At 38.2% G+C, this 44,176-nt stretch carries 36 protein-coding genes and 5 tRNA genes; 8 read left to right on the top strand and 33 right to left on the bottom strand.

The window, feature by feature from the left end; genetic code table 11:
• Window positions 1-75: 75 nt before the first annotated feature.
• The 24 genes from PLH43_RS03475 to ugpC form a co-directional block, all read right to left on the bottom strand.
• Window positions 76-1,467 carry an ATP-binding protein gene (locus PLH43_RS03475; RefSeq protein ID WP_324360120.1) on the bottom strand — a complete coding sequence of 464 codons (1,392 nt, stop codon included), beginning with the start codon at window positions 1,465-1,467 and terminating at the stop codon, window positions 76-78.
• A gap of 25 nt (window positions 1,468-1,492) precedes the next feature.
• Window positions 1,493-2,197, bottom strand: a complete 705-nt coding sequence (locus PLH43_RS03470; RefSeq protein WP_324360126.1) for a response regulator transcription factor — start codon at window positions 2,195-2,197, stop codon at window positions 1,493-1,495.
• A 130-nt stretch (window positions 2,198-2,327) separates the two neighbouring features.
• On the bottom strand, window positions 2,328-4,559 hold the full coding sequence (locus tag PLH43_RS03465; protein WP_324360118.1) for a heavy metal translocating P-type ATPase: 2,232 nt from the start codon (window positions 4,557-4,559) through the stop codon (window positions 2,328-2,330).
• Window positions 4,560-4,624: 65 nt separating this feature from the next.
• Complete coding sequence (locus PLH43_RS03460) at window positions 4,625-6,112, bottom strand: sulfite exporter TauE/SafE family protein (RefSeq protein ID WP_324360116.1); 1,488 nt, start codon at window positions 6,110-6,112, stop codon at window positions 4,625-4,627.
• 53 nt (window positions 6,113-6,165) lie between these two features.
• Entirely contained in the window at window positions 6,166-6,654 is a 489-nt protein-coding gene (locus tag PLH43_RS03455) for a DUF2318 domain-containing protein (RefSeq protein ID WP_324360115.1), read from the bottom strand.
• A 211-nt stretch (window positions 6,655-6,865) separates the two neighbouring features.
• Window positions 6,866-7,402 carry a putative ABC transporter permease gene (locus PLH43_RS03450; RefSeq protein WP_324360113.1) on the bottom strand — a complete coding sequence of 179 codons (537 nt, stop codon included), beginning with the start codon at window positions 7,400-7,402 and terminating at the stop codon, window positions 6,866-6,868.
• Window positions 7,403-8,029: 627 nt separating this feature from the next.
• The gene (locus PLH43_RS03445) at window positions 8,030-8,347 is read right to left on the bottom strand and encodes a hypothetical protein (RefSeq protein WP_324360111.1); all 318 of its coding nucleotides are present in this window, start codon (window positions 8,345-8,347) and stop codon (window positions 8,030-8,032) included.
• 1 nt (window position 8,348) lies between these two features.
• Window positions 8,349-9,065: a hypothetical protein gene (locus PLH43_RS03440; protein WP_324360109.1), complete on the bottom strand. Its 717-nt coding sequence runs from the start codon at window positions 9,063-9,065 to the stop codon at window positions 8,349-8,351.
• A gap of 245 nt (window positions 9,066-9,310) precedes the next feature.
• Window positions 9,311-9,385: transfer RNA gene (locus PLH43_RS03435), tRNA-Cys, on the bottom strand.
• 52 nt (window positions 9,386-9,437) lie between these two features.
• Window positions 9,438-9,512, bottom strand: a tRNA-Gly gene (locus PLH43_RS03430).
• A 3-nt stretch (window positions 9,513-9,515) separates the two neighbouring features.
• Window positions 9,516-9,591: transfer RNA gene (locus PLH43_RS03425), tRNA-Phe, on the bottom strand.
• A gap of 4 nt (window positions 9,592-9,595) precedes the next feature.
• Window positions 9,596-9,672 (bottom strand) — tRNA-Asp (locus PLH43_RS03420).
• A 3-nt stretch (window positions 9,673-9,675) separates the two neighbouring features.
• A tRNA-Val gene (locus PLH43_RS03415) sits at window positions 9,676-9,751 on the bottom strand.
• A gap of 164 nt (window positions 9,752-9,915) precedes the next feature.
• The gene (gene hslO, locus PLH43_RS03410; protein ID WP_324360107.1) at window positions 9,916-10,788 is read right to left on the bottom strand and encodes an Hsp33 family molecular chaperone HslO; all 873 of its coding nucleotides are present in this window, start codon (window positions 10,786-10,788) and stop codon (window positions 9,916-9,918) included.
• Window positions 10,789-10,921: 133 nt separating this feature from the next.
• A complete protein-coding gene (locus PLH43_RS03405) occupies window positions 10,922-11,122 on the bottom strand; it encodes a cold-shock protein (protein WP_038288789.1) in 201 nt (66 codons plus the stop codon).
• Window positions 11,123-11,267: 145 nt separating this feature from the next.
• Window positions 11,268-11,588 (bottom strand): MGMT family protein, encoded by a 321-nt coding sequence (locus PLH43_RS03400; protein WP_324360103.1) that lies wholly within the window; start codon window positions 11,586-11,588, stop codon window positions 11,268-11,270.
• Window positions 11,589-11,591: 3 nt separating this feature from the next.
• Entirely contained in the window at window positions 11,592-12,326 is a 735-nt protein-coding gene (locus PLH43_RS03395) for a class I SAM-dependent methyltransferase (protein ID WP_324360124.1), read from the bottom strand.
• Window positions 12,327-12,501: 175 nt separating this feature from the next.
• A complete protein-coding gene (locus PLH43_RS03390; RefSeq protein ID WP_324360122.1) occupies window positions 12,502-12,675 on the bottom strand; it encodes a small, acid-soluble spore protein, alpha/beta type in 174 nt (57 codons plus the stop codon).
• Between the two features lie 117 nt (window positions 12,676-12,792).
• The gene (locus PLH43_RS03385) at window positions 12,793-14,085 is read right to left on the bottom strand and encodes a S41 family peptidase (protein WP_324360100.1); all 1,293 of its coding nucleotides are present in this window, start codon (window positions 14,083-14,085) and stop codon (window positions 12,793-12,795) included.
• A 198-nt stretch (window positions 14,086-14,283) separates the two neighbouring features.
• Window positions 14,284-15,411, bottom strand: coding sequence for a peptidoglycan DD-metalloendopeptidase family protein (locus tag PLH43_RS03380; RefSeq protein ID WP_324360098.1), 1,128 nt, complete (start codon window positions 15,409-15,411; stop codon window positions 14,284-14,286).
• A 60-nt stretch (window positions 15,412-15,471) separates the two neighbouring features.
• The gene (gene ftsX / locus PLH43_RS03375; protein ID WP_324360096.1) at window positions 15,472-16,356 is read right to left on the bottom strand and encodes a permease-like cell division protein FtsX; all 885 of its coding nucleotides are present in this window, start codon (window positions 16,354-16,356) and stop codon (window positions 15,472-15,474) included.
• On the bottom strand, window positions 16,325-17,032 hold the full coding sequence (gene ftsE / locus PLH43_RS03370) for a cell division ATP-binding protein FtsE (RefSeq protein WP_324360094.1): 708 nt from the start codon (window positions 17,030-17,032) through the stop codon (window positions 16,325-16,327). The genes ftsX and ftsE overlap by 32 nt, the downstream gene beginning before the upstream one ends.
• Before the next feature lie 156 nt (window positions 17,033-17,188).
• Window positions 17,189-18,277 carry a helix-turn-helix domain-containing protein gene (locus tag PLH43_RS03365; protein WP_324360092.1) on the bottom strand — a complete coding sequence of 363 codons (1,089 nt, stop codon included), beginning with the start codon at window positions 18,275-18,277 and terminating at the stop codon, window positions 17,189-17,191.
• Between the two features lie 134 nt (window positions 18,278-18,411).
• Window positions 18,412-19,524: a sn-glycerol-3-phosphate ABC transporter ATP-binding protein UgpC gene (ugpC, locus tag PLH43_RS03360; protein ID WP_324360091.1), complete on the bottom strand. Its 1,113-nt coding sequence runs from the start codon at window positions 19,522-19,524 to the stop codon at window positions 18,412-18,414.
• Between the two features lie 364 nt (window positions 19,525-19,888).
• On the opposite strand from ugpC, the gene argC reads away from it, so the two are divergent.
• The 8 genes from argC (at window position 19,889) to PLH43_RS03320 (ending at window position 30,078) form a co-directional block, all read left to right on the top strand.
• Window positions 19,889-20,929: an N-acetyl-gamma-glutamyl-phosphate reductase gene (argC, locus tag PLH43_RS03355; protein ID WP_324360089.1), complete on the top strand. Its 1,041-nt coding sequence runs from the start codon at window positions 19,889-19,891 to the stop codon at window positions 20,927-20,929.
• Window positions 20,930-20,975: 46 nt separating this feature from the next.
• Window positions 20,976-21,890 carry an acetylglutamate kinase gene (gene argB, locus PLH43_RS03350; RefSeq protein WP_324360087.1) on the top strand — a complete coding sequence of 305 codons (915 nt, stop codon included), beginning with the start codon at window positions 20,976-20,978 and terminating at the stop codon, window positions 21,888-21,890.
• 153 nt (window positions 21,891-22,043) lie between these two features.
• Window positions 22,044-22,706 (top strand): PilZ domain-containing protein, encoded by a 663-nt coding sequence (locus tag PLH43_RS03345; RefSeq protein WP_324360085.1) that lies wholly within the window; start codon window positions 22,044-22,046, stop codon window positions 22,704-22,706.
• Window positions 22,707-23,041: 335 nt separating this feature from the next.
• The gene (locus tag PLH43_RS03340; protein WP_324360083.1) at window positions 23,042-24,238 is read left to right on the top strand and encodes an acetylornithine transaminase; all 1,197 of its coding nucleotides are present in this window, start codon (window positions 23,042-23,044) and stop codon (window positions 24,236-24,238) included.
• Window positions 24,239-24,333: 95 nt separating this feature from the next.
• The gene (gene carA, locus PLH43_RS03335; protein WP_324360081.1) at window positions 24,334-25,398 is read left to right on the top strand and encodes a glutamine-hydrolyzing carbamoyl-phosphate synthase small subunit; all 1,065 of its coding nucleotides are present in this window, start codon (window positions 24,334-24,336) and stop codon (window positions 25,396-25,398) included.
• A 31-nt stretch (window positions 25,399-25,429) separates the two neighbouring features.
• Entirely contained in the window at window positions 25,430-28,633 is a 3,204-nt protein-coding gene (gene carB, locus PLH43_RS03330) for a carbamoyl-phosphate synthase large subunit (RefSeq protein ID WP_324360079.1), read from the top strand.
• 32 nt (window positions 28,634-28,665) lie between these two features.
• The gene (argF, locus tag PLH43_RS03325) at window positions 28,666-29,589 is read left to right on the top strand and encodes an ornithine carbamoyltransferase (RefSeq protein ID WP_324360077.1); all 924 of its coding nucleotides are present in this window, start codon (window positions 28,666-28,668) and stop codon (window positions 29,587-29,589) included.
• Between the two features lie 12 nt (window positions 29,590-29,601).
• Complete coding sequence (locus PLH43_RS03320) at window positions 29,602-30,078, top strand: GNAT family N-acetyltransferase (protein WP_324360075.1); 477 nt, start codon at window positions 29,602-29,604, stop codon at window positions 30,076-30,078.
• 410 nt (window positions 30,079-30,488) lie between these two features.
• On the opposite strand, the gene PLH43_RS03315 is transcribed toward PLH43_RS03320, so the two are convergent.
• The 9 genes from PLH43_RS03315 to PLH43_RS03275 all read right to left on the bottom strand — a co-directional run.
• Window positions 30,489-30,989, bottom strand: a complete 501-nt coding sequence (locus PLH43_RS03315; RefSeq protein WP_324360073.1) for a BspA family leucine-rich repeat surface protein — start codon at window positions 30,987-30,989, stop codon at window positions 30,489-30,491.
• A gap of 357 nt (window positions 30,990-31,346) precedes the next feature.
• Window positions 31,347-32,279 (bottom strand): dockerin type I repeat-containing protein, encoded by a 933-nt coding sequence (locus PLH43_RS03310; protein ID WP_324360071.1) that lies wholly within the window; start codon window positions 32,277-32,279, stop codon window positions 31,347-31,349.
• 494 nt (window positions 32,280-32,773) lie between these two features.
• Complete coding sequence (locus PLH43_RS03305) at window positions 32,774-33,163, bottom strand: hypothetical protein (RefSeq protein ID WP_324360069.1); 390 nt, start codon at window positions 33,161-33,163, stop codon at window positions 32,774-32,776.
• Between the two features lie 214 nt (window positions 33,164-33,377).
• Window positions 33,378-34,244 carry a metallophosphoesterase gene (locus PLH43_RS03300; RefSeq protein WP_324360067.1) on the bottom strand — a complete coding sequence of 289 codons (867 nt, stop codon included), beginning with the start codon at window positions 34,242-34,244 and terminating at the stop codon, window positions 33,378-33,380.
• 150 nt (window positions 34,245-34,394) lie between these two features.
• The gene (locus PLH43_RS03295) at window positions 34,395-35,681 is read right to left on the bottom strand and encodes a hypothetical protein (protein WP_324360065.1); all 1,287 of its coding nucleotides are present in this window, start codon (window positions 35,679-35,681) and stop codon (window positions 34,395-34,397) included.
• A gap of 26 nt (window positions 35,682-35,707) precedes the next feature.
• Window positions 35,708-36,631, bottom strand: coding sequence for a ribbon-helix-helix protein, CopG family (locus tag PLH43_RS03290; protein WP_324360063.1), 924 nt, complete (start codon window positions 36,629-36,631; stop codon window positions 35,708-35,710).
• A gap of 760 nt (window positions 36,632-37,391) precedes the next feature.
• A complete protein-coding gene (locus tag PLH43_RS03285) occupies window positions 37,392-38,258 on the bottom strand; it encodes a M15 family metallopeptidase (protein WP_324360061.1) in 867 nt (288 codons plus the stop codon).
• Between the two features lie 266 nt (window positions 38,259-38,524).
• Complete coding sequence (locus PLH43_RS03280; RefSeq protein ID WP_324360059.1) at window positions 38,525-42,400, bottom strand: carbohydrate-binding protein; 3,876 nt, start codon at window positions 42,398-42,400, stop codon at window positions 38,525-38,527.
• A 346-nt stretch (window positions 42,401-42,746) separates the two neighbouring features.
• The coding region (locus PLH43_RS03275; RefSeq protein WP_324360057.1) for a copper amine oxidase N-terminal domain-containing protein at window positions 42,747-44,176 on the bottom strand (1,430 nt) is incomplete at its 5' end.

Here is a 44,176-nt window from a genome sequence, read left to right as displayed (position 1 = left end):
TATTTCAAGGGTTATCGCCTCTATTTTATTTATCAACTGTCAAACTCGAGATTATTAATAGCAATTATAGCACGATTAAATACCTTTTGGCAATGTTATAAGAAATTCCGTTCCCTCATTTATTTTACTGTAAACCTCTATATGCCCATTATGGGCTTCGACAATGGTTTTTGCAATAGTAAGTCCTATTCCTGCCCCACCCGTCAACCTGTTTCGGGATTTGTCCGCTCTGTAAAGCCTTTCGAACACAAAGGGCAAATCTTCTTCAGGTATGCCCTGCCCTGTATCCTTCACTCTGATTTCAACTACGCCCTCTTCGCTTTTTGCACTTATTTTAACCATTCCTCCCGCTTGTGTATACTTCAAGGCGTTTGATACAAGATTAATAATTACCTGACTCATTTTATCCCTGTCGGCAAAAATTTCTTCAGCCTTCCCCTCAAAGGCAATTTCAATTCCGCTATTCTTAAATTCAGGCTCAAAATTACATATTATTCTGCGTATCAGCTCCGATATATCAAAGGTGGTTTTATTTAAAACAAGGCTCTCCCCCTCATACTTTGCCAGTTTTTCAAGGTCCCCAACCATCTTGTTTATTCGGATTATTTCTTCATAACAGCTTTTCAGCCTGTCTGCATCAGGTTCCCAAATACCGTCTATCATGGCTTCCATATGGCTTTGCAATGTTGCAAGGGGAGTACGAAGCTCATGGGCCACGTCAGCCCCCATCTTTTTTCGCAAAGCTTCCTGCTTTTCAAGGGTCTGTGCCAAATCATTGATTGTCGATGTCAACTGGCATATTTCTTCTGTTGTAGATTCTTCTGCTATTCTGTCGGAAAAGTATCCCCGGGCAATCGATTGGGCACTGCTAATAACTCTGGCAATAGGCTGGCTCAACCTCCTTGCCATTATGCTCCCCAGCACCAGTGAGAGGATTACCGAAAAAACACCCACCCCAATAAGAATTTTGTTCAAGGTGTTTATAAAAGCAAGGTCATTGTCACTCAAATAATATGGCCCATAGGAGCCAATCTCCACCAGCCCGACTTTTTCCTGATTGTAACTTACCTCATAGGGTATCTCCTTGTAGGAGCCTCCTGCATCGGGATAACGGCTGCTCACGTTTCTTGCCATGTGCTCAATAATCCTTTGGCACATTCCATTGTTATGGGCTGTTGCATCCCAGATTATTGTGCCGCTGTTATCCTTTACCTTTATAATCAAACCGTTTTCAAGGGCACTAATGCCAATAGCTTCAACCATGTCCATATTCCATTTTCCGTCTCCAAGATATTGTTGACTTACCGACGCAACAACTTCACGGTTTCTTTGCTCCTGATTACGGTTGACATATTTTCTAAAGTGGCTGTCAAGAAGCATATTGGTCAACGCCATTACAAGGACAACGCTTATCATGGCAACAAGAAGATAAGAAACGGACAACTTTATCCTTAGACTGAACTTCATCACAAGCCCCCCTCTTCCACTCATATCATTCTGCACCTTGGAATCTATATCCGATTCCATGAACCGTTAAAATATATTTCGGTGCTTTAGAGTCGGTCTCAATTTTTTGTCTCAAATTTTTAATATGAGTGTCCACTGTTCTGTCAAAGCCCTCAAAATCATCGCCCAACGCTATGCTGATAAGCTCCTCCCGGGTAAAAGTCTTCCCGGGATACTTTACCAAAGTCATAAGAATTTTATATTCATTGGGGGTCAAATTTACAATATTATTGCCTTTTCTAACTTCATACTTCAAACTGTCAATGACAAGTTCGCCATTGTTGAAGGAAAAAATATTCGAAAGCGGCACAAGGTCTCCGGCTGTCCTCCTAAGTACCGCTGTAACCCTTGCCACAAGCTGTTTGGGGCTAAAAGGTTTGGTTATGTAATCATCGGCACCGATATTAAGTCCTTTAAGGATATCCTCTTCTTCGGCTTTTGCCGTCAGCATTATAATCGGTATCCTCGATTTCTTTCTGATAATTTTGCAGATTTCCTCACCGCTAAAATCGGGGAGCATCAAATCAAGAACAATAAGAGACAGAGGTACTTTTTCAAACACCTGGAGCGCCTCTTTCCCGGTATAGGCTTCGAACACTTCATATCCACTATGTTCAAGGTAGGATTTTACCACCTCAACAATCTTTTTTTCATCATCCACAACCAGTATTTTTTTTGAATAGTTATGCATATGCATATTACATGCCCTCCTATTTGAACTTCTATCTTTGGGGCTGTTTTGCCTCTTTTGCAGGATAAGAAATCTAAAAAAGCTTATAGGGGGTATAGCACCCCCTATTCAGGCTTGAAACTTGTATAATTTATTTTTCCGGGTCGTATCTTTTAAGACTTAATGAGTTGGTCACCACCGACACAGAGCTAAAGGCCATTGCTCCTCCCGCAATAATCGGACTTAAGAGTCCAAAGGCTGCAAAGGGAATGCCAATTATATTGTATATAAATGCCCAGAAGAGATTCTGTTTGATTTTCCTCATTGTCCTTCTAGAAAGCTTAATAGCAGTGGGTATTGCCCTCAAATCCCCTCTCATAAGGGTAATATCCGCAGCTTCCATGGCAACATCCGTTCCTGTGCCTATGGCCATCCCGATATCTGCTGTCGCAAGAGCCGGAGCGTCATTAATACCGTCTCCCACCATGCCCACAATTTTTCCTTGTTTTTTTAGCTTCTCAACTTCCTCAGCTTTGTTTTCGGGCAGAACTTCAGCCAATACATTGGTTATTCCCACCTGTTTTGCAATTGCTCTTGCCGTCCTCTCATTATCGCCCGTAATCATATACACATAAATTCCCATTTTCATCAGCTGTTCTATTGCTTCCTTGGAATTTTCCTTCACCGTATCCGCAACAGCCAGAATTGCTTCCACACGGTCATCCGCTGCCATAATCATTGCAGTTTTGCCCTCATCTTCAAGCTTTGCAATATCGAATTCTATTTTTGAAATATCAATCCCTTTTTCAGTCATAAGCTTTCTTGTCCCTATATATATGGTCTTATCATCGAATACCGCCGCAACGCCTCTTCCGGGAATAGCTTCAAACTTTGCGGGATCTGGTATTGTACCGAATTCCCTTTTGCCCTTTTCATATATGGCAACTCCCAAAGGATGCTCCGATGCCTTTTCAGCGATTGCGGAAAGCTTCAAAATTTCAGATGCATCCATGTCTCCCACAGGGATAATATCGGTAACCTCAGGCTGTCCCTTTGTTATTGTTCCCGTCTTATCCAATACAATAGAATCGAGTTTGTACGCAGTCTCCAGGTATTCGCCCCCTTTAATCAGTATGCCCTTTTCTGCGCCCTTGCCCGTTCCCACCATGATGGCAGTGGGTGTTGCAAGTCCCAAAGCACAGGGGCAGGCAATAACCAGAACCGATACGGCGCTGACAATGGCCGAATTCATCTCACGGGTTACCAAGTACCATACTGCAAAGGTTACAATTGCTATACCGATGACTGCCGGCACAAAAATACCGGATACCTGGTCGGCAACTTTTTGGATAGGAGCCTTTGAACCCTGGGCATCCTCCACCATTTTGATAATCTGGGAAAGCACCGTATCCTTTCCCACTTTGGTGGCTTCAAACTTAAATGTGCCGAATTTGTTTATAGTTGCACCGGTTACAAAATCTCCCGCCTTCTTTTCCACCGGCAGGCTTTCGCCTGTTAGCATTGATTCGTCGATTGAGGAATCCCCTTCAATTATCCTGCCGTCCACCGGAATTTTCTCACCGGGCCTTACCACAATAATATCTCCCACTTGCACCTCTTCCACCGGAATGTCTTCTTCCACTCCGCTTCTTACAACTCTTGCGGTCTTTGCCTGAAGGCCCATAAGTTTTTTTATAGCTTCCGAGGTTTTTCCTTTGGCAACAGCCTCAAGATACTTTCCGAGAAGAATCAGCGTTATTATAGTGCTGCTGGCTTCAAAATACAGTTCTTTCATCATCCCCATTTCCATCGGATGAGTAAAAAAGGCATTGTATATGCTAAAGAAATAAGCTGCCGATGTTCCCATTGCAATCAGTACATCCATGTTGGCACTTCTTGCCTTTATGGCATGATAAGCATTTCTGTAAAATCGAAATCCTATAATAAATTGTACCGGAGTTGCAATTACAAGCTGAAAATACTCATTATGCAGGAAAGGAACATCAATATTTACAAGCATGAAAACCATTGCCAATATCAAAGGAGAGCTTAAAACTAAAGAAGCGATAAGCTCCATCTTAAGCCTCTTTATTTCCTTCTCCCTTTGTTCTTTCTCCCGGTCCCCAGATATATTTTCAATCCTTTCAGCCTTATAGCCAAGGTCATCTACAATTTCAATCAAATCCGCTGTTTTAACCTTTGCCGCGTCGTATTCGATGTTGGCCTTTTCAGTTGCAAGGTTTACAGATGCTTTAGCTACTCCGTCCACTTTATTTAGCCTTTTTTCAATTCTTGCACTGCACGCGGCACAGGACATTCCCGTTATTTTAAGCTCAATCTTTGATATATTTTCATTTTTTATTAAAAATTCTTTGCCGTTCATTTTCGTCCCACCCTCAAACAATATATTTATCTTTTCTATTATCTACCGTCAAGTCAAATACCTAATCAGCCTTTGCCCAGTATTCCGACCGGATTAAAACTTTCATTTTCTTCGGTAATGTCCTCCTGACTTACCTCATTAATATCATCTACCACTTTTATATACCCATGAATCATCCCCATCCAACAGGAATATACAAATTCTCCTTCTCTATCCGGGGTAAATTCGATTATATTATCTCCAATTTCCAGTTTCTTATTGCTTATTCCAAACTCCCTGGCAACAATTGCGTTATTGCAGCCGTTTAAATCTTCTTTCTTGGCCTTTATTGTCCATTTTACCGGTACACCCTTTTGAACGATTATCGTTGCATATCTTCCCGGCTCCAGTTGTGTTTCAACAATCTGAACATCATCATGAATTTTTGCAATGTTGGCGGATTTTTTGGAATCGGCATAGAAAATGGAAAAACTATATCCCGAAAGACTTAAGCCTCTATTTAACATAGCAATTCCCAAAACCATAACCAAAACCGCGCTTACCTTCATCATTTCACGTGTAAACTTTCCGCTTACTATTGAGCTTATTACTCCAAAACCAAACATAAGGGGAACAGTACCTAGAGAGAACATAAGCATCGATGCCGCACCGGCAACAAAGCTTCCTGTTCCCAAGGCATACAGCTGCATTGCCTGAAGGGGTCCGCACGGCATCAGACCGTTTAAAAGTCCCACGATAAAAGGCCCTTTGTTTTTTAAATTGCTTATCTTTTTGCCGAAAATTTTAGGCATTCTGGGATTAATCTTTCTCAAAGCCGGAAAGATGTTTAGCATATTTAAACCCATAATAATCATAAAAACACCGGATATTATTGCCACCGCACCTTTGGCAGCACCCGAAAAGCTGATTACAGAGCCGAGCGAGCCCACAATTCCTCCAATAACGGTATAGGAAGTGATTCTCCCCAGGTTGTATAAAAAACTTGGCGAAAGATATGCAAATTCAAACGGCTTTCCCTTCTCGCCGTTTGACTCATCCAAAGCCATCGATTTACTATTTGCAACTTTGTACCGCATGCAGACAGACATATTAATTCCACCACACATGGCAACACAGTGAAGGGAGGTTAAAAGTCCCACCACAAAAAGAAATCCGTAACTCATCGACTGCTCAATTTCCGGTATGAAATTAAACACCTGGGCATTTTTTATAATGAGAAAGAAAGCCAGAAAGACGATGATTATGCCCACAAGTTGACCCGTTTCCGTTTTGTTTTCCTGCTTTGGCATGGGACTTATCTTTATGTCATGGCCTGTTTTATTTTCTTCAGCAATACTTTTTACTTTATAATCAAGCTTTTCAATGGCTTTAATTATCTTTTCAGGATTTAGCTTATTTGCATCATAGGCCACATAAACAGTTGAATTGCTGTACGCAGCCTTTACATCGGTTATACCGTCCAGCTTTTTCAATGTATTTTCTATTCTCATCTCACAGCCTGTGCACGTCATTCCCTCTATATACAGTTTGTTTACTGCAAACTTGTTTTCCATACTATCCTCTCCACATTATTCTCCCCGTTCAAATTTTTGAGCAAAAAGCTTCCCTATTTCGATTTCCATGTCTTGGGAAACAAACCTTTGTTCTGTACTAAAAAATCTCTAGAAATAATAATATTTGCTCCGTCATCTGTTTTATCGTCTTTTGTAATCGGTACCGGGTTGCACCCCCCTCTTTCCTGTTCAACCATATCCATTTTAAAACTGTTTTTGCAGTTCTGGCAAACCAAAAGTTCCCCCTGCTGCTTAAAATATGCCCATGGAGAACCGTTGCACACCTGGCAGGTGTTAAAAGCAGTCCTAATTGAACCGTCGCTGGCTCTGACAGCTAAAACTTCCAATTTCGTCCCGTCCGCATTATAGGGATAAAATTTTACTCTTTCCGTAACCTCGCTCTTGGGAATTACCAAGTCTTTGGCAGAAGCGTTTCCGCCGCCCATTATATTTCTTGCAATAAATATTCCCGCAACTATAATTAAAGCACAACCAACAGTGATGATTATGCCTTTTTTTGAGCTTTGCTTCTTTTTGCCCATATTTCTCCCCCGCCTTTAAATATTTTATGGATGAATAAATAATAGCAGGAGTTTATGAAGATTTTATGGAGACAACTATATTTAAAGACTCTTAAAGACAAATTTAAAAGCCTTAATCAACACATCCGAAATGTATGATTAAGGCTCATGTAATATCAACCTGGACTTTTATCAATTTATCCTCATCAAATTGATTATATATATTCATGTCTTAGTTCCTTTTGTTCTTTCTGCTCAAAACAGCACTCAATGTCTTGGCGGTATCGAAAACTACCATTCCAAGCATCAAAACTGCAACAACTTGTTTTGCTGTCTGGTCTAGAGCATTTACATACATTGAGAGCACAGGATGCAAGAACGACAACAACATGTATGCAAATATTCCCCACAACAGTGAAAACTTAAGACAAATTCGTCCATGCAGATTAAATTCTTCATTGCTGTAGTCCCATGCCTTGATATTGAAAAATCTCTCCAATATATATCCTGTTATATACTCAAGAACAGTGGTAATTATAATCGCCAAAGTAATACTCATATATACAGGCATTGTCCTTGGTTTAGTTAACGCATCAATTCCTAAAATGAAAAGAGCTCCAAATCCATAGATGGGACATATCGGCCCTGCAAGTACTCCCCTGTTTACAAAGCGTTTTTCCTTATAAGCGGCATAAGCAACCTCAGAAATCCAACCTATAAATGAGTACAACACAAAGTAAATAACAGCGTCCCAGAAACCTCCCAACACACTTATTCCCCCTTCCGCTTTGTCACGGTAGTTACGGTCATTGGACCTGCAACTCATTTACATTTAAAGTAATAAAAAAGCGAAGATATCGTTAACGTTCAAACGCTGTTAATATATATCACTGTAATTTAAACTCATATTGTAATATCATGTTAGCACTCTAGAATATTGAGTGCTAATTCTAATATTATTTTACAAAGCAGCACTTTTTCTGTCAAGGTAGCTTTTTTAAAGTTTAAATTGAGCCCTTTGCATTCTCCCACATTGTTAAAGATATAACATCAACTTTCACAATTGATTTTTGAAATGCTCCTTTTTTCTCTATTATATAAGTTATTCCGTATTGTATAAGTAATTCCACATATAAGCAATTTCGTAAATCTATTTTTTAAGGTGCACCGGAGAATAGTATTAATATTAGACACTTTCTTAAAAATAATAAAAAGCCCTTTCTTTATGGGCTTTTTATCGTATTAAAATTCTTATTATCATTTTGGAGGCGCCACCCGGATTTGAACCGGGGAATAAAGGTTTTGAAGTTTGCCGCAGAAGTTATAATAGGCTTTTAGCAAAAATCTTCACTCGTTTCAGTTATTCACTATAGTCCTAGCTTTGTATGCTCAGGTTTTAATTGTGCTCTTTGCACTGAATCTGTAGTGATTTTTTATATCTAGTACTAGACAATCCTTCTAATTTCATTCTTTTCAATCTTACAGGCATTTTTTTATTCGACTTTACTAATTCTCGAATAGTACTTACTTTATGGAAAGGTGCATACTCTCCGTACACCTTAATAACAGTATCAAAACTACCTCCAGTCAATATACCAAGCTGATATTCACTGTTCCTATTCTCCCTCATCACTCGAAGTGCTTCTTTCTTATCTATCTCCATAATTTTTGTTGCATTTGCTCCTACTTTTCTTGCAAAAATATAAGTTTTCATGCTACTCACCTTCCTTGTAAACCGATTGAAGCATTGTATATAAATAGTCTTCAAAACTTATGACTTCCTCCGGATTTTTAGGCATTTCTTCAATCCAAATTCTTAATGCCAAAGGGTAATCTATTATACGTTCTTCCTTAAAGTCCTGTTTATATATTACTTCATGTGTATACTTATTTAATAACCAATCTTTGCGAGTCCAAAACTGTATTTCAACAGGATAACACTTAGGGTTGTTCCTAAAATATAAATGAATTCCCCTATACCCGTCATCTTTTGCCTTTGGATTAGAATAAAAGTTAACTACATCGACTTTATACTCATTAACTGTCTTTATTATGTCATCTATTTCAACTTCCAGCTCTCTTTGGGTTAAGCTTGTAATTATTCTTATACCGAGTATATCATTACAAACTTCACGAAGCTGTTTTGCTTTTCCTAAATTTTTATCCCACTTTAATTTCAATGAAGCTTCAGCTTTCAAACGAATAGTAACATCATTATTTTTTGTTATGTTTTTTTCTAAATATTCCTCTAAATCTTCAATAAAGCCTATATTATATTCCATAAATTTTAGAACATCAGTGTAAACATCCACAAAATTAAAATTCCTAATTGTCTTCTTCAGTGATGAAAAGCTACTGTCAACATTATAGCTGTTGATCTTCCATAATATATCCCATAATTTTGCGCCATCATCTGCAAATATATTTCTCATCTCTTACCTCTAAAAATACTATCTGCTCAATATAATTATAACATGAAAAAAATCTTCCATCAATTCAACAGCACAATCAGCAAAAACTTATTTATAAAGCTGCTTTATTTTAGCCACTCTTCATATTTACCTATTTCAAAATTATCTACTTTCGATAAAAATAAATATATATAAACATACAATTAACAAAAAAGCCTAACTGGTAACACTTATAATGAGTTACAGTTAAGCTTCTTTTATCATTTTGGAGGCGCCACCCGGATTTGAACCGGGGAATAAAGGTTTTGCAGACCTCTGCCTTACCGCTTGGCTATGGCGCCGTATTTAGAAGCTAAAGACTGGAAAATATGTTCCAGTCTTTAGTTCTTAGTTTGGAGCGGGTTACGAGATTTGAACTCGCGACTTTCACCTTGGCAAGGTGACACTCTACCGCTGAGTTAAACCCGCATATGGTGCCCAGAGCCGGAATCGAACCAGCGACACGAGGATTTTCAGTCCTCTGCTCTACCAACTGAGCTATCTGGGCTAATTGGCGACCCGGAAGGGGCTCGAACCCTCGACCTCCAGCGTGACAGGCTGGCATTCTAACCAACTGAACTACCGGGCCATGTGGTGGGCACTATAGGGCTCGAACCTATGACCCCCTGCTTGTAAGGCAGATGCTCTCCCAGCTGAGCTAAGCGCCCACACTATCGTGTCGTTTTTGCGACAATTGATAGTATACAAAAATTATTGATTAAAGTCAATACCTAAATTACCGATAATTTAAATTTATTCTTTTATTACTCTTAATATCTCTACAATACTCGCCAATACACTCTATTATTAAATGTTTATCATTTTTATGACTCTACCCATTTATAATCTTTAATAAGTCCTCTTCAGAAAACCAGTATTTCTTGTTGCAGAAATGGCACTGGGCTTCCGCGCCTTGGTTTTCTTTGATCATATCCATTATCTCATCTTTTCCCAAAGTCATTATATTTCTCTCCATTCGCTCCCTTGAACAATTGCAAAAATATCTGCATGGAGATTTGTCAATTATCTTGACATCCTTTTCGCAAAGAAGCATATCAAGAATATCTTCCGGGCTCTTGCCTTGTGCCAAAAGCTCAGAAACCGGCGGTATGGAACTTATCTTGTTCTCAATAAACGAAATTGTCTCTTCATCTGCTCCCGGCATCAACTGCAGAATAAATCCTCCCGCGCTTACAACAATTTCGGTTGCATTGGTCAACACTCCCAAAGCTGTAACCGTAGGAATCTGTTCGGAATACACATAATAGTATGTTATGTCTTCGGCAATCTCGCCGGAAATGAGATCAACATATCCCACATAAGGCTCTTTTAAGCCCAAGTCTTTTATAACATTCAAGTACCCGTTTCCGATAGCACCGGCAACATCATATTTTCCCTGGCTGTTTAAAGGCAAATATACCAACGGGTTGTGAACATATCCCTTTATATTTGCAGACGAATCAACCACCACAACAATTCCGCCTATCGGTCCGTCCCCCTTGATCTGCACCGTTACTGCAGCCTTTTCTTCTTTTAATGTTGTAGACATCATTGCCGCAGCAGTCATTGTCCTTCCTAAGGCGACTGTGGCAAGCGGGGACAATCCGTGCACCTTCTGCGCTTCTTTAACCAAATTTGTTGTGGTTGCCGCAATAGCTCTTATTGTGCCTTCTCCTGCAGTAGCCCTGACGATATAATCTTCCATTTATCAATCCCACCCTTAAAAAGCATAATTTCTTAACATTTATCTATTTTACAGCGTTTTCGGGAAATTGAAAACCCCGGTATTAAAATACCGGGGTGTGTGGCCATTTTATATTAAATGTTTTAAGACTTTATTAGGCCTTTGTCACATTTGAAGCTTGAGGTCCTTTTGCACCTTCAACAACTTCAAACTCGACTTCAGCACCTTCTTCCAATGTCTTATAGCCATCCATGTTTATTGCTGAAAAATGAACGAAAACGTCGTTTCCGCCTTCTCTCTCGATAAAACCAAAACCTTTTTCAGCATTAAACCATTTAACTCTTCCTCTTTCCATCCTGCACTCCTCCTGAACTTGATACTTTAACTTAGTCCGCACATTTACATGCTTTTACTAAATCTATAACAGTTTATCATATTGTGAACTGCTTGTCAATCCGGCAATTTAAATCTAAATTGCATCAAGCTGTGGAAACAGCTTGTCATTGCTGGAACTCGTAGGGATTCCACAAATATTTCTTCAAGTTTATTTTCCCGCTTTCATCAAAAATTATGCCTTCTTGTTCAAGCAATTTTTTCTGCTCAAACGGGCCTCCAAAAGCAAATCCCGAGCTAATTTCACCGTTTCTGTTCACAACCCTGTGACAGGGAACTTCACCATAATATGGATTTTTATGAAGGGCCCAACCTACAATTTTTGCACTCCTTGGTGTCCCCAACATTCTGGCAATCTGGCCGTATGTAGCAACTTTTCCGTAAGGAATCTTCTTTACAATCTCATACACTTTTTCAAAATAGGACATATTTCATCCCCCGTTCTTACAAACAAAAAAAATCCTTTCACTTTTCGGCAATGGTTTATTAAATGTCATGCTATCGTAAAGACTTACAAGAGTCAATCCGCTCCAGTCTATGATTTTTTTCAATTCCTCTATCTCATAGCATCTCTCATAATGAACTTCATCATACTTTTTATAGTGCTGACCTTCCTTGACAAAAAAAGTTATGTCAAATTCACAAATTTTCCTTTTGCCGTCAAAATAGTTCTGCCATACATAGGTAATTTCATCCGAAATATCATAAAACACATTATCCTTGAGTATATTTTTAAATTTGTAAGGCGTATTGATGTCAAATATAAAAAGGCCTCCGGGATTTAAATAGTTTTTTACAAGCTTCATAAACCTTTTTACATCTTTTATATAAGTCAAATAGTTTATACTGTCCATAAGGCACACAATGGCATCCACCGTGCCGTACAACTCAAAATTTGACATATCCTGATTAAGATAAAGTATATTTCTTCCCTCAGACTTCTTTTTGGCACAGTCCAACATATCCGGTGACGAATCTATACCTATCACGTCATAGCCTTTTTTGTCCATCTCAATGCAAAAATTGCCCGTACCGCATCCGAGGTCGGCTATCAAAGAGGGCTTGAGCTCATTTTTTTCAAAAATTTTCTCAATATAGTCCGCCCATTCTTTATAGTCCACATCGTACATTAATCTATCGTATATATAAGCAAAATCCCTGTATATACTCTCCACCCCCTTGGAAATCGGCCGTCGAAATCAAACGTAAAGGCCGGAATAATTATAACACAAACGCCTTAAAAGCGTCAAAGCGGGATGCATTTTATAAAATACATCCCGCCTGAAAAGTCATGGAAGCTCATATCATTATGTATTCTCCAAAGAATTTTGACTTCCGAATTTAAGCTTGCTGACTCTTTTGCATCTGCATCATCTTTTTCCTTTTGGTAATAAGACCGCCAATCCGTCCCGTCTCTTTAGCCGTCAGGCTCTTCCAGCCATTTTTGCTGACTTTGTCAAAAAGGCCCAACTCCGTTATTATTTCATACTTCAATTTTTCATCTATGTTTTCCAACTCCACTACACCTCCTATTGCTCATGCTAAATTGCAACATTTAATCTTAGTATGCGCAAAACATTAAACAATATACATATAAAAGCTCTTTATAAGGAGGTGCTTAAAGCCGGAATATTATCCGATTTGCTCTCTTATTACTTCAAGAGCCTTTTTAAGCTGAGTATCGTCCTCTCTCGGCACCTGCGAAACAGGCATGTTTGAATATTTTTCATCCAGTTCAACCACAATGTCCGGCTCAATTCCTTCTTTGTGTATACATACACCTGAAGGAGTAAAATATCTGGCTATAGTCACTTTAAGGCCCGAGCCGTCCTCAAGCTCCTGAACTGCCTGCACAAGTCCCTTCCCAAAGGTCTTCGTTCCAATCAAAGTACCTTTATTGTGATCCTTTACAGCTCCGGACAAAATTTCCGAAGCACTGGCACTATTGCCGTTAACCAGTATTGCCAAAGGCAAGTCAAATTCCTTCGCATCAGACTTTTTCTCACTTCTGTTGCCAAACTTATCTTCTGTATAAACAATCAAACCTTCCGGAAGCAAACGGTCCGCTATCGCACAAACTTCGTTGTAGTCGCCGCCGGGATTATCCCTTAAATCTATTATCAGTCCTTTTATTTTCTTATCAAGAAGCTTGTTTAGGTGATTTCCGAAATATTTCGCCATTTCACTGTCAAACATGCTCATTTTTATATATCCTATATCCCCGTCAATTACCTCGCTGGTTATGTTCTCAACTTTTATTTTTTCTCTTATTATATCAAAATCCAAATATGTCCCTTCAGAGGGTCTGAAAACCGTAATCTTGACCTTGGTTTTCTCTTCTCCTTTAATCATACTAACGATATAGTCCTGATCGCTTATAGTCGTAACATCTTGGTCATCGACTTTGACTATCTTGTCTCCCGTCATTATTCCCACTTTTTTTGCCGGAGAATCGGGAAACGCTTCTACTACGGTCAATAGTCCGTCTTCACCCATATTTAATGATACTCCTATACCCACATAGCTGCCCGATGTTTTTTCTTCAAAAACTTTCATTTGGTCTTTCGTAAAATATACAGTATAAGGGTCGTTTAACGCATTTACCATTCCTGCAATAGAACCTTCGAGCATGTCATTCTGGTTAATATCCTCATAATAGTATGTACTAAGAAGTCTTTTAACTTCGTTATATTTTTTGATATTCTCAAAATCAACACTGTTTTTGTCAAAGGTTATTGCGTAATCGGCATCAAATTTCTTATTGGTTTTTTGTTCCAAAGCCTTTGCCTCTTCTTCGGACAGTATAATATAATTCGGTTTTTGCAAATGCCACAAAAAATAAGTTCCATATGCGGTCACTGTCGAAGAAATTAGCGCAACCAAAATGAACGGAAAAATCTTTGATGAAAAAATACTTTTATTCAATTTTAAAACACTCCCTTAATTTTTTATAAATTGCAAGCAATATTGTATTTATAATTGCTGTTTGATTTGTCAAACCTGTCTTTATTATATCATATGCCCGATTCATTAATAATATTTTTATTAATAAAATAAAACTCGTACTTAAAAAAGCACGAGCTTCATTTTAAATTATCTTGGATATATCATTGTGACTTTATTTTACGGCTTTACATAGTCTAGAGGGTTTACCGGAGTACCGTTTTTCCTAACCTCAAAGTGCAAGTGAGGCCCTGTCGAAAGTCCGGTGCTCCCTACTTTTGCAATTGTATCCCCGGCATTTACCGAATCGCCCACTTTGACAAGTAATTTGCTGCAATGGGCATACAATGTGGAAATTCCGCCTCCATGGTCAATAACCACCGTATAACCGTAGCCGTTCTGCCATCCCGACATTATTACCGTCCCTTTGTTGGCCGCCACTATCGATGTACCGGAAGCGGCTGAAATATCTATACCTGTATGCATCTTATACACCTTAAGTATCGGATGTAGTCTGTTGCCAAAGTAGGACGAAATGGTTGAGCTGCTGGGCGCAGGCCAACGCATGGTTCCACCGGCATAATTTCCGCTTTGCTGAAGTCTTCTTATCTGACCGGCAAGTTCATTCGACTGTCTTATTAACTCATTTTCCTGCTGTTCAAGTTTTTTCAGTTGCGAGTTTATACTGCTGATTTCACTATCCAGCTTTGATCTTGCAACACTCAATTCATTTAATGCTTTTAACGATTGCTCGGCTTTTTCCTTAACGGTATCCCGCTTTTCAACCGCCAGTTTCTTTTTAAACTCAACATCTTCTTTGGCCTGCTTGATGTCCTCAATTATCTCTTTATCTCTTTTGCTTATAGCAGAAACAAGCTCAAGTTTATTTAAGAAATCAATAAAGTTCTCCGATTCTGCCAGTGTTTGAATATATGTAGAGCCCGAATTCTGATACATTACATTAATTCTGACCTTTAACAGCTCCATCTGTTTATTGTATCGTTCTTCACTTTCCTTTATTGCAGCATCTATTTCTTCTATGTGTTTATTTAGCTCTTCAACCTGTTGATTTAAGGAATTGAATTCCTTAGTCTTCTGCTCTTGCTCGGATTGAATTTTTTTCTTCTCACTCTCTACCGAATTTAGCTTTTCCTTCTCCTGTTTCTTCTGCTTTGTAATACTGTTTAATTGATTGTCAACAGTATTTTTCTCCTTTTGTACATCAGAAATAGTCTTGGCAAATGTGGGTACAAATAATGACGATAAAATTAATGAAAACGTTACAACTGCCAGTACAGTCCTCTTCACTGTTTCAACCCCCTCGATTTACGCCTTGAATTTATCTTTGGTTTCCCATATGCAAGTGTTTTATACTCGTAAGTATTTTTGTATTGATATTACGCTTCCTAAAGCTCCGACAAACGCTCCTATCAAGCAGAAGGTAGAAATAAGCTGAAAACTCATATCTCCCATGCTGACCAGTTCAAGCATTGCCATGTCGTTCACGATGCTTCTTCCTCCCAAAGCGTATACAATATAGATGATTCCAAAGCTTGCAACAGCTCCAACCAGCCCAATTATAATACCTTCAACAATAAAAGGCCATCTGATAAACCAGTCGGTAGCTCCTATGTATTTCATTATATTAATTTCTTTTCTTCTGGCAAACACTGTGAGTTTAATTGTATTGGAAATTATAAACACAGCTATAGCCGACAATATAATTATAAGCGCAGTACTTCCTATTTGCAACATTCTAAGTATTTTGTTCACAAAATCTATAGCCTTTTGCGAATACTGCACATTGTCCACGCCGGGATAATTCTTGTACTCTTCAACAACTTCCTCATAGTCCTTGGAATTTTTCAGCTTAATAATAAATGAAACCGGCATGATACTTTCATCAAGACCCTCGAGGATTTCCTTGTCTTCTCCCAGCATTTCCTTGGCCTTCTCAAAAGCTGCCGCTTTATCAACTACTTCATATGATTCTATTCTATCATCTTTGCTTATAGTCCATTGGACCATACCAACCTGATAATCATCAAGGTTCGGATTGCAAAACACCTGCATTTCCGGCTGCTCTTTCAAAAAACGGGTATTGTGCTCTATATTTGCAGTTATAACCAGAAAAAATCCCAGTATTATGAGAGAAGCAGAAACAACCCCCATTGAAGCAAGGGACATAAGCACATTTCTATATGTATTTACAAAACCTTCTTTAATAATGTATTTGGTGGTTCTTAACTTCATCTTCGTACTGTCCTTTCTCCTGATCTCTTACTATTACTCCTCTGTCAATAGCTATTACACGCTTTTTCATAGCATCCACGATGCTCTTTTCATGAGTGGCGACAATCACTGTAGTCCCCCGGTAATTTACTTCTGCAAGAAGCTTCATTATTTCCCAGGAAGTCTCCGGGTCAAGATTTCCGGTAGGCTCATCGGCAATCAAAAGGGACGGGTTGTTCACCAATGCCCGTGCCAAAGCCACTCTCTGCTGCTCGCCTCCTGACAATTGGCCAGGATAAGCTTTAGCTTTCTTGCTGAGTCCAACCAGCGCAAGAGCCATAGGCACCTGCCTTCTTATCTCTTTCGGAAGTGCCTCGGTAATCTGCATCGCAAACTCCACATTTTCATATACGGTTTTATTGGGAAGAAGCCTAAAATCTTGAAATACGACACCAAGACTCCTTCTTAAAAGGGGTATGTCTTTTCTGGTCATTTTAGAAAGCTCATAACCGTTTACAAAAACTTCCCCTTCCGTAGGGTCCTCTTCTTTTAAGATAAGTTTAAGCAAAGTTGATTTACCGGAACCGCTGGGTCCTACAAAAAACGCAAATTCGCCTTTATTTATCGTAAGGTTAATATCACTTAACGCTAATGTACCGTTTGGATATCTCTTTGAAACTGCTCTATACTCTACCACGTTGACCTCCTTAAGGGCAATCGTCCGGATTTAAATCCGGTGTATTTTATCTTTCGTGCAATATTTTATCTTATTAATTCATTTTTTGCAATTGCGATAACCAATTATAAACATAAGAAAACACACCATACCAGGCGTAAACAATCCTTAAGTCGCCTATATCAATCCCCGATTGCTGTCAAGATATTTTTTCACCAGCATGGCAACCTTGAATATTATTGCATCGTCAAAAAGTCTTAGGTCAAGACCTGTAACTTTTTGAATTTTATCCAATCTATAAACCAAAGTGTTTCTATGGACATAAAGCTGCCTTGATGTCTCACTCACGTTGAGATTGTTCTCAAAAAACTTCGTAATCGTATGCATTGTCTCAGAATCCAAAGCTTCAAAGGAGCCTTCCTTGAATACCTCATTTAAAAACAGGTTGCATAATGTCGGAGGAAGGTTGTATATGAGCCTTCCTATTCCCAACTTGTTATAATCGATAATGCTTTTTTCGTTGTCAAAAATGCCTCCTATTTGCAGCGCCATTTGTGCTTCCTTGAAGGAACGCCCTATATCCTTTATATTGTTAACTACTGTTCCGATTCCAATCCTTGCCTTAACCATTCCCTCCGTGGACAGTGTATCGATTATAGATTTGGAGAGTTTGGTTATTTCCTTGTAGTCATAGTCGGGCTTCAGCTCTTTTACGAGCACTATTGTCTCATCGTCAAGTACTACGACAAAATCCTTGGTTTTTACGGGAAAAAGCCCTTCTACTATCTCATGGGCATAAATATCCTTCGTCTTTTCGGTTTCTATAAGAAAAACCACTCTATTTACATTGCTGCTTTGAAGGTGGAGTTCCTTGGCTCTCAAAGTGATGTCCCCGGGAAGAATGTTGTCCAGTATGATTCCTTTTATAAAACTGATCTTATCATATTTCTCGTCAAAATAGCTCTTCATGTTTACTGCATTAATCGATATCAAAGCTAGAAATTTCTGGCTGTCTGCCGAATCGGAATTAACAAACGTAATAAATTCGAGCTTACTTTTTATGTAAACCTTCTGAAACGTTTGCCCTTCAATTACTACAAACTGGTCCTTTGACCTCATAATCTCAGACACCAAGGGACTACTCTGACCTACTTTTTTCTCATCCGAGCACGCCAAAATAAGACCGGTATCATCCATTATTCCAAACTCGGAATCTATCACGTCTTTTATCTGATTTACGAGATTTTGATATAACTTTACAGACATCTTAATCCTTCCCTTTGCATCAGTCGGTATAAATCAAAGCATATTACTTTTTGTCCTATATCTTTTATTATACACAAAATAAAATAAAAAAGGAAAGATTTAAAAAAATCTTTCCTTTTTTATTTTATTTATTATTAGTTCATTATAGTCCTTTCTGTCTCTTTGTCAAAGAGATGAATCTTGTTGGTATCAAAAGCAACTTTGATTATATCGCCGGGTCTTGCCTTTGTTCTAGGGTTAACTCTTGCAGTAAACTCAACATCATCTATTATCATATAGAGCAATGTTTCCGAACCGAGCATTTCAACAACTTCAACTTTTGCATCCACAGCGCTGTCGGCCATTGACTCAAGATAAATAGCTTCATCATGAACGTTTTCAGGACGTATACCCATTACAACTTCTTTACCTACATATTCACTTCCTTCAAGCTTTTTAGCTTTTCCTTCCGGAAGTTTGATATCTTGTTTACCGAACAAGAGGTGTACTTCGTCTCCGCGCTTTTCAACTCTTGCATTTACAAAGTTCATTTGCGGGCTTCCGATAAATCCTGCAACAAACATATTGCAAGGTCTCTCATAAAGATTTGTCGGAGTATCAACCTGTTGAATATATCCGTCTTTCATAACAACAATTCTTGTACCCATGGTCAAAGCTTCTGTCTGGTCATGAGTAACGTAGATAAATGTTGTCTGAAGTCTCTGGTGCAGCTTGCTGATTTCGGTTCTCATCTGAACCCTCAGCTTTGCGTCAAGGTTTGACAAAGGCTCATCCATCAAGAATACCTTTGGATCACGAACTATAGCACGACCCAACGCAACCCTCTGTCTCTGACCTCCGGACAATGCCTTCGGCTTTCTTTCAAGCAAGTGTTCTATGTCAAGAATCTTTGCAGCCTCTAAAACTCTTCTCTTAATCTCATCCTTTGGTACTTTTCTAAGCTTCAATCCGAATGCCATGTTGTCAAACACTGACATGTGAGGATACAAAGCATAGTTCTGGAAAACCATCGCTATATCCCTATCCTTAGGTGCCACATCGTTAACCAATTTGTCACCTATGTAAAGCTCACCTTCTGAAATTTCTTCCAATCCAGCAACCATTCTCAATGTTGTAGTTTTTCCGCATCCAGACGGTCCTACCAATATAATAAATTCCTTATCTTCAATATCTAAATTAAAGTCATTTACCGCAGTAACCCCACCTGGATACCTTTTGTATATACCTTTTAGTTTAACGCTTGCCATTTCTTTCCCTCCCAATTATTTTACGAGCATTAGTTTCAACGATACTAATATAACATTTAATTCAATCCTTCAACTAGTACATAAATTCACAAAAATTATTTCAGTATTTAGTAACTTTGCATAAAGCAAATAAACATTTTATGTCGTTAATACAGCTGTAGCTTAACCTTTGCGAGTTTATACCGGGATAATATAATTAGTATTTTTAGCCCATGGTAATATCTAACATATAGTCATTATTATCCAATCGAAAATTTAATAAAAATCAATATTGAATTTTTATGCATGAGAATGTATAATTATAAAATCAATTGGTAAAATCAATCAGTTATTATTAAAGTGCTTTTGTTGGGAGGGTATTTAAATGGCGAATGTAGGAATCATAGGAGCTACCGGTTACGTTGGAATAGAAATAGTGCGTCTTCTTCAAAACCATCCGGACATCAAAATTACTTCTGTCGTATCCCACAACTTTGCCGGAGATAAGATATCGGATGTATATCCGAACCTCAGAAATGTTTTCGATATGGAATGCGACGAGCTTGATATAGATAAAATTGCCGACAAAGCTGATGTATTTGTTACCGCACTTCCCCACGGTATATCAAAGGAAGTGATACCCAAGCTTGTTGAAAAGGGTAAAAGAATAGTTGACCACAGCGGTGATTTTCGTTACAAGTCTGTTGAGGTGTATGAAAAATGGTACAACACCACTCACGGAATGCCTCACCTTCTCGAAATCTCGGCATACGGTTTGCCCGAGCTGCATAGAGAAGAAATAAAGAATGCAAAGATAATAGGCAATCCCGGTTGTTATCCCACATGTTCAATATTGGCTCTGGCACCTTTAATTAAAAACGGACTTGTCGACACAAAAAACATTATAATCGATGCCGCTTCAGGGGTTTCGGGAGCCGGAAGAAAAACCGACCTTCCCTACCAGTTCTGTGAGTGTACGGAAAATTTCAAAGCTTACAATGTTTCCACCCACAGGCATACCTCTGAAATTGAGCAGGAGCTCTCACTTTTAGCAAAAGAGGAGTTGACGGTTTCCTTTACTCCCCACCTTGTGCCAATGAAGAGAGGAATGCTTGCCACCATTTATGCAAATTTGAACTGCGAAAAATCAACATCGGAATTAATCGAGCTGTATAAGGAATATTATAAAAATGAATATTTTGTCAGGATACTGGATGAAGGCAAACTTCCGGAAACAAAATTTGTAGTCGGTTCGAACTTTATTGATATAGGTCTTGTTGTTGACAAGCGATTAAACAGGGTTGTTGTTCTCTCTGCCATTGACAATTTGGGTAAAGGCGCTGCAGGTCAGGCCGTCCAGGTTCTGAATATATTGTTTGGGCTACCCGAACACAGAGGGCTTTCAAATCCCGGTATCTACCTGTAATTTATAATCGATAACGAATATACTAAAATGTTTGGAGGGTATTGTTTTGGAAACATCAATGGAAACAGTTATAAAAAAAGCTGAGATACTTATAGAGGCTCTTCCCTATATTCAGAAACTTTACGGCAAAACAGTAGTTATAAAATACGGCGGAAATGCAATGATAAACGAAGAGCTTAAAACCTCTGTAATGGAAGATATAACTCTGCTTAAATATATTGGAATGAATCCGGTAGTTGTTCACGGCGGCGGACCGGATATTAACAAAGCTCTTGACAAATTCAACATCAAAAGCCAGTTTGTCAACGGCCTCAGACTGACAGACAAGGCGACGATGGACATCGCTCAGATGGTTCTTGTGGGAAAAACCAACAAAGAAATTGTTTCTCTACTAAACCAGATGGGCGGAAAGGCTATCGGAGTATGCGGTATTGACGGTAATATCATAGAATGCGAGCAATATAAAACAACGGTCAATGGTCAGGAAACGGACCTTGGATATGTCGGTAAAATAACAAATATCAATTCAAGGCTGATTGAGCTTCTGGCAAAGGATGAATACATACCTGTCATTGCCCCAATAGGAATCGGCAAAGACGGCGAAAGCTACAATATCAACGCCGACACCGTTGCCGGAGAGGTGGCTGCTGCCCTAAAGGCAGAAAAATTAATGTTGCTCACCGATGTTCCGGGTGTCAAGAAAAATAAAGACTCCGATGAAATAGTTCCTGCCCTCACCTCGGCAGAAGCCCTTGACCTCATCGAGAAAAAAATCATTGACGGCGGTATGATTCCAAAAGTCTTAGGATGTATTGACGCTCTCGAAAAGGGAGTCGGAAGAACCCACATCATAGACGGCAGAATACCTCATTGTCTGCTGCTTGAGATATTTACAAATAAGGGAATCGGAACTATGATTATGAAGGAAAAAATCCTTTATCACAACCGAGAAAAATTATAAAATATATATATATGATATAAAATCTATATATTTGAATAAATAATTAATAAATAGTGAGGAATTTTATCAAATTTTGAAGGATTTTAGACTTTTATAAAGAATAATTTAATCAAAACTATTCGATCACAATCGCCACGGGGAGGATTGGTCCTTTTGAAGAAAGACATAGTATCAAAGGTTCTAAAAGAGGGAATGGTTGTAAATACAAAGCTGAAAAACGGCAGCATTTGGATTCAGAATATAGTGTATAGAGTAGAAAAACATATGATATCCATTGCACTGATAAATGAATACCTCGAAAATATCATAATGTTGGGGCAGACCATGACAGTAAAATATTCCAGCGAGCATAGCGAGATTTTGTTTGAAGGCGAAATTGTAAAAATCAGGCCTGAGTACCCCAGTTACATAACTATTGATATAAAAGACGTTAAGGAAATCAAAAACACAAGAGTTTTCCCACGATATGATGTTTATTTGGGTGCAACCGTAAAGTTCCCTGACTCCGCAGAGGAGCGGTTTGTTATAATACACAACATAAGCTTTGTGGGTATGGCCTTTTACTCTAAAGAGCATTTTGAAATTGACTGTGATGAACTTGATTTTTCAATCTTTCTTCCAAACAAAAAATCCATAAATACCCGTGGAAAAATAAATAGAAAATCACCTAAAAGCGACTTTGCCGATTACGGTTTGCAATATACAGCCATGACGGAGGACAGCAACAGTATCCTCTCGGGCTTTTTCAATTCGGTTGAAGACAAAAAGACCAAGCTTAAAGATGATTACATTAAGTGCGTAAGAAAACATCTTTAATATTGCCTATTGCTTGTTTAATAATAATGCAATTATATGCCTTAGACCGTTTTGGTTAATGGGTATATTTTTTTTTGCATATTTCCTTTTTGATTGTTTTTGCCGCTGAATCTTAAATTTTACCTTAAATAAATTCAAGCATCTTCTCTATTTCCTCTCTTCTTTTTTCTAAAAGTCTTTTCGGTTTTAATTTCGAATTTCCGGCATAATATCATCAAAGTCTTGCTCTACGCTTTTATGAATTAATAAGCTATAAGAGTTTAACATTATCTCTTGCATTTTTATACATTTTTATGTATAATTATAAGTATTATTTTCGACGGGGAGGGTTATCTATGAAATTAGGAGAAATTATCGATTTGGACAAAAAATACTTCATGAATACATTCGGAAATAGAACCCCTGTATGTTTTTCCCACGGAAAAGGAATCAACCTCTGGGACATAGACGGAAACAAGTACTATGACTTTCTTGGCGGTATAGCAGTAAGTGCATTGGGACATTCACACCCAAAACTTGTGGATGCCATAAAGCAACAGGCTGAAAAGCTCATACACTGTTCCAATCTCTATTACATAGAGTCCCAGGCAAAGCTTGCAGAAAAACTTGTAAGCATCTCTTGTGCCGACAGGGTATTTTTTGCAAACAGTGGTGCAGAAGCAAACGAAGGGGCAATAAAACTTGCACGCATCTATTTTAAAAAGAAAGGCATGCCGGAAAAATTCGAAATCATAACTTTGGAAAAGTCTTTCCACGGAAGAACCCTTGCCACCATCGCCGCGACAGGCCAGGATAAATACCAAAAACCCTACTCCCCTCTCACTCCAAGCTTTTTGAAAGTGCCAATAAATGATCTTGACGCTCTCGAGAAAGCAATAAACGGTTCAACCTGTGCTGTAATGATTGAGCCTATACAGGGTGAAAGCGGAGTAAATCTTACCTCTCTGGAGTATTTAAAAGGCGTACGCAAGCTTTGTGATGAAAAAGGCATACTCCTTATCTTCGATGAGGTTCAGTGCGGCCTGGGCCGTACCGGAAAGCTCTTTGCATATGAGCATTTTGGTGTGGAGCCTGACATATTCACGCTTGCCAAAGCTTTAGGAGGCGGATTCCCAATAGGTGCGCTCTGTGCCAAGGAGCACGTGGCAAGTGCTTTTGAACCCGGAGACCACGGCTCAACCTTTGGAGGCAATCCTCTCGCATGTACGGCGGCACTGGCGGTTTTAGATGTCCTGATAAACGACGGACTCGTGGAAAACTCGGCAAAAATGGGAGACTACTTTATGAAGAGGCTCTCGGAGCTTGCCAAAAAGTACAGCATTATTCAAGATGTAAGAGGCAAAGGTCTCATGATAGGTATTCAGCTTTCGATAGATGCAGCAGTGGAAATTAAAAACAAATGCTTCGAAAAGGGCTATTTGGTTGGAAGCGTAGGCAAGAATATCATAAGGATGCTGCCTCCACTTATTATTACACAGCAAGATATTGACGGCATGATAGAGACATTGGAGAGTATATTTAAAGAATATTAAATTTAACTAGAAAAAGAAAATTAAAAAGATTATTTAAAAAATAATTAAAAAGAACTTTAATAATATTTAATAATATTAGTTAAGGAGTCTGAGAAATGAAATCAGTTTTAGTTTTGGAAGATGGAACTTATTTTACGGGAGAAGCCTTTGGAAAGGCTGGAGAAGTAGTTGGAGAAATTGTTTTTAACACATGCATGACAGGTTATCAGGAAATATTGACCAACCCGTCTTACAGCGGTCAAATAGTTGCTATGACCTACCCATTGATTGGAAACTACGGTTTCAATCGGTATGACAACGAGTCCGACAGAACTCATGTTCAAGGATTTATTGTTAAAGAGCTTTCTGATACGCCCACCAACTGGCGTTGTGAAATTACTCCCGACGAATATTTCGTTGCCAATGGAATTGTGGGCATTAAAGGCATTGACACAAGAACCCTCACCAAACACATCAGAAGCAAAGGCAGTATGTACGGTATAATTTCCACTGAGTCCGGAAATATAGACTTGCTCCTTGAAAAACTTGCAAAAAAGAAAATGGAGAAAAAGAATGCTGTAATGGAGGTTTCCACAAAGTCCCCCATTCACAAGCCCGGCAGAGGAAAACGTGTGGCGGTAATTGACTTTGGGGTAAAGCAGAGCATTATAAAAGCATTGGAGAAAATGAACTGCGATATATACATTCTTCCCGCTTCATCCCCTGCAAATGAAATTATGAGCTATAATCCCGACGGTATTCTTTTATCCAACGGACCTGGTGACCCCTCCGAGCTTCCGTTTGTCAAGTCTACCGTACAGGAGCTCATAGGTAAAAAACCGATACTCGGAATAGGATTGGGACATCAGCTTTTGGGATTGGCTCTTGGAGGTAAAGTTATAAAGCTCCCATTCGGCCACCATGGAGCAAACCAGCCTGTCAGAGATTTTATCAAAGGAAGATGTTATGTAACTTCTCAATGCCACAATTATGCTCTGGAAAATGACTTTAGCGACGATATACTTGTTACCCATATAAATATTAATGACAATACAGTAGAAGGCTTTAAGCACAAACATTATCCTGTTGTAGGAGTTCAATACCACCCCAAAGCTGTTTTGGGACAGGATGATTCTTCTTACATATTTGACGACTTTATTAAAATGATGGACAACTTATAGTTTATTTGAGTCTTTATGCGTGGAGGTAATTATGCCAAAAATAGATAAAATAAAAAAGGTCCTTGTTATCGGTTCGGGACCTATAGTTATCGGTCAGGCTGCAGAGTTTGACTATTCAGGAACGCAAGCATGTAAAGCTCTAAGAGAAGAAGGCATTGAAGTCGTTCTTGTAAACAGCAACCCTGCGACAATAATGACCGATACACAATCAGCAGACAAAGTATATATAGAACCCATTACCCTCGATTTCGTAAAGAAAATAATCAGAAGAGAAAAGCCTGATGGAATCTTGGCCTCTTTGGGAGGCCAGACAGGCCTTAACATGGCGGTAGAACTAGCGGAAGACGGAATTTTGGAGGAAATGGGAATTGAGCTTCTGGGTACGTCTTTAGAGTCAATTAAAAAGGCCGAAGATAGGGAACTTTTCAAGGAAACCATGCAGGAAATAGGTGAAAAAGTCCCCTTAAGCACAATTGCAACCGATCTTGACAGCGCTATTAAATTTGCCGAAGAAGTAGGCTTTCCTATCATCATTCGCCCTGCTTATACATTGGGTGGCTCTGGCGGCGGTATTGCCAACAATATGGAGGAATTCAAATATATTTGCGGTAAAGGATTGAAGCTTAGCCTCATACATCAGGTTCTTTTGGAGCAAAGTGTTGCAGGCTGGAAGGAAATTGAATATGAGGTTATAAGGGATGGCGCCGACAACAGCATTATCATATGCAATATGGAAAATTTCGACCCTGTAGGGGTTCACACCGGTGACAGCATTGTTGTTGCCCCCTGCCAGACCCTGTCGGATGTTGAAGCTCAGATGCTAAGAGCTGCTTCATTGAAGATTATTCGTGCCCTTAACATAAAAGGCGGCTGCAATATTCAGTATGCTTTAAATCCAAATAGCTTCGAATATGTAGTAATTGAAGTAAACCCAAGGGTAAGCCGTTCCAGCGCCCTTGCATCCAAGGCAACGGGATACCCTATCGCACGTGTTGCAGCCAAAATTGCAATCGGTCTTAACCTTGATGAAATCAAAAACTCCGTTACTCAGAATACTTATGCATGTTTTGAACCTTCAATCGACTATGTGGTTACAAAAGTACCCCGTTGGCCCTTTGACAAATTCTCAAATGCCGACAGGTCATTAGGTACCCAGATGAAGGCAACCGGTGAAGTAATGGCCATAGGCAGGACCTTTGAAGAGTCACTGCTCAAAGCCATAGATTCTCTGGATATTAAAATGAACTATCAGCTTGGTCTCAGTCTTTTTGACAACAAGTCGGTGGAAGAGCTTCTCGACTTTATAAAGACACCAAGTGACGAAAGAATTTTTGCTATCAGCAAGGCACTCCAAAAAGGAGTAACTTCAGAAGAAATCAGTAATATAACAAAAATAGATATATTCTTTGTTAAGAAGCTTGAAAAAATCGTCAAGATGGCAGAAGAAATTAAAAATGCCGGAATTGCATGGCTTGATTACGACCTCTACTCCAGAGCTAAAAAGACCGGTTTTGGGGACTCGTATATCGCAAATCTCATAAATGTGCCTCTTGACACGGTTTTAGAGCTTAGAAACAAATACCCTATTCGCCCCGTATATAAAATTGTTGATACTTGCGCCGGTGAATTTGAAGCTGTAACCCCATACTATTATTCAACTTACGAAGAAACGGACGATGTAATTGTATCCGATAAAAAGAAGGTTATAGTTATAGGTTCGGGACCTATAAGGATAGGCCAAGGTATCGAGTTTGACTACTGCAGTGTGCATTCGGTAAGGACTTTAAAGGAATTGGGAGTCGAGTCAATTATAATAAACAACAACCCGGAAACGGTAAGTACCGATTTTGACACATCGGATAAATTATATTTTGAACCTCTCACAAAGGAATGTGTGCTTGATATAATTGAAAAGGAAAAGCCTCTTGGTGTAATTGTTCAATTTGGAGGCCAGACTTCAATAAATCTTGCGGGAACGCTGGCAAAGGAAGGAATAAATATTCTCGGCACATCGGTTGAAAGCATTGATATTGCCGAAGACAGGGATAGGTTCCTAAATCTCTTGGAGCAACTGGGAATACCGTTACCCGAAGGAGACACAGCCTTCTCCTATGACGAGGCAAAGGCAATAGCTCAAAGAATAGGCTATCCTGTTCTCGTAAGACCTTCGTATGTTCTTGGCGGAAGAGCAATGGAAGTGGTGTATAATGATGAGACCTTGAAAGAATATATGCAGCTTGCCGTCGGGCTCTCAACTAAACACCCTATTCTGATAGACAAATATGTAGAAGGTAAGGAAGTCGAAGTGGATGGTATTTGTGACGGCGAGGATGTTTTGATTCCCGGCATTATGGAACATATTGAAAGAGCCGGTGTTCACTCTGGAGACAGTATTTCAATATATCCTCCCCAGACGCTTGACGAGGAGACAAAGAATACCATTGTAGACTATACCATAAGGCTGGCAAAGGCATTAAAAATTGTAGGTCTGTTTAACATTCAGTTTGTTATAGACCGTAATAATAAAGTATACGTTATCGAGGTTAATCCCCGAGCAAGCCGTACGGTTCCTGTAATGAGCAAGGTAACCGGTATCCCCATGGTTGATGTTGCCACAAAGTTTATCATGGGATATAAAATGAAAGACTTAGGATACACTCCCGGACTTTACAAAGAGTCTGAATTTGTAGCTGTAAAAGCTCCTGTATTCTCTTTTGCAAAACTCACCACTGTAGACACTTTCCTTGGACCGGAAATGAAGTCCACCGGTGAGGTAATGGGAGTTTCAAAGGATTATCATATAGCACTGTACAAAGCACTTGTTGCATCCGGACTTAAAATTCCGTCCGGCGGAAGCGTACTTCTTTCGGTAGCCGACAGAGATAAAACTGAATGCATTGAGATTGCTCAGGCCCTTTCGGACTTAGGCTTTAACCTGGTTGCTTCTGAGGGCACATACACCAATCTCTCTGGTGTCGGCATAGAAGTGGATATGGTATCGGATGATGAAATGATTGAAATGATAAAGAAAGATAAAATATCGCTGGTAATTAATACCCCAACCCGAGGTAAAATACCTGAAAGACTTGGTTTTATACTAAGAAGAACAGCTATTGAGTATAATATTCCATGTATTACTTCTCTGGATACTGCAAAATCAATGATATCAATACTGGAACATATGACATCCGGAGAGGAAACTGAAATATATTCGCTGGATGAATATTCAAATTAAACGCAGTAAAAAAACAAACGGGAGGTGTTTTTATGGAACATTTGATCAGTCTTCACGATTTATCACTTGAGGATTTTGAATCAATTTTCAAACTGGCAGAAAAACTCAAAAGGCAGCAAAAGGAAGGTATACCGCACCACCTGCTCAAAGGCAAAACTCTTGGTATGATTTTTACAAAGTCATCCACAAGGACTCGCGTATCTTTTGAAGTAGGTATGTACCAGCTTGGAGGTTATCCTCTGTTCTTAAGCTCAAATGACATACAGCTAGGACGCGGCGAAACTATTTACGATACTGCACAGGTTCTTTCAAGATATGTAGACGGAATAATGATCCGTACCTTTGCCCACAGTGATGTGGAGGACCTTGCCCGATACGGCAATGTGCCTGTTATAAACGGTCTTACCGACTTAATGCACCCATGCCAGATTCTTGCGGACCTTTTCACTGTTTATGAGCACAAGGGAACTTTAAAAGGACTCAAGCTTGCATATATTGGAGACGGAAACAACATTGCAAACTCACTCCTTCACGGTTGCGCAAAGGTAGGTATGGACATAGCGGTTGCATCACCAAAGGGCTATGAATGTGACAGTCAAATAGTATCGGAAGCTCAGGAAGATGCCAAAGTCTCCGGTTCAAATATTTTATTGACTGAAGACCCGGAAGAGGCAATTAAAGATGCCGATGTTGTTTACACCGATACCTGGGTAAGTATGGGACAGGAAAGTGAAAAGGAAGAAAGAATCAAGATATTTATGCCTTATCAGGTAAACAGCACACTATTCTCAAAAGCTAATGAGGATGCAATATTCCTGCATTGTTTACCTGCCTACAGGGGTTATGAAGTAACCGAGGATGTAATAGACGGGTCCCAATCCGTTATTTTTGACGAGGCTGAAAACAGGCTGCATGTCCAGAAGGCAATAATGGCATTGCTTATGGGGAATAGGTAATCGGTGATTATTATGAATTACTCATTTGTTATCAGGAAAGCCACTCTGGAAGATGCAAAGGCCATCCAAAGCATCACTAAGGAAGCGTTTGAAAAGTATATGCAGGACACAGGGCTTACCGGTACCATGGAAGCCTTAGAAGAGTCATTGGAAGATATAAAAAGGGACATTGAAACTAAAGATGTATTTATCGCAATTATTGATGATATTCCGGTGGGAACAATCAGGGTTCAAATCCTGCCGGATAATACCGCTTACATAAGCAGATTCGGTGTGCGCCTTCAGTATCACAACGTTGGTATCGGCAAGGCCATGATGAATCTCGTTGACAAGCTGCTAATATCAAAGGGCATTAAGAGGGTGAGTCTTCATACTGCATCAAAGTATGCGGAGCTTATGCGGTTTTATTACGGAAGAGGTTTTTATGTAGATTCCACCTCTAATGAAAGGGGCTATATACGAGCCCTGTTGGTTAAAGATTATGAGTAATTTTGTTTTGCGAAGTAGTTATTGAAGACATTGACTAAATCCTTTTTAAATTTTATAAAGTTGTTGCCGCTTAAACAGGTTCAAGAATGAAGGTTTAGGAGGTAAGGATATTTTATTTGATAAATCCTTTGTAATCTACTTATCACGTTGCTTGCAAAGGATTTTTTCTTATCCCTTTTTTTGAAGTATCTTTAAATGATGTATAAATAAACTAAATACAATAAAACGAATTATGTATGGTTGGTGTAACTTCGAAACATTAAGAATCAATATTCTCCGCGTTGAAAATATGTGATTACTCAGCTAACTCTGGAAAGAACCAAAATCGATTGAATACTATCTAGATTAGCATAAAAAAGTATAAACAGCCATAATGCTGCCCATACTTTTTTACCTATTCTCCTTAATTGTTATCTCCAGACGGTTGGAATATCTCTATAGTTTGACAAGTTCACACATTTATAAAAGCATGAGAAGTATTCTATGACATTTGTACGCAGCCACAAAGCAGGTGCCAATCCTGTCAAGTTTTCGCATCGGTAAAAACATCTGGAAAAGTCTGTGACATTAGCATTGCTATCAAACAATCCTTTCGGAATTTCTATTAAGTTCGTACACTCACTAAAGGACTCCTTAAAATTAGTTGCATTAATATTATTGGCAAATAGCTTCACAGGAATCTCTCTTAGGCTGGTACAGCCTGCAAAACAACCGCTAAAGTCAGTTACATCAATATTATTCTCGAATATTCTCTCTGGTATTTTTGTTAAGCTGCTGCAATTTCTAAAACACTGGCTAAAGTTAGTTACATTAATATTATTTGCAAATAGTCCTCCTGGTATTTTGGTTAAGCTGGCACATTTTTCAAAACACCTTTCAAAGCTAGTTACATTAATGTTATTTGCAAACAATCCTTCAGGTATTTCTGTTAAGCTGCTGCATTCACCAAAACAGCCAGAAAAGTTTGTGACATTAATGTTATTTGCAAATAATCCTTCAGGTATTTCTGTTAGGCTGCTACATTCAATAAAACACCCTCCAAAATTAGTTACATTAATATTATTTGCGAACAGTCCTTCAGGTATTTCTTTTAAACTGCTGCATCTAACAAAACACCCTCCAAAGTTTGTTACATTAATATTATTTGCAAACAGTCCTTCAGGTATTTCTGTTAAGTTGCTGCAATCTCTAAAGCAAAGAGCAAAGGATGTTGCATTAATATTATTCGCAAAATAGTCCTTCTGGTATTTCTGTTAAGCTACTACATCCTAGAAAACCCCCCCAAAGTCTGTGGCATTAACATTATTTGCAAACAATCTTTCGGGTATTTTGGTTAAACTCTCGCGCCCATCAAAACAACCAAAAAAGACAGTCGCATTAATATTATCTTTAAACAGTCTTTCCGGTATTTCTTTTAAACTCTTACAATTAAAAAAGCACTGTAGAAACTCTTTTGCCTTAATATTACCTTTAAACAATCCTTCAGGAATTTCTATTAAGTTATAGCACTCACTAAAAGTCCAATAGAAGGTTGTAGCATTAACATTATTTGAAAATAGTCCTTCCGGAACTTTCATCAAGTTATTACAGCCACTGAACCAATTACTAAAGTTTGATACTCCCATGTCCGGGAAAGGTGTAAGAACTTCAATTACATTTTTATCATTACTAAATCGAATGTGGGGCACATAATTAAAAGAAAGCACCTTTATCGTATATATACCTGGATTTTCATACTTATGCTTTCCTGTTGAATAATCCGTTATTTCGCTTATTGTGCCATCGCCCCAGTCAACAAGAACATTGCAATTTGAGTATGAGTAATCAAGTGGAAATTTGTACGTTTCACCATCCGTAAATATTTTAATCCTGAACGCAAATTCTTCTTCATCCGTTTCTGTAGGAGTTGGTGTTACCTCCACTGTTGGAGTCGGCTCTACTGTAGGTTGCATGTCCTCAACTGGAAACTTGATTATTTCATTAAGTAAGTACTTTTTCAACAGCATATAGTCTGTCGAGGTTACTTTACCATCGCCATTCAAATCAACCGCAGTAATATCATCAACATTTCGTTGTTTGAGCAGCACTCTCTTCATTATCGTTAAATCGGTTGAGTTAATTGAACCATCTGCATTTAAGTCACCGTATAATGTTGCTGCATTGGTAGACGTCATGCCAATAAAAAAAGTTGCTGCAATCATTGCAGCAGTAATATTAATCCTCTTTTCCTCATTTGCATTTTCTCCCCTTTCTATTTTACTTTGAGCTTATCACTCAAACTTTGACTAATAATAAGCAAACATCCCAAAGAATCAATCGTATATTATTATAATAAAACTTTTCCTCAAAGTATACAGGCTCTAGTTTTTTGTAAACAAAAATACGACTGTTGCTATTATTTCGTTTTGAAATTAATTAGTCTTGAATGTGTGAATCGATATATCACAAACATTTGCAAATTGAGTTTTTTGGAACAAAGTTGATGTGACTTTATAGGTAAACATAAAAAAGGTATCGACAGAAATAGTCCTGCCCATACCTTCTTAGTTATTATCTTAATTGCTACTTCCAATTATTTGGAATGTCATTATTATTGTAATTCTCTAACGTCATTTCAATAGAGATTAATCTGTTAAGTTTATCACTCAAACCTATTAATTCCTATCGAACTGCCCTCCGGAATATTCCGGATATATCATTTTGCAAATTTGCGATTTTGTAATACCTGTAATATAAGCACGGCAATATGCAAAGCCATTACACAAACACCAATAATGCTCCCGGAGTTAAACAGTAGCCATGATAACAACTGAGATATAATACATATAATCAGAAAAATTTGCACTGCACTTCCCACATTCACTTTCTTCATCCCTGCCAAGAGCAATAAAAGAATAATAATTGAAAAAAATGCAGTAATAATCGGAAACCAATTCCCGTATCCCCATGGCATCATACTAAAATACGAGAAATAACTCGTCACCCGTTCTGTCGGACCGGGTGCAAATGTCATAGAAACTCCAAACGGCAACGCCATTAAAATTATTGTAATGAGCATACAACATACAGATGCAATTTTCTTCATTATTGCCTGTCTCCTTTACCATTCTCAGCGCTTGGCTATCTCCTTCTCCAAACGCAATTTTTCTATCTTTATAGAACAGCTGTTTTCCGAATCATCTTTTGCATGCTTAATTTAGCTTGATGTTTCTACCTCAAGAATCTCTTATAATAATTATATTATATTCCTAAATATTTGCAAGTTACCTTCATTTATATCTTGAGATTACATAATACGACTAATTCGAAAGCGTAATCACCGATATTTCCGGAGGATTGAATACCCTAATCCCAAAATTACCGTTGCCCAATCCTCTGTTTACAATTAATATCTTGCCATTTACTTGGTACTCGCCTGCAACAAATTTTGGGAAAAACTCTCTTTCGGGAGAAAGCAATCCGCCTGCAAAAGGTATCCTTATCATACCCCCATGAATATGCCCGGACAGGGTCAAATCTGCACCCCAATTAGAATAGGTGTCTGCATAGATTGGATTATGAGTCAGTAAAATGTTATATGAACCGGTATCCAAATCACCTAAAATGGTCCGAATTTGCTCTTCGCCAAAAAACACGTCCTTTGCATATTCATTTCTCAAATCTCTATAATATCTAAGATTAAACCATAATCCATATAAATTAATACTTTCAGCGACTCTTGAAATTGCTACTTTTTCATTATCCAGCACCCTAATTCCTATCTCATTAAGCTTATCAATTAATATTGCTTTCTTATGTTCATCTAAATCTTGCTCATGATTGCCAACAATATAATATACATCAAAGCTTCTGCTTATCTGCTCTGCAAAATTAATAAAAACTTCAAAATCGTTATCTTTTGCATTAACCATATCCCCCGTCATAACAATAATATCAGGATTTTCGCTTGTAATTTTCTTTACAAGTCTGTTATTTTTATTTCCGAAGCTCTTACTGTGTAAATCGGATAGTTGCAATATTTTAAATCCTTTAAATGATGGTGGAATTTTATCGGATGTTATTATATATTGAGATACTTCAATAAAGTTATTATCAAAATATATCCTTAGCGCAGCAATTATAACCAGCAAAAACACAACAATTAAAATATTTTTCCTTTTCATCATTTTTTATATCCTCTCAAATGTCTTTCATTTGCTTTATTAAATTTATTATATCAAAGGATCTTGTAATGTTTGTACAAAAAGTCTCCTTCTTGAACATTATTTCTGAATCCTTACCAAGAAGGAGACTTTTTGTCTTTTAAACACAGAACTTTAAACATTCTTTTTTTGCAAATGGTAGTCATAGGTTTCTTTTATTAGCCTCACTGCCTCGTCCACCTGCAAATTATCATCAACAATTATTTCTACCCATTCATCCCCACTATAGTTGTGATTAGGAAGTTCTTTGATTTGAAGAACTGAAGATGACAACCTGAGCCCATCAGTTCTTATATGTATTCTGATTTTCTGCTCTTTTATCAACAAAGTAATTAAACAAAAATTCACTTTATTTTTAAAACGATAATCCGGCGTATTTGTAGCAAAATGCTCCGGGCAAAACTGTCCGCATTTCTTTATAAGCGTAAGTAACAACAGTTTTTTAGCTTCGTTTAGCTGTAAATATTTTGCTTGGAATTTTTCTGCTTCAAAATGTCTTGGATTATTAGCTTGGAATTCATTTGAACTCTCAACAAAAGTGCGTGTATTGTTTGGAGTAATATTAGGTCTGGAACTATTGATATTTATATTATTAACATATTTTGTTTCGGGAGCTTTTCTATAATATCTGCATATAGACTTCAGCTCGCATATATTACATTTAGGATTGTTTTCCGTACAAATACCGTCAACCGTGCCTAATAAATCGGATTGCCCTACTTGTCCATACTTTACGAAAATAATATCAATATACCTGATAGGAATATTTAATTGCTTCGACATTTCTCTGCCAACAGCAATCGATGCATCCAAATCACTTTCATCTTCTATCAAACCAATACGATAAAAAATTCTTCTTATGACCTTGTCCGGTTTTAGCGTAAAGAATCCCAACTCGGTTAAGAAATGCCACCCTGCCGTCTCGCCTATTCCAACAAATTTGCTTTTTATGTCGATATATAATTTTCTTAATTGATCGTTGGAACATAATGTGTCTCTAATATTAAATGCTTCCGCCAAATAGCTGCTAAATGTCCCATACTTCTTTAGCAAAGAGTAAAAGACTTTGCTATTATAAACACACCATCTTATTTGTTTCGGAAATCCCGTACGATAAATAATATCTTCTATTTGCGCAAAATCCAGATGCGACAGTTTCCCCACACCATATAAGTTTTCTTTCAGCAAAGGCAGCTTCTTTTCTATCATGGATGCTTTCTTTCCCATGTTGAAAAACAATACATAAGTAAGCATCCAAAATATTTCATCATCGGACAACTTTTTATAGTCAAAATTTTTAAACCTGTTAAGACGTCGGTAAAACTCTTCTGTTGCGATATCAGGGCTCTTCATTTTTATCAATCCGTCCATTATTCCTTTAACAATTTTATCGTAGCTCATGTTTAACCTCCTTTGGTATCAAGTATTTACAGAAAGTCAAACAAATCCACAGATTGCTTCACAACCAACGGTTTTGCTTTTACAATTTCATCTTTGCAAAGAGTTAACTGGCCTCCTACTATTTTTAAAGCATTTACCGCCAGGAAAAAAGTAGTTGACTCTTCTAGATAACACAATATTTGGGCCAAATCTATGCTACTCTCTTTCCCTTTTAACAAAAACATTCCTAGTCCTAGCACTATTTCTTCAGCAAAGCCAAGTTCCCAATCCTGCATCAAATAAACAGGTCCCTTTAATGCTTTTTCCTTTTCGTCAAACCAAAACTTTTCGCCAAACCTTTCGTAGTACTCGTCCTGAAATGCCGATATCAGGTAAAACAATGCAATAACTTTTCTTTTTTTGTCATCCATCAATGGCGTGCAATCCTTATTTGGCTCATATAAACCTGCACTCTTAATCAGTTTGCCAAACTCCAACTTGTGTTGATCGTTTATAAAAACCTCTCTTGTTTTTTCTTGGATAGCTTCAACAATTATATCGTTCATTTTTTTATTTTCTTCTTTGGCTTTTTCCTCAATCTTCTCTATTAGTTCTTCCTCTAGATATACGGATATTTGTCTTTTGGCTTTACTTAATGACTGATATTTATTCAAAATGTTGATTATTAGTTCATCTGTAACTTCATCTTCTGTATAAATCTTTTTATCATATTGGTTTAAAATTATTATTCTTAAGTGTTTTTCATATATCCATATCGTGGCAATATTCTTCTGACTTTTTTCATGTAATGAGAATGTGATGGATCCATCTTTCCGTGCCTTAACAGCAAATTCTACTTTTGCCTCAATAACCTTTTGAATAATTAATTTCAGCAATTTTCTCACAATTTCAGAATAGCTTTTGTAATATATGCTGTCTAAAAAATCCTGAGGTTTGTAGATGTTATTCAACAAAATCACTCCCCTACGCTTTGCATCGAATTAATTCATTATGCAACTTTATTTTTGCGACTTTTAAAAGTTTGCAAATGCAAATTATCTTTTTCATTTTGTTTGCCGGTTAAATACTCTTTTTCTGTTATTGGTTCAACAAGCTTCACACAACCGGTGTTTTTCTTCGAGCGAGGCATTTGAAATGCCGAGAAGTAACAAGACACAATATCGTAATCTTTAAAATACCTTGTCACTTCTACACTTCTACACTTCTACACTTCTACACTTCTACGACAACCAAGATGACCGCAAACGATGATAACACGATAAAACTTCTCGTTCCTCATAATTATCATTCACCCCTTGGTTTTTATTACACTTTTATTATAGCATATTTTTCTAATAGAAATCAATATTTTAAATTATAAATTTATATTATTTATATTAAATTATTATTTTTAACGTAAAATTCATATTTTAAATTTGCTAGTTGTTCTACAACAAAACAATCTATCTTTCTGTTGAGTCAAATCTATGAAATAAGTATTCATGCCAATAAAATAAAAAAAGCTAAACAGTATGAGAATTAAAATATCGCTCATACCATTCAGCTTGTGATTATTTTTAATTATTATATCCAACTAATTGCAATATCTTAATAGTAGGATAGTTTAGTGCAATTCAGTACAATTGCAAAAGCAATTGTAAGAATTTAACTCTATGCAACACCTAAAGCATTTTTCAAAACCGGTTACATTAATACTATTTACAAAATCTACTATTGACTTTTCAGATACTCAATATACTCTTCCAAACAAAATCCCTTTTCTTTTATAACTTCTGCATGCTCTTTCCCGACGTATCTGAAATGCCAAGGTTCATACATCACCTTTGTTATCAATTGCTTGCCTTCAGGATACCTCAAAATAAACCCGTATTTATAGGCATTTTCCATAAGCCATTTGAAAGCTTTCGTATTCTCAAACTCAAGATTTGCATAATTGAAATCCACAGCCAAACCAATCTCGTGCTCGCTTGTCCTGGGTTTGGAAACGGAAGTAGCAGCCAACTTCTCAGCTTCTTCTCTTGATTTTCCGGAATCCATATACTGCTTGACCTTATCATTATACAATTTTTCCTGGGCACTTCTGTCTCTATATCCAGACTGAACCCATATGACGCCCCCGGTTTCACGCCTGCAATCCTCAATAAGCTTTTTAAGGTCATCTATAGCCCTTGAATCAAAGTTCCGGTACTCGTCCAAGCTTGTGAGTTCAAAGGTATAATCATCGGGTACCGGATTGTCGACATTTACCAAAATTAGCCGCCAGTCATCGATAATTTTTGATTTTTCGTCATCTTTCTCTTCTTGGCTGTTATCCACCGTTTTTTTACCCATGTCGTTGACATTAGCGTTGTCAGCACCCGTATTGCCGGCATCGGCTCTGTCGGTCTCTGCGGCATCAAGTAAATTCACTGCGTCTGCAGCATAAGAATTAACAGGCTTATTATTATCTTTGCTTTTACCCTTGTTATTAAAAAAGGAGACACTGCATGCGACAATTAACACAAGCAAGACCAATGTCCTGATTCGGGCATACATCAACCTTTTCTTTTTTTTTGAAAAAATTTTTCTTTTGTACATTTTTCCCACCCTTAAAACACCTTACGAAAATATATTAAACAATCACACAAACATCTAATGTTCTTATAATATAGAATTCTACCACTTATTTGTCGCTTTGGGAAGAAAAGTTTCACTTATCTTATAAATTTTTTTGCCATAGATAAATCTTTTTCGATTCTTTTTGCAAGCCTTTTAAAAATAATATCACACCATTTAGAAAAGCCCCTGTGCATACCCTTCAAATCAAGTATGCACAAGGGCTTTCAAATATCTTTTACAGCAGTTTATTTAACTTTATAAACCGCCTCATCCGAGAAAGCCAGTCTGTGGCGGGAAATAGGGTCGATAACCTCTATCTTTCCGACGACTTCATAGCTTGCACCGTCAAGGTTCTTTAAGGATATATTCAGCCTTATTTTTTCACTCGGCTTAGTAATTATCGTATCCTCTATAATAACCTTCAGGTACAGAACACCCTTGTTATCTATCAAATACTTGTAATTATAACCTTCCAACGGCGGTGTGTTTCCGTCGGTTAGAAGCTGAATATTGTTTACAACGGTTTCAGGATCTATGAAGCTTCCGTCTTTTTTGATTTTTATGTTAAGCTCATAGTCCTCAGTCCTAAGGTCACTATCCGGTTCTTCCGGTGCATTGATCGTCACATTAAAGGAAGCTTCGCCTCCATTATTCTGGCGTCCCGAGAATACCGGTTTCTCTACCCTTATATTGTTCAGTCTGTATAGTGTTTCTGCCATGTCACGGGTATACTTCACACCCGACTCACTTGCTTTTATTGTAAAGTCATAGCAACGAAGATTCGATTTTTTGATGTTGAATTTGAACGTTACCACTTCCGTCTGATTGGGTTCAAGTTCTATTTTCTTCGGATATCCGTTTTCATCTACAGCCTTAATCCACAAATGAGTCTGTTTGTAATTTTTAAAGTCGCTCGTAGGTACCAGATTCCAAAGTTTTGAATCATATATGTAAGTAACATCATAAACCTGTTTCTTCGCTCCGTTGTTTGTAAATGTAGCTTCTACAGAGAACTCACTGCCTCCATCCCACTGGTTGACAGTTGTCTCATCAAAACTTACATCTATCTTTGACATCCAACCTAAAAGATTGTAGCAGAATTTATAGTCTTCAACGGCTTTTCCGCCGCCACGGTCAACAAACTTTGATATACCACATCCGATATCGTTTGTGCTTATTACGATTCTTCCGTCAGGCGCATCCTCGTTATCTATATTTCTTACCGCCATGTTGGGCAGTATTTCACCGGTATCCGTATTCTCAATATTGAGAATTACAATATCATCGGGCAGCAATTCGTCAAGATACCTGTTGTCATCGTTGAGCCATTCTTCACCGTCGCCCAGCATAGATATTTCGCTGTTTTTATTGTATATGCCCGGTGCAAATACACGGGATGTCTTTTCAGGATTAATTCTATAAATATTGTCAAACAGCGCGTGCATTTTCCCATCTTCGTCCAAAACCGGAATCTGAGGATACTTGCGGTTGTGCCCCGGATGCAGCGATATAAACTTGACTTCTTCCGTAAATCCGTCTCCGGACTCAATTTCAAGTCCTTTACAGTTCTCCCACCACAGTTGGCCCCCTGCTTTCAGGAAAGCCTTAACCTTGTCCTGGACATCCTTTGTATATGTTATTTCACCGTGGGATGTCTGGAAGAGAAGGTCATAGTCTCTTGCAATCATTTCCGGTGTCAGATTCGGATCATCCAAGTCAACCTCCCAATATTTGAAGAACTTAGACTTGTTTATATTTTCGGTATAACCCACTGTACCAAGATAGGTTATATCTGCTTCAAGATCGGTTTGGGCCTGAGCCACGCTCTTTAAGTCCTTGAAATATGCACAGAAATCGCTGTAGCTGCTGTTGTCGATTCCCGGTATCTTGGATGAGTTAAGGTGCATTATATTCTTGTATTCACTCTTGTCAAAGGCAGGCGGATGGGGATTTACCAACTCCCAGTCCATAGGCTTGTTTATGTTCCTGTTCAAAAGTTCCATCAAAGTAAAGTCCGGATTGGAGTCATTTACCGCTATGTTATTTATCGAATCCCATGCCGGTGCCGGCAAAATAAGAATTCCCACATTTATATTTCTCTTTCTGGCTGTTATTCTCGGTACGGACAGTTTTTCTCCTTGTTTTGGCTTTACAAAATTGTTTTCATCAAGATTTAAAGCATTGTATATAAAGGCTGCAGCTTCTCCTCTTGTTACCGGGTTTTTCGGGTTTAGATTTCCAAACTGGTCACCCTTCATTAATCCCTTTTCCAAAGCCAACTCCACAAAATACCTGAAGGAATCGGTAATCTTGTCTGCATCCTTATTCTTATACTTGTTCAGCATTGCTGAAGGCTCAAGATACGGATCTAGTACAAACACCCTGCCGTCTTCATTATAGTCAAGGCGCCTTGCCCCTATAATTGCCATGGCAAATTCCTCACGTCTTACCTTTTTGCTCTCCTCATACTCTTTTGCACTGTAAGGAACACGGGTGTTAACATCATATCTTAGCATTTTTTCTCTAAAGAAATAGTTGTAATAAGCGCTCATATAAGGATAAGCCCAATAATTCGGAGGTACATCCGACAAGTTTCTGTATTTCTCAGGACTAAATTGCTTGTCGTTTTCCGCAATGGACACTTTCATAACATTAAACATTATATATGCCACATGTTCTCCAATTATATGGTCCTGCGGCTTAAACATATCATTTCCTTTACCGAATATAACTCCCTGGCTTGCAAGTTCCATTACAGGGATATAAAACCAATCTTTGATTTTTACATCGGAAAAAGCTTTGGAATATGTTATCTTGTTGATTTCCAAGCCTGCCAACGATACAATGCCCTGTCTGGACTTGCACTCGATGCTAAGCTTTCCGTCATCCAAAACCTTTGTGATGTAGGGTCCTTTTTTCTCCCAATCGAGTCCCGATTCCTCTGTATCAATAGTATCCACCAGAGTACCGTTTATATAAAGGTCGAATATTTGACGATTTTTCTCACGAAACTCTACCGGATGAATATATACTTCGTACACGTTGTTTTTATCAAGAGAAGCCTCAAGGTTTACATTGTATCCGCTTACACTTGTTTTAACAAGATTTTGAAGGTTTCCGTCGGATACTCCTTTAGATTCTGCTATTGGTTCAAATACAAACCAATCAACCTTGGATATTAGAGTGCCGTTTTTATCATCAGTCAAATACAATTCATGAATTCCTTCAACATATTCGACAATACGTCCTTCAACTTCTCCCGAGCCGTTTTTGCCGTCAACTGTTGCTATAACATCTCCTGTAGGGCTGTCAAGCCTTACACTTATTGTTCCGCTCACCCCGCTTGAAAAATGTGCTTTAAACTTCGCAGGAATACTTTCCTCCCCAAAATCAATGAACTTGTATAAATAGGCTCCTTCAGCTGCGCCGTCACGGCTTTTTGTCATTATCGGCTCGTACGGGCTCTTTGTAAACCTGAACCAGTTGACATTAAAAAGGCCGTCCCTTTCACCGGCAAAGCCCATATATAAAGTATGTACACCCTCAATATTTTTATTAAGTTCACAGTATACATCTTCATACTTTTCCCATCCGCCGGTGTTTTCTACAAGGCACCGTCCAACCACTTCTCCCGAGATTGAATCAACCCGAAGCTCAATATATCCTCCTTCGGTGTCACTCGAAACCCTTGCTATAAAACCTTTTGCTCCCTTCGGAAAATAGACATTATAATAAGCTGTATAGTCTCCATTGGCGATATATGCCAGATTCTTTGTGCCCCCCACATCCGGACAGTCTTCAATTTCAAGTCCATGGTTCTCATCGCACTTTTCCGCCTGAATGATTGAAAAGGCATTAACTGTTCCGCTGGGATTTACAGAATCGGAAGGCCCCTTGACATCCACCTTGAGGTTGCCATAGGCCGACTGTTTTTTGAAATTGGTTCCGCCATAGGTGACATCTTCATTTCCTCCAAGATTCACCGCCATAACCGGCGTTGAAGCTCTGGTACAGTATGGTTTCACAGTCTCAGCTGCAAAAGCTGTCACTGCAAAGTTGCTGACGATGAAACCCAAGACCAGCAACAAAGCAATTAATTTTTGCGGTTTTCCCCTTTTCATTTTTTTCTTTCTCCCCCTTTGTAATTGATTTGAAATGGATGATTGTTTAAAAAGCAGCTTCCTTGCAATTAACTAAATTAATCACTGCCTTTAATTTTACCAAACAATCTCAGATTTTTAAAGCTTTATATCTATGCGCACATTGAATTTCCCACTCTTAAAGGCTGAAAGCGTCTTGAGATAGAAGATTGCTGCTTCATCGTAAGATAACTTGTGCAAAAAATTAGTTCGGCGATTTTCTTTATTTTCATGTATTTATGAAAATAAAGAAAGGATAACGCCTTAAAAAACAGTTATCCTTTCTTCTCGTTTCAAAAGCCCATGGGACTTTATTTATTTTACATTATCAATAAAAGATATATACAATCTGGGCGTTTCCGTCCCATTCAACCGTTGCATCCATATTCTCGGACACAAATCTCACCGGAACCATTGTACGCCCTTCAATAACCATTGCAGGTGTATCGAGCATTATCAGCTCACCGTTAACGTAAGCTTCCTGCGAGCCCAGTGTAAGCAGAATTTCAGTATCCCCTTTTACAATGAGAACCTGTTTTGTTTCGGCATCGTAGGATACGTCAGCTCCCCTCTCCTCAGATATGGTTCTTATTGGAACCAGTACCCTTCCATTGATGTTTTGAGGCTCTACATCCGGGAAAGATACCACCCTTCCGTTCATAACCACATTAATTCCGTCCGACAAAACCGGAACTTCATATGACGAATCTTCCTCTTTTCCGATACCCGGAATAAAACCAATACCTGAATACTTTTCCAATACAACGTTGAAAATATCAAATGAATTTTCTTCGGTTACTTCCGGAATCTCTACAGATACTTCTTTGTTTATATTGTAAATGGAATCTTCGAAATCCATTGTTAAATAAAGCTCACCGTTTAAATCTTCTTCATCAATGTTTTTGCCTAATAATGCTGCCAAGTCTGACATTTTTATCGCAATGTCTACAGATGATTTTCCTCCTGCAAGGAAACCGTCTTTGTTTATATAGTATTTTGTTGTAATGCCATTATCACCAAATATTTTGATGTCTTTTATTGCATCAAATACTTGTGTCACAGTGTCTCTATATGTAGCAAGATTCGCTGCAACCTCATCCAAACCTCCGTTTATTACGTCCATCGCTTCTTGCTTTGCATCTTCCGGGAAGTCATATATGTTTATAGTTGCTTCCATATACTTTTTAGCGAACTCTATTGTTTCTTCCTGCAATATGACATCATTTATTAAGGCATGCAACAGTTTTTTAACCGAATCATCGCTTAGCTTCAATTCGTATTCTGTCACATTTTCACCTTTGTCGGTAACAGTATAACCCTTTTTGGTTACCACCACCATACCAGGTTCAAAGTCTTTTGCAGTTGATTTGATAAAGTCCAACAGCATCTCCTGCAGCTCTACACTGCCTTCCGCTATTCTCTTAAAGTCAAGGGTTATATCCATGTCTTCTTGATTTAAGAGAGCACCGTAATCAATAGTAATATACTTCTTTTTTCCTATATCTGCAAACGTTAAAATAGGTTGGATAATCGCAGGCGGAAGTTCAACAATCTGTACTATGCGAGGCTCTTCACCGGTTAAATCCATGTCCGTCCAGCACCCATATTTAACGCTCAGACCTTGCATATCCAAGTTGCCGTCCATAGCAATTTTAGCTATTGCCCTGTCATCACTGGATGAATACTTTTGGTTCATATCAAGAGTAAACCCGTCAAGGTATGAAGATATAAAATCCAACACTTTTTGAGTCTCCTCAG

Source organism: Acetivibrio sp., assembly GCF_035371925.1.
Taxonomy (GTDB): domain Bacteria; phylum Bacillota; class Clostridia; order Acetivibrionales; family Acetivibrionaceae; genus Hungateiclostridium.
This window is presented reverse-complemented; position numbering and strand designations above follow the sequence as displayed.

Excerpts from the sequence above, each read along its gene's own strand:
- PLH43_RS03475 (WP_324360120.1), bottom strand. The coding sequence starts at position 1,467 with ATGAAGTTCAGTCTAAGGATAAAGTTGTCCGTTTCTTATCTTCTTGTT.
- PLH43_RS03470 (WP_324360126.1), bottom strand. The coding sequence starts at position 2,197 with ATGCATAACTATTCAAAAAAAATACTGGTTGTGGATGATGAAAAAAAG.
- PLH43_RS03465 (WP_324360118.1), bottom strand. The coding sequence starts at position 4,559 with ATGAACGGCAAAGAATTTTTAATAAAAAATGAAAATATATCAAAGATT.
- PLH43_RS03460 (WP_324360116.1), bottom strand. The coding sequence starts at position 6,112 with ATGGAAAACAAGTTTGCAGTAAACAAACTGTATATAGAGGGAATGACG.
- PLH43_RS03455 (WP_324360115.1), bottom strand. The coding sequence starts at position 6,654 with ATGGGCAAAAAGAAGCAAAGCTCAAAAAAAGGCATAATCATCACTGTT.
- PLH43_RS03445 (WP_324360111.1), bottom strand. The coding sequence starts at position 8,347 with ATGAAAACTTATATTTTTGCAAGAAAAGTAGGAGCAAATGCAACAAAA.
- PLH43_RS03440 (WP_324360109.1), bottom strand. The coding sequence starts at position 9,065 with ATGAGAAATATATTTGCAGATGATGGCGCAAAATTATGGGATATATTA.
- hslO (WP_324360107.1), bottom strand. The coding sequence starts at position 10,788 with ATGGAAGATTATATCGTCAGGGCTACTGCAGGAGAAGGCACAATAAGA.
- PLH43_RS03405 (WP_038288789.1), bottom strand. The coding sequence starts at position 11,122 with ATGGAAAGAGGAAGAGTTAAATGGTTTAATGCTGAAAAAGGTTTTGGT.
- PLH43_RS03400 (WP_324360103.1), bottom strand. The coding sequence starts at position 11,588 with ATGTCCTATTTTGAAAAAGTGTATGAGATTGTAAAGAAGATTCCTTAC.
- ftsX (WP_324360096.1), bottom strand. The coding sequence starts at position 16,356 with ATGAAGTTAAGAACCACCAAATACATTATTAAAGAAGGTTTTGTAAAT.
- PLH43_RS03365 (WP_324360092.1), bottom strand. The coding sequence starts at position 18,277 with ATGTCTGTAAAGTTATATCAAAATCTCGTAAATCAGATAAAAGACGTG.
- ugpC (WP_324360091.1), bottom strand. The coding sequence starts at position 19,524 with ATGGCAAGCGTTAAACTAAAAGGTATATACAAAAGGTATCCAGGTGGG.
- argC (WP_324360089.1), top strand. The coding sequence starts at position 19,889 with ATGGCGAATGTAGGAATCATAGGAGCTACCGGTTACGTTGGAATAGAA.
- PLH43_RS03340 (WP_324360083.1), top strand. The coding sequence starts at position 23,042 with ATGAAATTAGGAGAAATTATCGATTTGGACAAAAAATACTTCATGAAT.
- carA (WP_324360081.1), top strand. The coding sequence starts at position 24,334 with ATGAAATCAGTTTTAGTTTTGGAAGATGGAACTTATTTTACGGGAGAA.
- carB (WP_324360079.1), top strand. The coding sequence starts at position 25,430 with ATGCCAAAAATAGATAAAATAAAAAAGGTCCTTGTTATCGGTTCGGGA.
- argF (WP_324360077.1), top strand. The coding sequence starts at position 28,666 with ATGGAACATTTGATCAGTCTTCACGATTTATCACTTGAGGATTTTGAA.
- PLH43_RS03320 (WP_324360075.1), top strand. The coding sequence starts at position 29,602 with ATGAATTACTCATTTGTTATCAGGAAAGCCACTCTGGAAGATGCAAAG.
- PLH43_RS03310 (WP_324360071.1), bottom strand. The coding sequence starts at position 32,279 with ATGATTGCAGCAACTTTTTTTATTGGCATGACGTCTACCAATGCAGCA.
- PLH43_RS03305 (WP_324360069.1), bottom strand. The coding sequence starts at position 33,163 with ATGAAGAAAATTGCATCTGTATGTTGTATGCTCATTACAATAATTTTA.
- PLH43_RS03300 (WP_324360067.1), bottom strand. The coding sequence starts at position 34,244 with ATGATGAAAAGGAAAAATATTTTAATTGTTGTGTTTTTGCTGGTTATA.
- PLH43_RS03295 (WP_324360065.1), bottom strand. The coding sequence starts at position 35,681 with ATGAGCTACGATAAAATTGTTAAAGGAATAATGGACGGATTGATAAAA.
- PLH43_RS03285 (WP_324360061.1), bottom strand. The coding sequence starts at position 38,258 with ATGTACAAAAGAAAAATTTTTTCAAAAAAAAAGAAAAGGTTGATGTAT.
- PLH43_RS03280 (WP_324360059.1), bottom strand. The coding sequence starts at position 42,400 with ATGAAAAGGGGAAAACCGCAAAAATTAATTGCTTTGTTGCTGGTCTTG.